The following is a 57671-nucleotide window of genomic DNA, read 5'->3' on the forward strand; positions in this document are numbered from 1 at the left end:
CGGCGGCATTGACGATCGTCTTTGCGCCGACATCGCCGGCACTGGTCGTGAGCACCCAGCGATCGCCATCCCGACGTGGCGCCAGTACGTCCGAGCGTTCGACGATCGTGGCGCCATGCCGGCGGGCGCCCCTGACGTAACCCTGAACGAGGTTCTCGACTTCGATGTCCCAGAAATGCGGATCGTAATAGGCCGCGGCAACGTAGTCCCGCCGGAGAATAGGCACCCGTGCGATAACTTCGTCGACGGTCAGCCTTTGGATCTCGGCATTGGCGCGACTTTCCTCGGCGAAGACCTCTTCGAAGCGATCAGCCTTCTCGGCGTTGGCGATTATGACGCCGCCGCGCTGCTTGAGCAGCGCCACTTCGGAAAACCCCTCAGGCGGTTTGTCGAAGAAGGACTTGGAGATGGCCGCGAGCGCACAGACTTCCGGCGTGTTGTAGCGCAGCACGAATTCTGCGGCCGAGCGGCCGGTGCTGTGATAGCCGAGCCCTTCCTCCCGCTCGATCACCACCACGGAGCGATGTGGTGCCAGGAAATAGGCGAGTGACAGGCCGGCGATCCCGCCGCCAATGATCGCCACATCGTAGTCCCGCATGTCCTGCCTCCATTGGTTGTTGGCGGGACCATAGGCAAGCTGCCATCCGCGTTCAAATTTATAACCGGAAAGGTGGCTATCAATTCTGATGATGGTCAGGCTATCTCGTCGAGACAGTGGTCGAGGGGCTCGGTATCGGCGACATGGGAAAGAAAAGCAGCTTCCGCCGGATTGAGGATCGCGTTCGGGTTGGAAATGCGAAAGACGTCGGTCGTCGGCAGGTCGGTGTAGGGCGGCAACTGCCAGAGTTCGCCCTCTGCAACGGCTGGCGCCGCCAGGTGGTCGGGCAGCATGCCGATGCCGACATTGGAGGCGATCAGCCGCATCACCTCTTCGACATTGCAGGAGACGGCGCGGACCTGCTGGCCGAAAGACCCGACGGCACGCACCGCGGTCACCGAGTTCATGTGCTGCCCGCCAAGCACGTCGGCGATGAAGGCGATATAGGGATTGCCCCTGAGATCGTTGAAGTCGACGCCTTGAACGCCGAACAGCGGATGATCGCGGCCGCAGTAGAGCGCGTAGCGTTCGCGTACATGGAAGCGTTTGTTGAGCCAGTCGGGTATGTTGCCGTCGCAAAGGCCGATGGTCGCGACGTTTCGCTCGACGGCGCTTAGAACGTCCACCGTCGTCGCGACGGTGACCGATAGCGTCACCTTTGGGTGCAGACGGAAGAAACTTTCGAGCTTGCGGTCCCAGGCAGGGTTGTGGGCGTGGCTGACGGAGTGGATGTTGAGGTGGCCGGTGATCTCTTCGCCGGCAATCTCCAGAACGTTCGGCAGCCGGATCACGGCGGCGAAGATATCGCGGCATTGGGCATGCAGGCGGGCGCCGGCATCCGTCAGGTTGAAGCGCCCGGGGCGGCGGTCGATGAGCTTCTGGCCAACGGTCTGCTCCAATCGCTTCAACGCCATGCTGACAGCCGGCTGCTGCAGGAGCAGACGGTTTGCGGCGGCCGTGATGCTGCCTTCCTCGACCAGCACGACGAAGGTGCGCAGCAGATTCCAGTCGAGATTGTGGGCGAAGCGTTCGAGGCGGTCATTGGCCATGGTCGTGGCTTGCTTTGATCTCTGGCGTTGCACTGGCCATTCGCTCCACGGTGGTGGCCCGAAGGACTTGAGTTCTTGTCGTCATATTTCAGCGATTTTGCAACACGGGGTGCTCCCGGTCGGACGCGGGGCCATTCCCTGAACGCATGAGGCGGTGCCTCAATTTCGTTTGAAACGGCATGCACCCCTTGCGATAACATGAGCCGAATAATCCGATGGGAGAGAAACATGGCCGGCAAGACGCAATTTCAATGGGATGATCCGTTCCTCCTCGAAGATCAGTTGACCGAGGACGAACGTATGATCCGCGACACCGCGCGGGCCTATGCGCAAGACCGGCTGCAGCCGCGCGTCATTGACGCCTATCGCGAAGAATCGACCGATCCGGAGATCTTCCGCGAGATGGGCGAGCTCGGCCTGCTCGGCGTGACGGTCTCCGATACCTATGGCGGCGTCGGCGCTTCTTACGTCGCCTACGGCCTTGTCGCCCGCGAAGTCGAGCGCGTCGACAGCGGCTACCGCTCGATGATGAGCGTGCAGTCTTCGCTGGTGATCTACCCGATCTATGCCTATGGCTCTGAAGAGCAGAAGCAGAAGTATCTCCCGAAGCTCATCAGCGGCGAGTGGATCGGCTGCTTCGGCCTGACCGAGCCGGATGCCGGCTCGGACCCGGCCGGCATGAAGACCCGCGCCATCAAGACCGAGAGCGGCTACCGCCTCGTCGGCTCGAAGATGTGGATCTCCAACGCGCCGCTCGCCGATGTTTTCGTCGTCTGGGCGAAGTCGGAAGCCCATGGCGGCGCTATCCGCGGCTTCGTGCTCGAAAAGGGCATGAAGGGTCTTTCGGCGCCGAAGATTGCCGGCAAGCTGTCGCTGCGGGCCTCGATCACCGGCGAAATCGTCATGGACAATGTCGAGGTCGGCGAAGACGCGCTTCTGCCAAACGTCGAGGGCCTGAAGGGTCCGTTCGGCTGCCTCAACCGCGCCCGCTACGGCATTTCCTGGGGTGCGCTCGGTGCCGCCGAGTTCTGCTGGCATGCCGCGCGCCAGTATGGCCTCGACCGCAAGCAGTTCAACCGTCCGCTGGCACAGACGCAGCTCTTCCAGAAGAAGCTTGCCGACATGCAGACGGAGATCACGCTCGGCCTGCAGGGCTCGCTGCGTGTCGGCCGCCTGATGGACGAGGGCCGCATGGCCCCGGAAATGATCTCCATCGTCAAGCGCAACAATTGCGGCAAGGCGCTCGATATCGCCCGAATGGCCCGCGACATGCATGGCGGCAACGGCATCTCCGAGGAATACCAGGTCATGCGCCACATGGTGAACCTCGAGACCGTCAACACCTACGAGGGTACGCATGACGTCCATGCGCTGATCCTCGGCCGCGCCCAGACCGGCCTCCAGGCCTTCTTCTGAGCGGCACGATCATGGAAGCGCCGCTGAAGGGCATTCGTGTCCTGGAACTGGCCCGCATTCTCGCGGGCCCCTGGATCGGCCAGACGCTGGCCGATCTCGGTGCCGACGTCATCAAGGTGGAAAGCCCGGCCGGCGACGACACCCGCACCTGGGGCCCGCCCTTCGTCGCGGGCGAAGATGGCGAGACGCTCGACGCCGCCTACTTCCACGCCTGCAACCGCGGCAAGCGCTCCGTGGTGCTGGATTTCACCACGGAGGAGGGGCAGGAGGCCGTGCGCCGCCTTGCCGCCCAGTCGGATGTCCTGCTCGAAAACTTCAAGGTCGGCGGGCTCACCAAGTATGGTCTCGACTACGAGAGCCTGAAGAAGATCAATCCGAAGCTGATCTATTGCTCGGTCACGGGCTTTGGCCAGGACGGTCCCTATGCCCACCGCGCCGGCTACGACTACATCGTACAGGGCATGAGCGGCATCATGGACCTGACCGGTGAGCCCGATCGCGAGCCGCAGAAGATCGGCGTTGCCTTCGCCGATATCTTCACCGGTCTCTATGGCGTCATCGCCGTCCAGGCGGCGCTTGCCCAGCGCGAGCGCACCGGCGAGGGGCAGCAGATCGACATGGCGCTGCTCGACTGCATGACCGGCGTTCTTGCCAACCAGGCGCTGAACTTCCTGGTCTCCGGCAAGGCGCCGCGCCGGCTCGGCAATGCGCATCCGAACATAGCGCCCTATCAGGTCTTCCCGACCTCCGACGGTCATCTGATCGTTGCGGTCGGCAATGATCGGCAGTTCGTGAAGTTCTGCGCGTTGCTCGACCGCGCCGATCTCGCGACCGACGAACGTTATCTGACCAACGCGCTGCGGGTGCAGAACCGCGACATGCTGACGTCTGAACTGGCAGCCGAAACCGCGAAAATCGAGCGCGACACGCTCTTGAAGTTGCTGGAAGATGCCGGCGTGCCCGGCGGGCCGATCAATACCGTTGCCGATGTTTTCGCCGATCCGCAGATCGAGCATCGGCAGATGCGGGTGGACACGCCGCATCCGGGCGCTGCCGCCGGCACCTCGCCGGGTGTCAGGACACCGATCCGCTTTTCGGCGGCCGAGCTTGCGCTGGACCGCGGCGTACCGCGGCTTGGAGAGCACACCGAGGAGGTGTTGGCAGAGATCGGGATGCAGGTCCCGAAGGCGGGCTAACGTAAGGTGACGCCCCGAAGGCGCTTGTTAAGACACCACCTGAGAAAATAGCAAAAAGCCCCGGAAATCCTGGAGATTTCCGGGGCTTTGCGTTTCAGGCCTTGAGTGCGCGGTTGAAGACGCGCGACAGCCGTTCGGCAAAAGCGCGCGGATCCTGCGGCTTGTCGCCATCGAGCACGCGCGCCTGGTCGAGCAGGAGTTGTACGGCGTCAGTCCGGAACGCGATATCGCCGGCGGGGCTGGCAGCCATCGCGGCGATCAGTGGGTGGTTCGGGTTGACTTCGAGGATCGGCTTGGCCGCATCGTCGAGACGGCCGGCGCCTTGCAGCATCTTTTCGAGCTGGCGATCGGGACCGTGCTCCGGCGCGACCAGGCAGACGGCGCTTTCCGTCAGCCGGTCGGACGTGCGAACATCGGAGACCGCCGCGCCGAGTGTTTCCTTGGCGAAGGCAACGAAATCGATGACCAGCTGGCTGGCCTTCGGCGCTTCTTCCTTGTCGCCTTCAGACTTGGCGATATTGCTGAGATCAGCCGCCCCTTGGGTGATCGACTTCAGCGGCTTGCCGTCGAAGTCCGGAGCCGAGGTCACCCAGAAGCTATCGACCGGATCGGTCAAGAGCAGCACTTCGATGCCGCGGGCGCGGAAACCTTCGAGCTGCGGCGAGGCCTTGAGCTGGCCGAGATTGTCGCCCGTCAGATAATAGATCGCCGACTGGCCTTCCTTCATGTCCTTGACGTAGTCGGCGAGGCTGCGCTGGCCCTCATCCGAGGTGGTGGTACGGAAGCGTGACAGAGCGATCAGTTGTTCGCGGCGCTCGTAGTCCTCGTAGATGCCTTCCTTCAGCACGCTGCCGAAGTTTTCCCAAACTTTGTCGAAGGTCTCCGGCTCGCTTTCCGCCAGCTTCTCGATTGCTGTCAGCACGCGGTTGGTGACACCCTTGCGGATACTCGCGAGCAGCGGGCTTTCCTGGATCATTTCGCGCGAGACGTTGAGCGGCAGGTCCGAGGTGTCGACGAGGCCGCGCACGAAGCGTAGGTAGCGCGGCAGCAATTCCGCCTCGTCGGTGATGAAGACGCGTTTGACGTAGAGCTTCATCCGGCCCTTGCGGTCCGGGTCGAAGAGGTCGAAGGGCTTCGAGCCGGGCACGAAGGCAAGTGCGGTATATTCGTGACGGCCTTCGGCGCGGAAATGCACCGTGAGGGCCGGATCGCCATACTGCCCGGCGACGCCACGATAGAAGTCGGTGTACTCTTCCTTGCTGATCTCGCTCTTCTGCTTGGTCCAGAGGGCGGTGCCGTCGCCGACGGAAACCGGCTCGGCCCCGGGCTTCTCGACGACCGAGATCGGCACCGGCACATGGCCGGACTGATCCTTGACGATGCGCTCGACCGTCCAGCGCGAGGTGTAGGTCTTAGCATCCTCCATCAGATGGAGCGTGATGCGCGTGCCGCGCGCGGGGGCATCGGCGAGTTCGGCGGCAGCAACGGTGTAGCTGCCCTTGCCGTCGGAAGACCACAGCCAGGCGTGTTCGGAACCGGCGCGGCGCGACACGACATCGACCTTGTCGGCGACCATGAAGGCGGAATAGAAGCCGACGCCGAACTGACCGATAAGCTGTGCGCCTTCCTTGCCCTGGGCGGCCTCGATGCGCTCCATGAAGGCCCGCGTGCCCGAGCGGGCGATCGTGCCGAGCGCTTCGACCAGTTCATCACGGCTCATGCCGATGCCGTTGTCGTCGACGACGAGACGGCTGTTTTCCTCATCGAGCGTCAGCGTGATGCGCGGGGTGGGGTCTCCGGTAAGAAGCTCAGGCGAGACGATCGCTTCGTAGCGCAGCTTCTCGCAGGCGTCCGCGGCGTTCGAAATCAGTTCGCGGAGGAAGACGTTCTTGTCGGAATAGACCGAATGCACCATCAAATGGAGCAATCGCGCCACATCGGCTTCGAAGACATGTTTCTCTACGGACATTTCGGTTTCGCTCATCGCCTTGGCAACTCCTTGTGCTTTGCGCCCCAATTGGCAAGCTGCGTCCAGAATTTCAAGGGTCGTCTTGCGTGGTACCCATTTCTGTATGATGCTGCACTGCGAACGAACGCTGAAAACTGGCCAACGTATGCTCCTTTCACGGGGTCCAAGGCGACGGTTCGCTATGCCGACAAATCGCCGTAACACTCCACTGTTATGCTCCTGCGACCTGAGCAGACGTTCTTGGGTCACCTATGTCGAGTTCATACCGCAGCTCTGCCACCCGTCTCTTTGACTAAAGTCAATGCGAGACGAATTGCATTGTTCTATTGGCTTCAAGCAGCGGGGCCGGCCTTCAATCGCACCGAGGAGTGGACATCATGCCCAAGCATTCCACCATCCCGACAATACCGACATTCGCCGATGCCTATTCCTATTCGGTCGATGGCTGGCAGCGCTCGGTCCTTTTTCTTGACGTGATGCGGCAGCGCGGTGCGCAATATGAGGAGCACCGGACGCAGACCGCTCCGAACGTGCTGGAGTTCGAGGCCCAGCTTGTCCGCGACGGACGCACGCTCGCGCGGCCGGTGAACTACGCGTTGGTGAGCATCGTTCCTCCCGACGGGGTCGCGATCGATCCGTCGAAGCGCCCCTTCGTCGTTGTCGATCCCCGTGCGGGTCACGGGCCTGGCATCGGTGGTTTCAAGGCAGACAGCGAGATCGGCGTGGCGATGAAGGCCGGCCATCCCTGCTATTTCATCGGCTTCCTTCCTGATCCGGTCCCCGGGCAGACGATCGAGGATATTGCTCTTGCCGAGGCCATATTCCTCGAAACCGTCATCGCTCGCCATCCGGATGCTGACGGCAAGCCCTGCGTGATCGGCAATTGCCAGGCGGGCTGGGCCGTGATGATCGTTGCTGCGCTCAGGCCGGAACTCTTTGGTCCGATTATCATTGCTGGAGCACCGCTTTCCTACTGGGCCGGCGTCAAAGGGCAAAACCCGATGCGCTATTCCGGCGGGCTCCTCGGCGGCAGCTGGCTGACGGCGCTGACCGGCGATCTAGGCGCCGGCGTCTTCGACGGCGCCTGGCTGGTTCAGAATTTCGAGAACCAGAACCCGGCCAACACGCTTTGGACCAAACAATACAATCTCTATTCGAAGATCGACACGGAGGCCGCCCGCTACCTCGGCTTCGAGCGCTGGTGGGGCGGGCACGTGACGCTGAATGCCGAGGAAATGCAGTTCATCGTCGATGAGCTGTTCGTCGGCAACAAGCTTGCGGCCGGCGAAATCCGAACGTCCGATGGCACGGCGATCGATCTGCGCAACATCCGTTCGCCAATCGTCGCATTCTGCTCGAAAGGGGATAACATCACCCCGCCGCAGCAGGCGCTCGACTGGATCCTCGATCTTTACGACAGCGTCGACGAGATCCGCGCCTACGGCCAAACGATCGTCTATACCATCCACGAGACCGTCGGACATCTCGGCATCTTCGTGTCCGCCGGGGTCGCGCGGAAGGAGCATGACGAATTCGCGTCCAACATCGACCTGATCGACGTGTTGCCGCCCGGCCTGTATGAGGCCGTGCTGACGCCGGCAGCCGGTGTGGACGAGGGACGCGAACTTCTCTCTGGTGAATGGCTGATGCGTTGTGAGGCGCGGACGTTGGAGGACATCCGTGCGCTTGGCGGCAACGATATCGAGGATGAGCGGCGTTTCGCTGCCGCGGCGAAACTGTCGGAAGTCAATCTGGCGCTCTACCGCACCTATCTGCAGCCGGCGGTGAAGGCGGCGGTGACTCCGCCTGTGGCCGAAGCCATGCGCAGCATGCATCCCCTGCGCCTGCAGTATGCACTGTTCGGCCCGGACAATCCCTTCATGGCCTGGACGGCGGCTCTTGCAGAACAAGTGCGACAAAACCGCGAACCTGCGGCTTTAAACAATCCGTTCATTGCGTGGCAGGAGGCGCTGTCGCAGCAGGTGGTGGACGGCCTGGATGCCTGGCGACGGATGACGGAGTACGTGTCCGAGCAAACCTTCCACACAGTTTACGGCGCCCCGGCTCTTCAGGCGGCACTCGGTGTGGATGCCGCCCATGCTCCGCGCAAGGCAGCAAAGAGCCTGCTGCATCAGGAACTTGTTGACGCGCGGATCGCAGACCTTAGGGCCAGGATGGCGGAGGGTGGCACTTGCGAAGGTCTCGCCCGAGCGCTGATCTTCGTCGGCATGGCGCGAGGCGGTGCCGACGAACGCGGCTTTGAGGCGGTTCGGCGACTTCGACGCGCTCACCCGGATGCCAAGCAACTGGATCTCGCCACGTTCAAAGCAGTGCTTCGGGAGCAGTATTTCATGCTGCTGATCGACGAGGATGCTGCCCTTGCGGCGCTTCCAAATCTGCTGCCCGAAGCGATCGAGGAGCGTCGCACCGCCTTCACTGCTCTTCGCGAGGTCCTCGATGCCTCCGGCGCGCTGACGGGTCTTGCGGCCGAGCGGCTGCAACGGGTGGCGGCGATGTTCCGGCTGGACAGCGAGCCTCCGGTGGCGATTAATGCTGGCAAGGCCGTCCGCAATCGTGCCGCATCCTGATCGAGAAGGAGCTTCGACATGTCCGAGGCAACCGCACTGCCGCTTGAGCAGTCCAAATACGATCTGCTGATTGCCACCGCGCGAGACGAAACGCCGGCGGTCACCATCGTCGCGCACCCTTGCGACGAAACCTCGCTGCGTGGCGCACTTGAGGCGGCCGAGACGGGACTGATCAAGCCCGTGCTCGTCGGCCCGGAAGCGAAGATCCGCAGCGTCGCTGCCGAACACCGGCTCGACCTCGGTAGCTACGAGATCGTCGACGTGCCGCACAGCCATGCGGCGGCGGCGAAAGCGGTGGCGATGATCCGCGAGGGCCTCGGCGAACTGCTGATGAAGGGCAGCCTGCATACGGACGAGCTGATGCGCGAGGTTGCTGCCTCCGCAACGGGACTCAGGACCGATCGGCGGATCAGCCATGTCTTCATCATGGATGTGCCGGGCCATGCCGAGACGCTGTTCATCACCGATGCTGCCATCAACATCTTCCCGGATCTCGAGGCCAAGCGCGACATCGTGCAGAACGCCATCGATCTTTGGGTCACGATCGGTCTTGGCGAGCCGCGCGTCGCCATTCTTTCGGCTGTCGAGACCGTGACGACGAAGATCCCATCGACGATCGAGGCGGCAGCACTTTGCAAGATGGCCGAGCGCGGCCAGATCACCGGCGGCCTGCTCGAAGGCCCGCTTGCCTTCGACAATGCGATCGACCCGGAGGCAGCACATATCAAGGGCATAAAGTCTCCCGTTGCCGGCCGGGCGCAGATCCTGGTGGTACCCGATCTTGAGGCCGGCAATATGCTGGCGAAGAATCTCACCTTCCTGTCCCATGCCGACGCCGCCGGCATCGTCCTTGGCGCCCGCGTGCCGATCGTGCTGACGTCGCGGGCGGACTCCGTGCGCACGCGTCTTGCCTCCTGTGCCGTGGCCTCGCTCTACGCGGCGCGGCGGCGGGCGACGCAAGTCGCGGCGGTGTAGCCATGGACGCGCTCCTCGTCGTCAACGCCGGATCGTCCAGCCTGAAGTTTCAGGTTTTCGGGATCACGGATGCCGGTCTAGAACGCCGGGTGAAGGGGCAGATCGGGGGCATCGGCACGCGTCCGCGCCTTCAGGCGAAGGCGGCCGACGGAACTGTGCTGATCGATCGAAACTACGAAGCCGACGTCGTCTCCGATTTGCCGGCGGCCCTCGCGGCGGCGCGGGACTGGCTGTTGACCCTCCAGGGCTTCACCCTGCGTGCGGTTGGCCACCGGGTGGTGCATGGCGGGCCCGACTATGCCGAGCCGGTGCTCATCGACGCGACAGTGCTGGATCGTCTGGCGAGTTACCAAGATCTCGCGCCGCTGCACCAGCCCAACAACCTCGCGCCGATCCGCCAGGCCATGGCGATCAATCCGGATGTGCCGCAGGTCGCCTGTTTCGATACCGCCTTCCATCACGGCCACCCGAAAGAGGTGAACTGCTACGCCATGCCGCGCAGCTTCTATGACGAAGGCGTTCGGCGCTATGGCTTTCACGGCCTCTCCTACGAATACATTTCGGAGCGCCTGCGCGACGTGGCGCCGGAGGTGGCGGGTGGCCGTGTCATCGTTGCGCATCTCGGCAGTGGCGCCTCGATGTGCGCCCTCAACAACGGCCACAGCATCGAGAGCACCATGGGCTTCACCGCGCTCGACGGCTTGCCGATGGGAACGCGGCCTGGCGAGCTCGATCCGGGCGTCGTGCTTTACCTGATCCTCCAGCGCGGCATGAGTGCCCAGGCCGTTTCGGATCTGCTCTATCATGAGGCAGGTCTGAAGGGGCTCTCCGGTGTGTCGAACGATATGCGCGATCTTCTCGCAAGCGAGGACCCGCATGCCAAACTCGCGATCGATCACTTCCTCTATCGCAGCGGGCTCAATGCCGGGATGCTTGCGGCCGCGCTCGGCGGCATCGACGCTTTCGTCTTCACGGCGGGCGTCGGCGAGAACTCCGCTCAGATCCGTGCCCGCATCGCGGACAACCTCACCTGGCTCGGCGCGGAACTCGATCCGGCCGCGAACGAGGCGGGTGCCACGCTGATCTCCACGCCTTCAAGCCGCGTCGCGCTCTACGTCATCCCAACCGACGAGGAACTGATGATCGCGCGCCACACGCTGGCGCTCCTTCGAACTCGTGCAGCCTGATCCATCGGAGACAATCCATGTCCATTCCTGTCGCCAAGGCCAAACTTCTGGATGGCCGCAAAGGTCTGATCGTTGGCATTGCCAACGATCGGTCGATCGCCTGGGGCTGCGCCCGCGCCTTTCGCGCCTTCGGGGCGGAAGTGGCCGTCACCTATCTGAACGACAAGGCAAAGCCCTATGTGGAACCGTTGGCGCGTGAAATCGAAGCGCCGCTGTTCCTGCCGCTCGACGTGGCCGTTCCGGGCCAGATGGAAGCCGTGTTCGAGGAGATCGAAAAGACCTGGGGGGAGCTCGATTTCCTCGTGCACTCGATCGCCTTTTCGCCGAAGGATACGCTCGGCGGCCGCGTGGTCGACGTGCCGCGCGAGGGGTTCCTCAAGACCATGGACATCTCCTGCTGGTCATTCATCCGCATGGCGCATCTGGCCGAGCCGCTGATGAAGAATGGCGGCACGCTTTTCACCATGACCTATCATGGCTCACAGGTGGTGGTAGAAAACTACAACATCATGGGTGTTGCCAAGGCGGCGCTTGAAAGTGCGGTCCGGTATCTGGCAGCCGAGCTCGGCCCCAAGGGCATCCGCGTCCACGCGATCTCGCCCGGGGCGCTTGCGACGCGCGCCGCTTCCGGTATCCCGGAATTCGACGCGCTGCTCGAAAAAACGAAGGTCAAGTCGCCGTCGCGCGAACTCGTCGATATCGACGATGTCGGCGTTGCGACGGCCTTTCTGGCGCATGACGCCGCCCGGCTGATAACGGGCCAAGTGCTCTATGTCGACGGTGGCTACCACATCATCGACTAGCTGCTGGCTGGCCGGCCGGTGCCTGCACGGGTCAGATGTTGCCCATGCAGAGATATTTCATCTCGAGATAGTCTTCGAGGCCGTGGCGGGAGCCTTCGCGGCCGATGCCCGATTGCTTGATACCGCCGAAGGGAGCGGCTTCCGAGGACATGCGGCCGGTGTTGATGCCGACCATGCCGTATTCCAGAGCCTCGGCCACATGCCAGACACGCTTCAGGTTCTCGGCGTAGAAATAGGCGGCAAGCCCATAGATCGTGTCGTTGGCTTCGGCGATCACCTGCTCGGCCGTCTCGAAGCGGATGATCGGAGCGATCGGGCCGAAGGTTTCTTCCTGCGCGACCCGCATGTCGGTCGAGATGCCGGTCAGGACGGTCGGCTCGAAGAAGGTGCCTGACGCGCCGATTCTGTGGCCGCCAGCGCGCACCTTGGCACCCTTGGAAACGGCGTCGGTGACATGGGCCTCGATCTTCTCGATCGCATGCTTGTCGATCATCGGGCCGATGGTGATGCCCGGGGTGAAGCCGTCGCCGACGGTGAGCTCGGCAACTCGGCTGACAAATTTCTCGGCAAAGGCGTCATGCACGCCGGACTGCACATAGATGCGGTTGGCCGAGACGCAGGTCTGGCCGGCATTGCGGAATTTCGCCTGGATGGCGCCGTCCACAGCCTCGTCGATGTCGGCGTCGTCGAAGACGATGAAAGGGGCGTTGCCGCCAAGCTCCAGGCTGACCTTCTTGATCTGGTCGGAGCATTGCCGCATCAAAAGCCGCCCGACCTCGGTCGAGCCTGTGAAGCTGATCTTGCGCACCTTCGGGTTGCTGCAGAGCTCGCGGCCGATCGCGGCACCTTCCGAGGCATAGAGCAGGTTGACGACGCCCGTAGGGAAACCGGCCTTTTCGGCGAGCACGAACATGGCGCCGGCAACGAGCGGGGTCTGCTCGGCGGGCTTCAAGACGATGGTGCAGCCGGCGGCAAGGGCCGGCGAGATCTTGCGGGCGACCATCGAAGCCGGGAAGTTCCACGGCGTGATGGTGCCGACGACGCCGACCGGTTGCTTGATGACAAGCATGCGGCGGTCGTTGGCCGGTGCCGGGAAGGTCTCGCCATAGATGCGCTTCGCCTCTTCCGCGTACCATTCGACATAGGCCGCGGCGTGCAGCACCTCGCCCTTCGATTCCGCAATCGGCTTGCCCATCTCGGCGGTCAGGATCGCGGCGAGATCGTCGGCATGTTCCACGATCAGGTCATGCCAGCGCCGGAGCACCGCGCTTCTGTCCTTGGCGGGTTTTGCCGCCCAGAGAACCTGGGCCTCTGCCGCGGCTTCGATCGCCCCATGCGCCTCTTCGATCCCCATGTCCGGAAGGGTCGCCAGCAGCTCACCGGTCGAGGGGTTGAAAACGTCGAAGGTTGCGCCGGTCCAGCCTGCGGCGGCATGTGCAATGGTGTGTAGCGGCGCGAACAGTTCGGCGGCGCGCAGGTGCTTGGTCAAGGCGGGGGTCAAGGTCATTGGCGGGCATCCTCCGGCGATGGTCCGCCGGGAGGCGGCAGACCCGCTTTTGCTTGTTATTGCGGGTGCCGATCGACGTCGGCACCCGAGCTTCACGCGTCTGAATAGACGCGCTAAGTCGCTGTAGCACTTTGAATTGCTGCATAATTTCGTCCTCAAGTCGATCCCGATTTGAGGAATTATGCACCGGGCAACCGCGTTAGCGGTCGCCTGGTCGGGCGTCAACCACGCGCCGCGAGGATCGACGCTTCGAGAATGTCGAGCGCTTCGGCGAAGACTTCGTCCTGGATGGTGATCGGCGCCAGGAAGCGAATGACGTTGCCATGTACGCCGCAGGTCAAGAGGATCAGTCCCTTTTCCAGCGCGATCAGGCGAACCTTGTTGGCGAAGTCGGCGCTCGGCAGGTTGGTCTTCACGTCGTTGAACTCGACGGCATTCATGAAGCCGGGGCCGCGGATGTCGACGATCTCGGGTGCCTGTTCGCGGATGGCGGCAAGGCGCTGCTTGAGCCGGCCGCCGAGCTGCTCGGCGCGTTCGCACAGCTTGTCTTCGGCGATGACATCGAGCACCGCATGGGCGGCGGCGATACCTAGCGGGTTGCCGCCATAGGTGCCGCCAAGGCCGCCGGGGGCCGGCGCATCCATGACTTCGGCGCGGCCGGTGACGGCGGCGAGCGGGAAGCCGCCGGCAAGGCTCTTGGCCATGGTGATGAGGTCAGGCGCAACGTCGTGATGGTCCATGGCGAACATCTTGCCGGTGCGGGCAAAGCCGGTCTGGACCTCGTCGGCGATCAGAAGGATGCCATGCTGGTCGCAGATTTCGCGCAGCGCCTTCATGAAAGCGGCGGGCGCGGGGTAGAAACCACCTTCGCCCTGCACCGGCTCCAGGATGATCGCGGCGACACGGCCCGGATCGACATCGGCGGCAAAGAGCTTCTTGAGTGCTGCGAGCGACTGTTCGGTAGTAATGCCGTGCAGTTCGATCGGGAAGGGGGCGTGGAAGACGTCGCCCGGCATCGCGCCGAAGCCGACCTTATAGGGAACGACCTTGCCGGTCAGTGCCATGCCCATGAAGGTGCGGCCGTGGAAGCCGCCGGAAAAGGCGATGACCGCCTGGCGACCGGTCGAGGCGCGCGCGATCTTGACGGCATTTTCGACAGCTTCGGCACCGGTGGTGACGAAGATCGTCTTCTTGGCGAAGTTACCGGGCGTCAGCGCGTTCAGGCGCTCGGCGAGGTGCACGTAGGATTCGTAAGGCACGACCTGATGGCAGGTATGGGTGAAGCGATCGATCTGCGCCTTGACCGCCTCAATGACCTTGGGGTGACGATGGCCCGTGTTGACGACCGCAATGCCGGAGGCGAAGTCGATGTAGCGATTGCCTTCCTTGTCCCAGATCTCCGAGTTTTCCGCGCGATCGGCGTAGATCTGGGTGGTCATGCCGACGCCGCGGGAGATGGCGGCGTTCTTGCGGTCGGTGAGGCTGGTCATGGCGCGTTCCTGTCACGTCTGGAGCTAATATATTGCATTTTTTCTGCAAGTTTATTCTGGAAGTGGTACACCTTTCACAGTCGATTGCAAATCAAATTTGGTGATCGAGACAACACGGGCGCTGATGCGGCGTCCTTGTCAGATCTCAATCGCGACGGGTAAGGTTGCGGACACGTCTGAACTGCACGGATTCGTGCAGCGCCGGCGGGCGGTAAAGGGAAGTTGGAATGGGCGCTGTGCGCTACAAGGTTGCCGAGGCGGCGCGTCTGGCGGGGGTCTCCGCTTCGACTCTGAGGTTATGGGAGACGCAAGGGTTGGTCGTGCCCGAGCGCTCGCCGACGGGACATCGGCAATATACGGAGGGCGATCTTGCCCGGCTGAAGCGCATCGCCTGGTTCCGCGTCGAACGTGGGCTGAACCCGGCCGCGATCCGCGAGGCGCTTGAGGCGGAAGGTGCCGGGGACGACGCTGTTTCGAGCGCGGGCGAGGGCGGCGACAATCAGGTCGGCCGCAAGCTCAGAAGCTTGCGGCACGCGGCAGGAAAGACGCTCGAGCAGGTTGCCGGCGACATCGGCATCGCCGCATCGGTGCTCTCGACGCTGGAACGCACCTCGCAGGGTGTCTCGGTGGCCGTCCTGCACAACATCGCGGAATACTTCGGAACCACCGTTTCCAGCCTCTCCGGCGAGGAGGAAGCGGATGCGCGGGCCGTGGTGCGAGCCGGCGAATGGCGGACCTGGCCGCGCACGACGCCCGGCGTCACCGTGCAACTGCTGGCCGACGGCCGCAACCAGATGGATTGCCACCGCTTCGTGCTGGAACCGGGGGCTTCCAGCGAGGGCGCCTACCGGCACGAGGGCGAGGAGTTCGTCTATGTTCTCTCGGGCCGGGTTGAGTTCATCCTCGACAGCGACCAGTTCTACGACCTCGGCGTCGGCGACTCGCTCTATTTCGAGAGCAAGAGGCGCCATGCCTGGACGAACCGGCACGACGGTGAAACCGTCCTTCTTTGGGTCAATACGCCACCGACATTCTAAGCCCCCGGCCGACTTGAGGCGCTTTCGTTTCTGAAACAATACAAGGGCTTGCGGCCTCGGCCCGGCGGCGGTGACCGGCGCCTCGGTCGTCACGGTCGACCGCCCGCAGGCGAGCTCGGCGCGCTGCCGCCATTCCAGCGGTCAAAGTTTGGCCCTATTCGACCCTAGAGTTTTAGGGGCCGCCTTCAATGCGTCGTGCGACCGATCAGACCTTTCACGCTTCTCTTGAAGCAAATGGCAACCTTGCGGCAAAAATCGTAGCTGACCAGAGAGTTGGCTCCACAAGGAACAGGGCCCGCAAGGGTCGGAACTCCGAGGGGATGTTCAATGTTGAATACGCGCGACCGTCAGTTGGACGGGTTGCGGGCCGCTGCCGTTTCCATGGTTCTGTACGCGCATTTTTTTGCCGCGGACGATTCCCATTGGGGACACATCGGTGTGCGGCTGTTCTTCATTCTCAGCGGCTTTCTGATCACGCGGCTATTGCTCGACGCCCGTTCCGCCGCTCAGTTCGAACCGGCGACGGCTCTCAGATCCTTCTACGCGCGTCGCGCCTTGCGCATCTTCCCACCCTATTTCGGCATGCTGGGCGTCCTGTGGCTGTTCAACCTGGAGGGCGCCAGGGAAGGCTGGGTCTGGCACGCGCTTTACCTCTCGAACTTCTGGTACGCGGTCAAGGACGCGTGGACACCGTGGGTGCTCTGCCACACCTGGAGTCTCAGCATAGAAGAGCAGTTCTATATCGTCTGGCCGCTTCTCGTTCTGCTGACGCCGCGCCGTCTGCTCGGGCGGCTTTGTGTCGGTGTGATTGCCTGTTCGCTGGCCTACCGCTTCTATTGGCCGCTGACAGGCGCCCCCTCGCTCGCGCGCGATCTGCTGCCGCCGGCCTCGATGGATGCGCTGGCGGCGGGTGCCCTCCTGGCCGTCCACCGATCGCATGTCACAGCCTGGCCGCGATGGATGGCGGCCAGCTGGCTGCCGCTTTCCATCCTGTCGCTCGTCCTCCTTTGGGCGCGCTCGACTGCAATGGGGCCGGTGCCCGATTGGCTGGTGTGGATCGGCCTTGAAGTTTCGCCCCTGGTTCCGCTTGCAATGTTGGTGGGCAGCGCCTCCGCCGGGTTCCGCAACGATTTCGGCAGGCTGCTCGAACTCCCGCCGCTGACGGCGCTCGGGCGCGTCAGTTATGGCGTCTACCTGTTTCATCCGGTCGTGTTGGCGCTGGTCGTCAAGGCGCAGGCGTGGATACCGGTCAATGTTTCCGAACAGGGCTTCGGGCGTTTGCTCGTTGCCGGTTCCGCCACTTTGGTCGTCGCGGCCGTCTCCTGGCTCGCCTTCGAGAAACCGCTCAACGCCCTGAAACGGTACTTCCCCTACCTTCGCGCGGGCGGCCGGCGGAGTAGATCGGCCCCAAATGCCGGAAGCTCTGTCAACTGGCTGCAGGGGAAAAAGGGTGAGCGGCCGCAGCCGACCTATCGCACGGACGCCGCTGGCAGGGAAAATGCGCTCCATGCTTCAGATCTGCAATAACGTTCGAGAATGCCCATGACCGTTCCGTTGGTTTCCGTCCTGCTGCCCGTCTACAACGCCGAGCCCTATCTGGCTGCGGCGCTTGAGAGCATTCTGAAGCAGGATTATCGACGGCTGGAGATCATCGCTATCGACGACGGTTCGCGCGATCGTTCGCTGGAAATCATGCGACGCTATCAGCAGGCGGACGACCGCATCACCATCGTCTCGCGCGAAAATCGCGGTCTGATCGCGACCTTGAACGAAGGCCTCACGCTGGCGAAGGGCGACCTCATTGCCAGAATGGACGCGGACGATATTTCCTATCCCTCGCGACTGTCACGCCAGGTGTCGCTGTTCCAGCGGCAGCCGGAGCTTGCGCTGTGCGGCTCGGGTATCGACACGCTGCTTGGCGACCGTATCATCCGCGGCACGCCCAACCCGATCTATCAGCCGGCGAGCCTGCGGGCGCTGTCGAAGTTCTTCACGATCTTCATCCACTCGACCGTCGTCTTCAACAGGCGCGTCATCCCGCAGGATATGCTGACCTATGATGCGCATTACGTGCATGCGGAGGATTTCGATCTCTTCCGAAGGGTTGCCGAGCGTTTTCCGGCTGTGATGATCGACGAGGCGCTGATCGCTTACCGCATTCACGGCAACAGCGTTACGAACACGCATAAGCGCCAGATGCGCCGCACGCATTTGCAGATCGTCGGCGAAAATCTCGAACGCGAAGAGCTTTGCGACGGTCCCTCTGCCTTGAATGATATCGGCCTCGCAGTGACGTCGGAAACGATAGGGCGTGCCGCTGCGTGTATTCTCTCGCTTGAGGCCAGGGTCTCGGCGCTTCCTGCGGAAACCCGCGCCGGATACGAGGCGGGCGCGCTGAATTTCTTCTATTTTCTCTATCAGTTCGTCAGCGACGAGCGGCGGCCGGAACTCACCCACGAGTTTTTGACGCAGACGAGAAAATGGGGGCTCATCCGTCGCCGGGAACGATATGGCCTAATCGCCGGCGCTCGAGTGCCATGGTGCAGCCGCATGACGTTGGCTGCTTCAAGCCGGCTGGATGCTGTGTCGCGGTATCTGCAATCCGTGCCTGCGACGAGCGTCCTTCCGCAGCAAGGGATGCGCTAGCATGACCGTCGAGGGCCTGAAGTGGACAGCGGCGGAACGCAGCGACATGGTGGAGACGCCACGGTCGCCGTCGCCCCCCGCACGCAACGCGCTTTTCGCAAGCTTTATCGTCTGCACGCGCAATCGTGCGGCGGCGCTCGAGACCTGCATTCGATCGATCGAGACAGTTTGTGGCACCCATGCTGCCGGCCGGTGCGAGTTGATCGTTGTTGACAACGGTTCGACCGATGACACGCCTGAACGCATTGCCCGGATGGTTTCCGCTTCCCCGCTGGCAATCACGCACCTCATCGATACCCGACCGGGCCTCGCTGCCGCGCGCAACACGGCCATGGCACGCGCGCGTGGCGGCATTCTGGTTTTCATCGACGACGATTGTCAAATCGACACGAACTATCTGGCTGACCTGGAGCGCCACTACGCAAGCGGCGAAAGCGGAATCATTCGCGGCGGCCGCGTGGAACTCGGAGATGCCAGAGACCTGCCCTTCACGATCAAACGATCGAACGCGCGTGAGCGGTTGACGTGTGACATTCATCCGGGTGGCTTCGTCTTGGGCTGCAACATGACGATGCATCGCGAGGTTGCGCTGCGTGTCGGGGCATTCGACGAACGCTTCGGCGCCGGCACCTCCCTGCAGTCGGCCGAAGACACCGACTATCTGCTGCGCGCCTACAGGCTCGGTATCCCGATCGAATATGTCCCCGACATGCTCGTCTTCCATCACCACGGCCGACGCACCCGCCTGGCAATCGAGAGGCTTCACCGCAACTACAGTTTCGGCAACGGCGCGCTTTGCATGAAGCATATCCGCACGACACCATGGTTGCTGCGGCATTTCTGTTGGACCGTCCGGTCGGCTATCAGGGAAGTCTTCGGCGGCCCCCGGTTCGACCCCGTCCTGCACCTGTCGCATTGGCCAATCGTTTTCATGAACCTGCTCGGCGCTCTCAAGTTCATGAGCCTGTCCGTCGCCGAGCGGACAACGGGCCCGGTCGAACAACGGGCCCGAGAGCAACTCCAGCGCTGAGGACGGCCGCGATGTTCAGAATTCTCTTGCCGAGCCTGCAGCTGTTGCGCAATGCACTGGATGGCCAGATGCGTCTGCTTCCGCTCGTGGTGGTCCTCGGCCTCTGCAGCGCGGCACTGGAGGGCGTCGGTATCGGCCTCATCATTCCCATGCTGGGCATTATTGCCGGCGACCAGGATCCGGCGGCACTGAGCGGCGTCTCCTCTCTTTTCCAGCAGGTCGGATCGGGACTGGACGATCGCGAAAGGCTGATCGTCATCGCCGCTGCTGCCTTTGGGCTGATCTGTCTCAAGAATGTCCTGGCTTTTGCCAACACGGTGCTTGCAACCTTCATCTACGGCAAGGCTGGCCACGCGATCCGAAGCGCACTGTCGGGTCAGTTGCTGCGCATCGGCTACCCGTTCTTCATGAAGGAGAATCCCGGGCGCTTGCTCAACATCATTTCGAACGAGTCCTGGCGAGCATCCGACGCGATACAAACCGTACTTGCTGCCCTTGTGAATGGCGCGGCCGCCGTCATCCTGCTCGCGTTCCTCCTGCTTTTGTCCTGGCAGATGACGTTATTCGTGGCGCTCGGCCTCGTTCTCGTGCAGCTCGTACACTACGTCCTGTCCGCAACCCTCACGGGGCCGAGCCGCGATGTCACCTCCTTCAACGGCGAGCTGGCGGCACGCATGCTCCACCTGGTCCACGCCGGCCGCCTGATCCGGATATTCGGGCAGGAGGCGCGGGAGAAGGCCGCGTTCGATGGGGCGTCGGATTCGGTCAGGCGCGCCGCCTTCGCACTACAGGCCCGCCAGGGCATGCTGCCACCGCTGACCGAGACGCTCCACTCCGCTCTCTTCCTTGGAGTGGTCGTCAGTGCCTGGTCTGCCGGCATCAGTTTTCCTGTGATCGTTGCCTTCGTGGTTCTGCTCTATCGTTTGCAGCCGCATATGCGTGCCTTGCAATTGTCCTGGAGCCAGATCCAGGGCTGGAGCGGATCGCTGGAGGAGGTGCATTGGTTGTTGGACTCGTCCGGCAAGCCGCGGCCGCCGGAGGGGAGGGAGCCTTTCAGCGGGCTGCGGCAGCGGCTGAGATTTGATGACGTCACTTTCCGCTATCCGAGCTCGGGTTCCCGAGACGTCGTGCTGCAGTCGGCGGCGTTCGAAATCCCAGGCGGCCGTTCGACGGCGCTTATTGGCCGGTCCGGTGCCGGCAAGACGACGATCGTCAATCTGCTATGCCGCTTCGTCGAGCCGGATGAGGGAAACATTCTCGTCGACGATGTCCCGCTGAACCGGATCGACCCGGTGCAATGGCGAAGCCGGATCGCGCTCGCGAGCCAGGACCTGGAACTGGTTGATGGAACGATCCTGGAGAACATCACCTATGGCCGGGAGGCGACCACCGCAGCCGAAGTGGAGCATGCGGCCAGGATGGCCGAAGCGCATGGCTTCATCGAAGGCTTGCCGCAGGGCTATCAAACCGTCGTCGGCTATCGAGGTGCCAGCCTTTCGGCCGGGCAGCGACAGCGGGTCGCGCTCGCCAGGGCCCTGGTGCGTGATCCGGATATCCTGATCCTGGACGAAGCCACCAACGCGGTCGACGGGCTATCGGAAGCGGCCATCGTCGAGACGCTGAAGTCGAGAGCGGGACGTCGCACGACGATCGTCATCAGCCATCACCGCAGCACGATCTCGTTCTGCGACGAGGTCGTCATTCTCGGCGGCGGCCAAGTGAAAGGTCAGACAGCTTTCGCCGACGTGGCCGCCTTGAGCATGGATCAGCTTTACGAGCACGAAACCGCGAAAAGGCGGCGGGCTTGAGGGGGGCCTTGTCCCCGTTGTCTCCAGTTCGCTTGGCCGATCCCAGCCTTCGATGATCGAAACGAAATCGGCGCGCGGCCGCATGATCACGGGCCGCGCCGGTTTGTTTCTCATGGGAATAGGCCGCCCGCTTCCCGTGGTCTCAATGATGTAAGCGGAAAGCGGGCGGGTTCTCGGAATCAGGCTGCCGCGTAGCGCTTTGCCATTTCCGGCAGGCGCAGCGTGCGGATCTTGGAGGCCTTGCCGGCGGTGCGGAAGGCTTCGAAGCGCTCCTTGCAGACCTCGGTCATCAGCGCGGTTGCCGGCTTCAGGTAGTTGCGCGGGTCGAAATTCTCCGGGTTTTCGGCGAAGTTCTTGCGGATCGTGCCGGTCATCGCGAGGCGCAGGTCGGTGTCGATGTTGACCTTGCGCACGCCAAGCGGGATCGCCTTCTGGATTTCAGAGACCGGAACGCCCCAGGTCGGCTTCATCTTGCCGCCATAGGTGTTGAAGAGATCCTGAAGATCCTTCGGCACCGACGACGAGCCATGCATGACCAGATGCGTGTTCGGCAGCTTCTTGTTGATCTTAGCGATCGTCTCGATCGACAGGATGTCGCCATCGGGCTCGCGGGTGAACTTGTAGGCGCCGTGGCTGGTGCCGATGGCGACGGCCAGTGCATCGACACCGGTCTTGGTGACGAAATCGAGCGCCTGGTCCGGATCGGTCAGTAGTTCCTCGCGCGACAGCTTGCCTTCGAAGCCGTGGCCGTCTTCCTTGTCTCCGGCGCCGGTCTCGAGGTTGCCGAGGCAGCCGAGTTCGCCTTCGACCGAAACGCCGGCCGCATGCGCGATCTTCACGACCTCTGCGGTGACGGCGACATTGTATTCATAGCTGGCGACGGTCTTGCCGTCCTTTTCGAGCGAGCCGTCCATCATGACGGAGGTGAAGCCGTTGGTGATGGCCGAGATGCAGGTCGACGGCTGGTCGCCGTGGTCGAGGTGCAGACAGACGGGGATATGCGGGTATTCCTCGGCAGCACCCAGGATCAGGTGGCGCAGGAACGCATCACCCGCATAGGAACGGGCGCCGCGGCTTGCCTGAAGGATCACCGGACTGTCGGTGGCATCGGCGGCGCGCATAACGGCCTGAATGTATTCGAGATTGTTCACATTGAACGCCGGCAGCGCGTAATCGTTCTCCGCCGCATGGTCGAGCAGTTGCCGCAATGTGATCAATGCCATTCGGTATTCTCCCTTGGTGCTCGGCGCAGCCTTCCCGGTGCGCCACAAAAACAATCCGGCTTGAAGCCCGCATGAACATCATCGCAGGCAAGCGATGGCCGGAATTTCCGTGCGGCGTGACAGCGCGCGCGAATTGGTCGCGCCCACCGAAGTCAGGCGCACAATAGTTCATCGAAGTGGTTTGACAACCGGGCAAAAGGCAGGTTGCCAGAGGTCGAAACGCGCTTCAATCGATTTTACTGTGGACTGGATGCAACACCTTTCCGGTGAACTGGTTTCACTTTCTGGTGGTGCCTTTGAGGGGAGGAAGGCAAGAGTCGCATTTGCGACCGGTGCGTGTATATTTCGTACTGCACACCATGCCGGTCGAGTGCGCGGTGGAAACAGTCTGTCTACATGAAGTGAGGTGTTCGCAAGAAGATTGCGGCGAACGGCGCCATTCTTTACGCACATTACGTAAACTGCCGGCAAAATTCACAAAGTTTGCACGGTCGATGATTCGACGGTGGCTGCGGCCGTGTTTTGTCGACAAAAATTGCCGACCTAAAACGTTGCAGGAGATTTCCCGAAATTGCCCTGCTTCCGTCACACGTCCGTCGCAAAGGCGACGAAAAGAATCGCAAACGAAATACAACCTATAGGATAGAAGGAATTCTGTCCTATAGATAAAGATGCAGACGGCCGCAGAATCCGCCTTGCGTTTGAGGACGATTTGCACTTCTCTCCTGCGATCACAAACCCAAAACAAGGGGAAGGAGAGAAACAAAATGGCATCACTGAAACTCAACCTTAGCGCTGCCGCGCTGATCGGTTCGCTGCTCATCGGAGCAAGCCCGGCGCTCGCCGAAGCTGTCCTGCATCGCGGCAATGCGGGTGAGCCGCAAACCCTGGATCAGGCCCATACCTCGATCAACATCGAAGCGTTCATCCTCAAGGACCTCTACGAGGGCCTGACGATCTATGACGCCGCTGCCAAGATCGTCCCAGGTGTCGCTGAAACGTGGGAGCTCTCGGACGACGGTACGGTCTACACCTTCAAGCTGCGCGCCGATGCAAAGTGGTCGGACGGTTCGCCGGTAACGGCAGAAGACTTTGTCTTTTCCATCCGCCGCGTCGAAGATCCGAAGACCGCGGCCGGCTATGCCAACATTCTCTTCCCGATCAAGAACGCCGAAAAGGTCAACAAGGGTGAACTGCCGACCGACCAGCTCGGCGTGAAGGCTGTCGACGAAAAGACGCTCGAAATCACGCTTGAGCGCCCGACCCCGTTCTTCCTGGAACTGCTGGCGCACCAGACCGCGCTTCCGGTCAGCAAGGCAAGCGTCGAAAAGAACGGCGCTGACTTCGTCAAGCCGGGTGTCATGGTTTCGAACGGCGCGTTCACGCTCGCCGCCCACGTTCCGAACGACAGCCTGACCGTCGTCAAGAACGCCAACTATTGGGATGCGGCCAACGTCAAGCTCGACAAGGTCATCTTCTACCCGATCGACGACCAGGCCGCTTCGGTTCGCCGTTTCGAAGCCAAGGAAATGGATCTCGTCTACAACTTCTCGGCTGATCAGATCGGGCGTCTGCGCACGTCCTACGGCGATCAGGTCCATGTTTCGCCGTCGCTCGCGACGTATTATTACGCCTTCGACACCCGTCAGGAGCCCTATAGCGACGTGCGCGTCCGCCAGGCTCTGTCCATGGCCGTCGACCGCGACTTCCTCGCCAAGGAAATCTATGCCGGTTCGCAGCTCCCCGCCTATTCGATGGTCCCCCCGGGCATCGAAAGCTACGGTGAGCCGTCCAAGGCCGAGTTCGGCACGCTGTCGCAGCTCGACCGTGAAGACAAGGCCGTCGCCCTGATGAAGGAAGCCGGCTACGGCGAAGGTGGCAAGCCGCTCGATATCGAGTTGCGCTATAACACCAACCCGAACCACGAGCGTGTTGCGACCGCTGTCGCCGACATGTGGAAGAACACCTTCGGCGCCAAGGTGTCGCTGGTGAACCTCGACGTGTCCTCGCACTACGCCTACCTGCAGGAAGGCGGCAAGTTCAACGTTGCCCGTGCCGGCTGGCAGGCGGACTACGCGGACGCAGAGAACTTCCTGGCACTCAGCGTCGGCTCCAACAAGACCTTCAACTACGGCCACTTCGAAAACGCTGAATTCGACGGCCTGATGAAGAAGTCCTACGACGAGCAGGATCCGGCAGCCCGCTCGAAGCTGATGCATGAAGCAGAAGCGCTGCTGATGAAGGAACAGCCGATCGCTCCGCTTCTGACCCAGGCCGACCTGTGGCTGGTTGCCAGCCGCGTCAAGGGCTGGGCGGACAATGCTCCGAACGAGCACCTCAGCAAGTTCCTGAGCATCGCCGAATAACGAACAGAGACGACGCGCGGTAACAGGCCGCGCGTCGCCTCCGGAGCACGTCCATGATTTCCTTCATCCTCCGCCGATTGGCGAGTGCGGTGCCGACCTTGTTTATCGTCGTCACCATATCCTTCTTCCTGATGCGGTTCGCCCCTGGTGGCCCCTTCAACCTCGAGCGTCCTCTTCCGCCACAAACGATGGCGAACCTGATGAAGACGTATCAGCTCGACCAGCCCCTTTGGCGCCAATACACGCACTATCTCAGCAATGCTGTGACCGGCGACTTCGGCCCGAGCTATGTCTATAAAGACAACAATGTCGCTGAATTGATCAGCAAGGGTCTGCCCTATTCGATGGAGCTCGGCTTCTACGCGCTGTTGCTTGCTCTCATCGGCGGCGTGACTGCCGGCACGATCGCCGCGCTCAGGCAGAACAGCATTCTCGATTTTGCGATCATGTCGGTCTCGACGATCGGCGTCACCGTGCCGAACTTCGTTGTCGGTCCGGTGCTCGTGTTGATATTCGCGGTCGGCCTTTCGTGGGTTCCCTCCGGCGGTTGGGGTGATGGATCGTTCCGCTCCCTGATCCTGCCGATGATTGCGCTGGCACTGCCGCAGGTTGCGGTTTTCGCGCGCCTGACACGCGGATCGATGATCGAGGCGCTTCACACCGACCACATCCGAACCGCCAGGGCCTATGGCCTACCTGCGCGAACGGTTGTGGTGACCCACGCGATGCGCGGCGCGATGCTGCCGGTCGTGTCCTATCTCGCACCCTGTGCCGCGGCGCTGCTGACCGGTTCGGCTGTCGTCGAGACGATCTTCACCATTCCGGGTGTCGGCCGTTACTTCGTCCTCGGCGCGATCAACCGCGACTATACGCTGGTGATGGGCACGGTCATTCTCGTTGCAATCTTCGTCATCGTTTTCAATCTCCTGGTCGACATTCTCTACGGCCTGCTCGATCCGAGGGTTCGCCATGACTGATATCGTCCAGACCCCGGTGGTGACACCGGAAACCAAGGGGCGCAGCCTCTTTCAGCTCGCCGCCATGCGCTTCAAGCGCAACCGTGCCGCCATGGCCGGTTGCGTGATGCTGGCACTGATCGCGCTGTTCTCGTTCTTAGGTCCGCTGTTTGTGCCGCATACCTATGACCAGGTGTTTCCGTCATACGTCACGAAAGCCCCCAGCCTCGAGCCGCGGCCCGACGTTTCGACGTTGCAGGGGGTGATGGAAGGCATCGCGACCCGCGCCCGCGTCACGCTCAAGGAGTTCAATCTCGAGGGTGAGACCTTCACCGCGACGATCACCTCGGAACAGCCGATCGATGCGCGCGCAACGCGCTATTTCGATCGCGCCAACGAGTTCCGCGACACCCAGGTGGTGGCAACGGAAGATGACGGCCGCACGCTGAAAGTGACCGGTCAGGTCGACCGGGAATACTTCCCCTTCGGCACCGATTCCAACGGTCGCGATCTTCTGGTCCGCGTCATGCTCGGTGGCCAGATCTCGATAGCCGTCGGCCTGCTGGCGAGCCTCGTTTCGCTCGGCATCGGCGTCGTCTACGGCGCGACATCGGGCTATATCGGCGGCCGCGTCGACAACGTCATGATGCGACTGGTGGAGATCATGTATTCTCTGCCCTTCGTCTTCCTCGTCGTCGTTCTCGTCGTGTTCTTCGGTCGCTCGTTCATCCTGATCTTCCTGGTGATCGGGGCGGTGGAATGGCTCGACATGGCCCGTATCGTGCGCGGCCAGACGCTTGCGCTCAAGCGGCGCGAGTTCGTCGGCGCCGCGCAGGCACTCGGCCTGACCGATTGGCAGATCATCCGCCGGCACATCATCCCCAATACGATCGGTCCGGTCATCGTTTTCGTGACCGTCGTCGTGCCCAAGGTGATCCTGCTCGAGAGCTTCCTCTCCTTCCTTGGCCTCGGCGTTCAGGCGCCGCTGACGAGCTGGGGAGCGCTGATCTCGGAAGGCGCAAACAACATCCAGTCGGCGCCGTGGCTGCTCATCTTCCCGGCCATCTTCTTTGTCCTGACGCTGTTCTCGCTGAATTTCGTTGGCGACGGCCTGCGCGACGCGCTCGACCCGAAGGATCGCTGACATGGCAGATACCAAGGAAACCATCCTGGCCGTTCGCGGCCTCAAGGTGAACTTCTCGACGCCTGATGGCACGGTGGAAGCGGTCAAGGGCATCGATCTCGACGTCCGTACCGGTGAAACGCTTGCGGTCGTCGGCGAGTCCGGCTCCGGCAAGAGCCAGACGATGATGGGCATCATGGGCCTGCTCGCCAAGAACGGTGAGGTCACCGGCTCCGCGCGTTACCGCGGCCAGGAGCTTGTGGGCCTGCCGCCCAAGGCGCTGAACGAGGTGCGCGGTGCGAAGGTCACCATGATCTTCCAGGAGCCGATGACCTCGCTCGATCCGCTCTATCCCGTCGGCCGCCAGATCGCCGAGCCGATCGTGCACCATCGGGGCGGCACGTTCAAACAGGCGCGGGCGCGCGTGCTTGAACTGCTCGAGCTCGTCGGCATCCCGGAACCTGGGCGCCGCATCGACAGCTATCCGCATGAACTTTCGGGTGGCCAGCGTCAGCGCGTGATGATCGCCATGGCGCTTGCCAACGACCCGGATCTCCTGATCGCGGACGAACCGACGACGGCGCTCGACGTGACGATCCAGGCGCAGATCCTTGATCTGCTCAAGTCGCTGCAGAAGCGCTTCGGCATGGCGATCGTGCTGATCACGCACGACCTCGGCATCGTCAAGCACTTCGCGGACCGCGTTGCGGTGATGCGTCGCGGCGAAGTGGTGGAGAGAGGCACGACGGCTGACATCTTCGAGCGGCCGCAGGCCGACTACACGAAGATGCTGCTCGCGGCCGAGCCGAGCGGCCGCAAGGCGTCGCCGGCCGACAGCGCGCCGATCATTCTCGAAGGCCGCGACGTCTGTGTCGACTATCAGATCGGCGGCGGGCTTTTCCGGGGTGGGAAGTCTGTCTTCCGTGCGGTGGACAACGTCAATCTGCGCCTGCAAGAGGGGCAGACGATCGGCGTCGTCGGCGAGTCCGGTTCCGGCAAGTCGACGCTCGGTCGTGCGCTTCTAAGGCTTCTGCCGAGCAGCGGCTACTATCGTTTCGGGACGACGGATATTTCCGGCTTCGACCGCGGGCAGATGCGGCCGCTGCGTCGCACGTTGCAACTCGTCTTCCAGGATCCGTACGGCTCGCTTTCACCCCGGCGCACCGTCGGTGAGATCATCACCGAAGGCCTGCAAGTGCACGAGCCCGAGCTCAGCCGTGCCGATCGCGACCGCCGGGCGTCAGAAGCGCTGAAGGAAGTGGGGCTCGACCCTGCGTCCCGCAACCGCTACCCGCACGAGTTCTCGGGCGGCCAGCGGCAGCGCATCGCGATCGCCCGCGCAATGATCCTGAAGCCCAAGGTCGTCATTCTCGACGAACCGACCTCGGCGCTCGACCGCTCGGTTCAGGGTCAGGTGATCGAACTCCTGCGCGACCTGCAGCGCTCGCATGGGCTCTCCTACATCTTCATCAGCCACGATCTTTCGGTGGTGAAGGCGATGTCGGACTATGTGATCGTCATGAAGAACGGCAAGATCGTCGAGGAAGGCGAAACGGACGCGATCTTCGAGGCGGCGAAGCAGCCCTATACCAAGACGCTGATCGGCGCAGCCTTCAACGTCTGAGCCGGCCGATACCGCAGTTGACAGGGACGCGAGCGATCGCGTCCCTGCTTTATTCCGGGCACTTGCGGTTTCGGCGCGGGCTCTGATCAGAGTTCGCCATCGGCCGGGAAATCTGCAGCGACAAGCTTCTTGTCGAGCCCGAACTTCTGCATTTTCTCGTAGAGCGTCTTGCGCGAAATGCCGAGAGACTCGTAGACCGGCTTCAGGGCGCCGCCATGCGCGGCAATGGCGCTGGCGATGAGACCCTTTTCATAGGCTGCCACCTTGTCGGCAAGCCGGCCGCTCTCTTCCTTCGCGGCATCGAGCGGTGCTGAATCAAGCCCGAGCACCAGCCGCTCGGCGGCGTTGCGCAGTTCGCGCACATTGCCCGGCCAGTCGCGCTCCGCCATTTCCGCCAGCATGGCTTGCGAGACCTCGACTTCATCGCGGCCATAGCGTGCCGCAGATTCCCTTACCAGTTGCAGGAAGAGCAGCGGGATATCGGCGCGGCGCTGGGCGAGCGAGGGAACCCGAAGCGTTGCGACGTTGAGGCGGTAGAGCAGATCGGCGCGGAAGCGCCCCGCGGCAACTTCCCTTTCGAGATCGACCTTGCTGGTGGCGATGAAGCGCACATCGAGCGGTACGACTTCGTTCGATCCGAGGCGGGTGATGACGCGTTCCTGGAGGACGCGCAGGAATTTTGCCTGAAGGTCGAACGGCATCGAGCCGATCTCGTCGAGCAGGATGGTGCCGCCGCGACCATGCTCGAATTTGCCGTAGCGCGGACGAATGGCGCCGGGAAAGGCGCCGGGCTCGTGGCCGAAGAGTTCGCTCTCGATCAGGTTCTCCGGCAGGGCCGCGCAGTTGATGGCGATGAACGGGCTGTTGGCGCGAGCGCTGAGATCATGCAGCGTGCGGGCCAGCACCTCCTTGCCGACGCCGGTATCGCCGATGATCAGCGTGTCCGCGTCGGCTGCGCCGATGGCGCGGATACGATAGCGCAGATCGACCATGACCTGGCTGCGGCCGGGGAGCCGCTGCTCGATGTCGTCGCGTTTGCCGGCGACGGCTTTCAGCCGGCGGTTTTCCAGAACGAGCGCGCGCCAGTCCAACGCCCGGCGAATGGTGCCAGCGAGCATCTGTGCCGCAAACGGCTTCTCGACGAAATCATAGGCGCCTTCGCGCATCGCGCGCACGGCAAGCTGAACGTCGCCATGGCCGGTGACGAGGATGACCGGCACCTCGGCATCGATCTCTCGGATGCGTTGTAGCAGCGTCATGCCGTCCATGCCGGGCATGCGGATGTCGCTGATGACGACACCGGCGAAGCTGTAGCTGATGAATTCCAGGGCACGTTCGGCTGCGGCGAAGACATCGACGCGGAAACCCGCCAGTTCCAGCGCCTGCGCGCTCGAATGGCGCACCTCCTCTTCGTCGTCGACGAGCAGGATCCGGCTTTCGATCATTCGGCAGCCTCCCGGGCATTGCTGTTTTCAGCGGCAAGTTCGATCCGGAACTCGGCGCCGCCTTCCGCAAGGTTGGTTGCGATAAGACTGCCACCGAAATCCTTGATAATGTTATAGGAAATCGAAAGGCCAAGGCCCAGCCCCTTGCCGACGCCCTTTGTGGAAAAGAACGGATCGAAGATACGCTCGGCAATCGCCGGCGCGATGCCAGGTCCCCGATCGCTGACCGTCAGCACCACCTTGTGGTCTTCCTGTCGGGCGCGAAGGCGAATGGTCCGGTCATCAAGCCCCTCGACCGCATCGGCCGCATTGGAGATGATGTTGACGAGCACCTGCTGCAGGCGGACTGAGCCGGCACGGACGACGAGCGGTTTATCGCCGAGATCGATGTCGATGGTTGCCGCTGCGGCCTTCAGCCGAACCGATACGATCTCCATCGTATCGCGCACCACCTCTTCGACCGGAACCGGCCCAAGCTTCTCATTCGGTTTGCGGGCGAAATTTCGCAGATGCTTGCTGATCGCCGCCATGCGGTCGACGAGCCCGGAGATCCGGCGGATATTGTCGGTCGCCTCGTCGGAGCGACCACGTTCGATCAGCAGGGCCGCGCTGTCGGCATAGGTCTTGGCGGCGGCAAGTGGCTGGTTGAATTCGTGCGAAAGCGCCGCGGACATTTGGCCGAGACCTGCCAGTTTGCCTGCCTGGATCAGGTCGGCCTGTGTGCGGCGCAACTGCTGTTCCGTCAGGCGACGTTCGGCGATCTCCTCCTCGATCTGGGTATTGACGCGCGCGAGGTCGGCGGTGCGTTCGTCGACACGGCGTTCGAGTTCGACCTGCGCTTCTGCCTGCATTGAAATGCGTTCGTTGAGCCGCGCACGCCGCTGCAGAACAATGGCCACGCCAAGGCCGGCAAGACAGATCAACAGCAGCGCGGCGGCGACGGTGGTCAGCGCTTGCGTATAGGCAGAGGCCGTATCCACCAGTACGTTCACGGTCCAGTCGGCATCCGGCATATATTGGGAGAGCACGAGGTATTCGCGGCTCGAACCGCCGGAGGAGACGGTCATGAAGCGGTGGTCGGACGCGTTGCTCTCTGCCATGGGCAGCGGACGCAGGGTGGCGTCGGCGTACCGCCTCGAGGCTTCGGTGCGCGCGCGGCGGTCTGAGGTCAGCGGCAGGATAGAGGAATAGAGCCAGTCCGGGTCCCCGGACATGAAGATGATGCCTTCGGGATCGGAAACGAAGATCCTGTATTCCCCACCCTGCCACGAGGCTTCGATGCTTTCGACATCGACCTTGAAGACGATAACGCCGCGGATTTCGTCGCCGATCTGGATTGGCGAGCCGAAATAGTAGCCGCGCTTCAGCGATGTGGTGCCAAGCGCATAGAACCGCGACTGCTGTCCGCGAAGCGCTTCCTGGAAATAGGGCCGGTAACTGAAGTTCTGGCCGACGAAGCTCGTTGGCCCGTCATAGTTGCTGGCAGCGATCGTATCGCCGTCCGGCGTGATGACATAGATATCGGAGGAGTGGAGCAGCGCGTTGATGTCTTTCAGATAGGTGTTCACCGCCTCCCTCAGTCGCCGATCACGCGGGCGGGTGACCAGTTCCTGAACGTCTTCGTGATCGGCGATCAATGCTGGCAGCGCCTGATAGCGGTTGAGGTGACCATCGAGCGCCGTGACGGCGAGCCGGAGAGCGGTGGTGGCTTGAGCGGTCGCCTCGCGCAGATAGCTGTCTGTCGTGACCGCATAGCCTTTCCAGGCCAGCATGGTCGCAAGCAGCGGCAACAGCAGGAATCCAAGAGCCAGGCGAAATTTCACAGGTGTCCGCGCGCCTCCTCGCGTGCTTACGGCAACATGCCGCGAGCCGATCTTATGCATCGGCGCAACCGGTCACAAGCGCAGCGCTGCCAGGCAAATGATTGTTGACGAGTCTCTGGTGTCGTCAATGAAATGTTGACAATGCGTTTGGCCGCCGCCGTCTTTCGCCGACGGCCGGATGAGCGCATCTATGACCCAACGGAGCGCCCGGTGGCGCCGGAGAGAAAGGATCACGGCAATGCTCAATCAGATCAAGGGTCTGCATCACGTCACTTCGATGGCCGACGATGCGCGCGAAAACAACCTGTTCTTCACCAAGTCGCTCGGCCTGCGCCGCGTCAAGAAGACGGTCAACTTCGACTCGCCGGATGTCTACCACCTCTATTACGGCGACGAAGCCGGCACACCCGGCACGGTCATGACCTATTTCCCGTTCCCGAACATGCCGCGCGGCCGTGCCGGTACCGGTGAAGTCGGGACCACCGTCTTCTCCGTGCCCGAAGGCTCGCTCGGCTTCTGGCGGGATCGCCTGACGGCATCGGGTATCTCCGGTCTCAAGGACGAAGAAACCTTCGGCGAGAAGCGCCTGAACTTTGCCGGCCCTGATGGCGACGGCTTTGCGCTCGTAGAGGTCAAGGGCGATCAGCGCACGCCCTGGACGGAAGGCGGCATCTCGGCGGATCACGCGATCCGGGGCTTCCACTCCGCCGCCCTCCGTCTTCGTGATGAAGGCGCGACGGCCGAACTGCTGAAGTTCATGGGCTATGAGGAGCTTGACCGCAAGGACGGCGTCACGCGTTTGATCGTGCCTGGCGGCAACGATGCGCGCGTCATCGACCTCGAGACGATGCCGAATATCGGCCGCGCTTCTCAGGGCGCCGGTTCGGTGCACCATATCGCCTTTGCCGTCGAAAACCGCGAAAAGCAGCTGGAAGTGCGCAAGGCGCTGATGGATACCGGCTACCAGGTCACCCCGGTCATCGACCGCGATTACTTCTGGGCGATCTACTTCCGCACGCCGGGCGGCGTGCTGTTCGAGATCGCCACCAACGAGCCAGGCTTCGACCGGGACGAGGATCTCGCTCACCTCGGCGAGGCGCTGAAGCTGCCGCAGCAGCACAAGCACCTGCGTCCGTTTCTGGAAAGCCACCTGCAGAAGATCGACGACTAACACGTCGATGCAGAGAAGGCTCGCCGTTATGGCGAGCCTTCGGCACCGGATTGTACGGAAGAACGGTTCACAGTTTCGTCGAAACCGTGAATCTAACGCTTTGAAAACAGGCAATCTCGGACGGGGTGTTTACCCGTTTCCGGAAATTGCTCCAGGAGACAAAAATGGTCGATCATGGCTACGTTCACAAACTGAAGGCCGGCAAGCCCGGCCAGCCGATCTTCTTCGTCTTTCACGGGACGGGCGGAGATGAAAACCAGTTCTTCACCTTCGCGTCCGAGCTGCTGCCCGATGCGACGATCGTCTCGCCGCGTGGCGACGTGGCGGAATATGGGGCTGCGCGCTTCTTCAAGCGCACGGGCGAGGGCGTCTACGACATGGCGGATCTTGCACGCGCCACCGAGAAGATGGCCGGTTTCGTCAAGGCATTGGCCGCCGAGCATCAGGCTTCGGAGGTGATCGGCCTTGGCTATTCCAACGGCGCGAACATTCTTGCCAATGTGCTCATCGAAGACGGTGTCTTCGACAAGTCGGTGCTCATGCATCCACTGATCCCGTTCCGACCGAAGGACAACGCGGGCCTCAAAGGGCGCCGGGTGTTGATCACGGGCGGCGAACGCGATCCCATCTGCCCGGCGCCGCTGACGCAGGCCCTGGCAGACTATTTCCAGGGGCAGGGCGCCGTAACGGAAACCGAATGGCACCCGGGTGGCCACGATATCCGCCAGAACGAGGTCGCCGCGATCGGGCGTTTCCTGAAAGGTTGACGCTATTCCAGCCGGCGGCGGAACAGCCATGAGGCGGCCGAGAGGGTGACGATGGCGATCAGCAAGAGCGGGATCGTCTGGCGCGCCACCTCGACCGCCGGAATGTCCTTTAGGAATACGCCCTTCACAATGACGAGGAAATAGCGCAACGGGTTGACGTAGGTGATCGGTTGCAGCCACGAGGGCATGTTCTCGATCGGCGTCGCGAAACCGGAGAGCAGCATTGCCGGCACCATGAAGAGAAATGCGCCGAGGATCGCCTGCTGCTGTGTCATCGACAGCGCCGAGATGAACAGGCCGAGACCGACGACGGCGGCCAGGTAGAAGACGGCGCTGCCGTAGAGCAGGAACAGCGATCCGCGCAGCGGCACCCCGAAGATGAAGACGGCGGCCAGTATGTAGATGGTGATATGGAACAGGCCGATCATCATTGGCGGGATCAGCTTGCCGATCAGGATTTCGTGGGTTCGAAGCGGTGAGACCATGAGCTGATCGAAAGTGCCGAGCTCGCGTTCGCGCGCGATCGATAGCGCGGTCACGATCAGGCCGATCAAAAGAGCGATGCTCGCCACCAGGTTCGGCACCATGAACCATTGATAGGTGAGGTTCGGATTGAACCAGTTGCGCGCAACGACCGTGACGGCGCTCGACGCCATGCGTTGGCCGGCCGGAGTCTCGGCGGCAAGCGTTCCGACGATGCGACTGAGATAGCCGGAGACGATCTGCGACGCGTTTGAGCGGCGCCCGTCGAGGATGAGCTGCACCTTTGCCGGCCGGCTCCCCTCAATATCGCGCGAGAACGTCGGGCCGATTTCGATCGCGGCAATGACCTTTTGGGTGTCGATCGCCACGCGCACCTCATCGGGGCTGTTGGTGAAGCGGATGCTGCGGAAGGTCGGCGACCCCTGGATCTCCTGAACGAGATCCTGGCTCCAATGGCCGTTGTCTCGGTTCAGCACCAGGACGTCGACGTTCGTTACCTCCAGCGTCGCGGCATAGGAAAACACCAGCAGTTGCATGATCGGCGGCACGATCAGCACGGTGCGTCCCTTGGGATCACGCAGCACCGCCAGCAATTCCTTGACGATCAGTGCCTTGAGCCTTGTCCACCACATCTCAGCCAATCCTCTTGCGGGTGCTGCGGGCGGCGAGCGCAAAGAAGACGCAGCCGATCAGGAGCATGACGGCGATGGAGCGCGTGAACATCGGCCAGATGTCGCCGGCAAGGAACACGGTCTGTAGGCTTGGGATCAGATAACGCGCCGGCACGATGAGAGTGATCCATTGAATAACCGTCGGCATCGAGTTGATTTCGAAGAGAAAGCCGGAGAGCAGGAACGCCGGCAGAAAGGCTGAGATCAGCGCGAGCTGCGAGGCGAGAAACTGGTTCTTCGTGGCCGCCGAAATCAGCAGGCCCTGGCCGAGCGCCGGCATCAGGAAGGTTGCCGAGAGCGCATAGAGTGCTGCGACCGAGCCGCGGAAGGGGACGCCGAAGAGGAAGACGGCAAGCAGAACGCAGAGCGTCATCGACGTGAGGCCGAGGATAAAATAGGGCAGCAGCTTTCCGGCCAGAAGTTCGGCGGCCGAGACGGGTGTCGCCATCATCGCCTCCATCGTGCCCCGTTCCCATTCACGGGCAACGACGAGCGAGGTGAGCAGGGTCCCGACCAGCGTCATGACGATGGCGATTGACCCGGGCACAAGGAAGTTCCGGCTGGTCAGCTCCGGATTGAACCAGAATCGTTGCTCTGACGAAATTGCCGGCGGCCGGCCGGCGCCGTCGCTCAAGCGTTGGCGCTCCCAGTTGGCAAGGGTCGCCTGGGCGTAGTTCTGCACGAAGTTGGCGGTGTTGGGGTCCGAGCCATCGACGAGCACCTGCACCGTCGGGTGGCGCCCGGCGGCATAGTCCGCCGAGAAGCCGGCTGGAATCACGACGATGCCGCGCACGCGACCGAGCACCAGATCCTCTTCGAATTCGCGCCGGTCGCGACCGACCGTCACCTTGAAATAGCGTGAGGCCTGGAAGCCGGCGGCGAGGTCGCGGGTCAGCGGCGCCTCCTCCTCGATAACCAGGCCGATCCGGGTCTGCGTGGTATCGAGCGAAACGCCGTAGCCGAACAGAAACAGGAGGATCAGCGGCAACACGAAGGCGATCAGGATGCTGCTCGGGTCGCGAACGATTTGGTAGCTTTCCTTGCGCACGAGCGCGGCAAAGCGCCGGATGCGGGCGGACCGGCCTTCGGTCGTGGAGAGCTGTGTGGTCATGCGGCCTCCTTCTCCTCCGACCCCTGGACCAGGGCAATGAAAGCATCCTCCATCGTCGGGTCCGGAAGCTTGTCGCTGGCGACCTGTGCCTTCAGTTCATCCGGCGAGCCGAGCGCGATCGACCGGCCGCGATAGATGAGCGAGATGCGGTCGCAATACTCAGCCTCGTCCATGAAGTGGGTGGTGACGAGCACGGTCACGCCCTTTTCGACCAGCCCGTTGATATGGGTCCAGAACTCGCGTCGGGTGATGGGGTCGACGCCGGAGGTCGGTTCATCGAGAAACAGTGCTTCCGGCTCATGCAGGACGGCGCAGGCAAGGGCCAGCCGCTGCTTGAGCCCAAGCGGCAGATCCTTGGCCGACATGTCGAGCAGCCGGCCGAAGGCGAAGATATCGGTCATCAGCTGGATGCGTTCGCGCTTGCCCGTGCCGGAAAGGCCGTAGACGCCGGCAAAGAAACTGAGGTTCTGCGCGACGCTTAGGTCTCCATAGAGCGAGAACTTCTGCGCCATGTAGCCAAGCCGGTTGCGCGCCTCCGCCGCGTCGCGACGCAAGTCGAAACCGGCGACGCGGCCTTCGCCGGCCGTAGGCTTCAACAGCCCACACAGCATCTTGAACGTGGTCGACTTGCCGGCGCCGTTCGGGCCGAGCAATCCGAAGATCTGGCCGCGCGGGATATCGAAGGTGATGTCGTCGGCGGCGGTGAAATCGCCGAAGCGTTTCGTCAGGCCGTGGGCCTCGATGACGGGCTTGCTGTCCTCCATCGTGAAAGGTGTCTGTGTTTCCGCCAGTTTCGAGCGGCCGCCGGGGCCGCCGCCGAGCATGTCGATGAAAGCATCCTCGAAGCGGGGCGGGGTGGTCGTCACGTCAGGCGCAGACGAGCCGTCGTCCGGTGTCGGCGGTTTTGTGTCCGGCTTCATCACCAGTCGGATCGCTTCACCCTGGATGACACCGTCGACGACATCGTCGTCATCGAGCAAGCGAGCGAGCTTCTGGCGGCGTCCATGCGCGATACCGGAAACCTTGAAGACGCGGTCGGCGACCCGAGCGGTCAGATCGGCGGGGCTGCCGGCAAAAAGCAACTTGCCCTCGTTCAGCAGGAGAACGCTGTCGCAGGCCTCGGCTTCGTCGAGATAGGCCGTCGACCAGACGACGCCAATGCCCTCGGCCGTCAGGTTCTCGACCATCTTCCAAAGGTCGCGGCGCGAGATCGGATCGACGCCGACGCCCGGTTCGTCCAAGAGGAGCAAGCGGGGCTTGCGCAGGAGCGCACAGGCGAGACCGAGCTTCTGCTTCATGCCGCCGGAGAGTTTGCCGGCAAGCCGTTCGGTAAAGCGCTTGAGATCGGTGAATTCCAGCAGTTCATCGAAGGTCGCGGCTCGCTCGGCAAGCGGCAGGCCGCGCAAGTCGGCATAGAGGTCGAGGTTCTCCTGTACGGAAAGATCTTCATAAAGGCCGAAGCGCTGCGGCATGTAGCCGATCGCCGCCTGGATGGCGGCGGCGTTGGTCACCGTGTCGAAACCGAGAACCTCGACCTTTCCCTCGTCCGGCACCATCAGCCCGGTCATCAGCCGGATCAGCGTGGTTTTTCCCGCGCCATCAGGGCCGACAAGCCCGGTGATCCGTCCGCGGAGGATTTCGCCATCGATGTGGTCGAGCGCCGGCGGGGCATCGCCGAAGCGCTTGACCACATCCAGGATCCGGACGAACGGTGCGTCGTCGTTCATCGTGTTGCCTCTGCGGATGCGGGCAAGTGCACTGTCACCGGCATGCCCTGCCTGAGATCGGGACCCGGCTTGTCGACCACGATGCGCAGGCGATAGACGAGATCGGTCCTGAGCTCTGGCGTTTCCACCGACTTCGGTGTGAACTCGGCGACGGGCGAGATGAAACCTACCGTCGCGTTGTAGGGGCGATCCGGCGCACTGTCCGACGTGATCTCGACGTTCATGCCCGGATGCACCCGGCCAAGATCCGGTTCTGCGACATAGGCCCGGACCCAGACGGGTTCGTTGAGCGAGACGACATAGACCATGTCGGACGGCGCGACGATGGCGCCGACTTCGCGCACCCGGGACAGCACCGTGCCCGCGCTTGGCGCGAGCAGGCGGGTATCGGCAAGCGACGTGCGGGCACTTTCGAGCTTGGCTTCGGCTGCGAGCACCTGTGCCTGACCCGCCTCGATGTCCTCAATCCGGCTTCCCTCCACGATGAGCGCCAGCGCCTCGCGGGCGGAGGTGGCGCGTGCAGCGGCGGCAGCCCTGTTGGCGCTTGCCTCATCCAGATTGGCTTGCGAGATGGTGCCGTTCGGACGCAATTGCCGCGCGCGTTCATAGGCAAGGTTGGCATTTTCCAGATCGGCGAGGCGTTCTTCATGGGTGGCCCGCGCCTGGGCGATTTCGGTCGGGCGGGCGCCCGCTTTCAGTTTTGCAAGATTGGCCCTGAGCGCGCCGAGTTCGGCTTCGGCCGCGGCCACCGCCTGTTCGAACGGAACGGCGTCAAGGGTCGCAAGGACATCGCCGGGCTTCACCGCGTCGCCTTCGTCGACGCCGAGGCTCGCAATACGGCCATTGACACGGAAGCCGAGAGAGACTTGGCGGATGTCGACATTGCCGTAAAGCACCGAGGTTCGCTCCGTGCCGGTCCAGCCGAGCCGCTGGGGGACGTCGAACCACCAGGCACCGGCAGCAGTGCCAGCGAGCAACAGAAGGGCGATTGCCGGCTTGTTCATGGCTGACCCTCCTTCTCGCCGCCAAGCGCCGCGACAAGCTCGGCGACGTGCCGACGCAGAATGTCGAGTTCGTCGGGGCCAACGGCCTGCCAGTTCATCTGCCGGAGCATGGCCGCATGGGCCATGCGGAAGACGAGGATGCTGCCGACGAAGGAGAGGGTCTTCAGCCGGACATGTTCGGACTGCGGCGGTTCACCGAGAATTGTCGCAACCAGCCTGCCAGCCATGCCGATCATCGGGCCCATGACATTGGCGTAGACCCGTTCGAAGGCTTCGGTTGGCTCCATCTGTTCGCGGATGATGAAGCGCGCCCAGCTCTCGGATTGCCGGCTGACGAAGATCGCGACCATGTGTTGCGCCACTTGGGTCAGGAGTTCCCGGGCTTCCTCAGCCGACATCGTCTTGCCTTCGCCGTCGAGGCGGGCAAGACGCTCGAGGATCGCGTTTCTGAGATCGCCGACATGTCCAACGATAATTGAGGCGAGATGCTCGGCGGCGGCGATGTAGAGGCCTTCCTTGCCACCGAAATAGTAGGGGATCGCCTGCAGGTTCACGCCGGCAGTCTCCGCGAGCATCCGCGTGCTGGCGCCATCGAAGCCGTAGCGGCCGAAGACATCGATGGAACTCGTCAAAAGCTTCTCGCGCGTGACGTCGCCGCGTTCCTGCCTGGATGTTTGGGTCGAGGTTTTGTTTTTCATCATGTGCTGAAATTACATCATTCTATTGATTAAGTCAATCGAATGAATTTTTGATGCGGGATTGCGCGTCTCCTGGTCCGCGGATCAGCGAAACGGTCGTGGTTCACGGCAGAGCGACGCAAAGGTTGGCTGTGATTTGGCCATATAGCGTAGATGGTTGCGCATGGCGCCTAAGGACGGCGCGCGACCAAAAGGGGATGGGGAGTATTTTCTGCCGGATCGGCCAATTGGCGGAGCCTAGACCGCGGCAGAGAAATCTATCGAGATCTTGGTGCCGCGCTCCGGGGCCGTATCGACCGCGATGGTCGCCTGGTGCAGCTCGCTGATGCGCCGAACAATCTTCAGGCCGAGCCCGAGCTGGCCGGAACTCTTCAGGTAGCCGAGGTCTTCATGGTGTTCAGGCAGGTCGACGAGCCCCTTGCCATCATCCTCGACGGAGACCACCGGGCCGGGACCGCAGGCGAGAATGATGCGCGTGCCCGATGGATTGTGCTTGACCGCGTTCTCGATCAGGTTTCGCAGCATATTCTCGACGAGCGCCGGGATCGCGGTGACCGGCGGCGTGCCTTCGTCGACGAATTCGAGCGACTTGTCGTGGTCGAAGACGAACGGCGCGATCGCTTCCGCAACAGCGGCCCCGATTTGCGACAGGCTGGTGCGCTGGTAGGCGGAGGGATCGACTGCATCGGCCCGCGCCAGAGAGGTGAGCTGCTCCAGGATATGGGTCAGAGCGTCGAGGTCCCTTTCGGCATTGCGGGCCCTTGGGTCGTCGATGCGGCTCAGTTCCATCTTGGCGATCGAGACCGGCGTCCGGATCTCATGGGCGATCGAGGAGGAGAACAGCTTCTGCGACTGAATGAGATCGGCAACGCGTGTGAGCATGCGGTTGACCGCAGAGACCAGGCGAGCGATCTCCTGCGGCATCCGCGTCAGTGGCAGGCGTGCATTGCTGTCGCGCGGGTCGAGTGCATCGGCAGCCTGGGCCGCCATGGCGACGGGTTTCAGCGCGCTGCGAATGGACCAGATCGTCGCACCGATGACGAGGCAGAACATCAACGTCATCGGTACGATCATCGAATCGAACATCTCATGCAGCAGGGCGCCGTACATGAAGCCGTTCGGATCGTTGAGGATCGCAAGTTCGATGAGCACGGAGGTTCCGCTTCGTTCGAAAGACTGGCCGCCGGCGACGCTGAAGGGTTTGCCGGGGGCGATCAGCCGCTTCCAGAACTGCGGTGCATCCATGCTGACGGGCAGGAAATGCTGGGCGCATTCGCTCGTGCAGTTCGAATAGACGATCACGCCAGAGGCTGTGCGGATGCGCAGGAAGATCGAGCCATCGTCGTCATGGCGGTCCTGATAGCGCTCGCGCATCTCGTGACTGGGCTCGTAGGTCACGACGCCATCGCGGACCTGGACATAGCCGGCCAGGTTTTCGGTTTCCTGCTGGAGCATGAGCACGCTCAGCTTGTCGTCGTCGAACCAGTAGTCGGCAAAGACGACGCCGATCTGGATTGCCATGGCAATCAGCGAAAAGGCGATGATGCGGCGGGCGACGATGCCGATCAGCGACGGGTTGCGGGGTTTCATGAGGCGCGCCTGAGCAGATAACCGATACCACGCACGGTCTCGATCTGTACGCCGGTGTCAAGCGGCTGCAGGCGCTTGCGCACGCGTGATACCGCGAGCTCGAGCGCATTGGGCGTCATTTCCTGGCCATATTCGGAAAGCGCCGTTTCGAGTTTGCGCTTCGGCACGACGCGGCCGACTTCCCGCATCAGGATTTCCATCAGCGAACGCTCGCGCGGCGGCAACGGCACCACGATGCCGTCACAGGTAAGGTCCGCGGTCGCCGGGTCGTAGCGCAAGGCTCCAGCCTCCAGCACCGGCTGGACCGCTTGCGGGTTGCGTCTCAGCATCGCACGGCAACGGGAGAGAAGCTCCCGATGATGGAATGGCTTTACGAGATAGTCGTCGGCACCGGCATCGAGCCCGGCAATACGCTCGTCGACGGATCCCTTGGCGGTGATGATCAGCACAGGCAGCCCCGGATAGTCGTGGCGGAGGCGGCGAAGCAGGGACAAGCCGTCGCCGTCGGGCAAGCCGAGATCGAGCAATACCAGATCGTGCTCCTGCCCGGCGATTGCCGTTTCGGCGTCCGCAACGGTTGAAACGGAATCGAGGCGCCAGCCAGCGTCCCGCATGGTTTCTCCGACCAGTTCTACCAGTCGCGGGCTGTCTTCAACCAGGAGCAGGCGCATTGAATCGTCTCGATATTACATTGGCCGCTGCCGACCATATGGGCTTTCGCTTGGGCTGCCAACTCCCGGTCGCAATACCCACCACCGCGTGCATGAAGCGGTCAATGAGCAATCTTGACGGGGTTTCGACAGCTTGCACGTCGTATCTCGACCGGTGAGGGGGAGGCTGCAACTGAACAGGTGGCCGTATTGCGGTCTCCACTTCGACTGAATGCCCGCGCCTGTATTGACCATCTCAGATGATCGTGCAGTCGCCGCTGGAGACGACCGCATTGATTTTTTCGAGAATTCGCCGGCCAGAGATCGGTAGTATCGCTCTGAGCGCGCTCGTCAGCGCCTATCTGCTTGTCGTCACCAACAATTCCTTCTGGACGCATACATTCGCCTATTTCAACGATTCCGTTGTGGCGCTTGTGTCCTTCAGCGCGGCACTCTGCCTCCTGACCTTTGCGGGGCTTACGACCGCCTCAGTCAAATATGTGATGAAGCCGGTGTCGATCTTCCTCATCATGGTGTCGGCGTCGGCCTCCTATTTCATCGACACCTTTGGCGTCATCATCGACAAGGACATGATCGGCAATGCGGCCGTAACCACGCAGGCGGAAGCCGGTCATCTGCTGACCGCCAGTCTGGCGATGCACCTGCTGCTCTATGGCTTGCTTCCCTCGCTTGTCGTCATCTGGATCAATGTTCGCCGTCGCCCCTTCCTCGCCAATGCCGCAGTCAATCTTGCGGTAATCATCCCCTGCCTCATCGTCAGCAGCGGGCTGGTCTATGCCAATTTCGCGAACGTCGCCTACGTGATCCGCGAGCACAAGGACCTGATGAAGCGGTTCAATCCGACGGGGCCGGTCTCGGCCGCCGTGCGGTATGCCGCTTCGACTTTCAAAGAGCGCAACATCGTCGTGCAGCCGCTCGGCACCGACGCCCGCCAGGGTCCGCGAATTGCGGCGGCCGGCAAGCCGGTGGTCGTTGTCGTCGTTGCCGGCGAGACCGCGCGCGCAATGAACTTCTCTTTGAACGGCTACGCACGCGAGACCAATCCGGAACTGAAGGCGCTCGGCGTCGTGAACTATACGGACACCACGAGCTGCGGCACGGCGACGGCGATTTCGCTTCCCTGCATGTTCTCTGTCTATCCGCGCAATGAATACAGTGACTGGAAGGCGCGTTCGACGGAAAATCTGATGAACGTGCTGACGCGTGCCGGTGTCTCGACCACCTGGTGGGACAACAACACAGGCAGCAAGGGCATTGCCGATCTCATCAGCTTCGCCAGCATGACCAACCAGAAGAACAGCCCCCTGTGCAAGAACGGGGAATGCCTGGATGAAATCTTCCTCGGCGAACTCGACAAGAAGCTCCAGGCGACCACATCGAACAGCGTGATCGTCCTGCACCAGCTCGGCAGCCACGGTCCGTCCTACTATCTGCGCTATCCCGAAAAATTCCGCCGGTTCACGCCGGATTGCCGGACGCCGGAACTGATGAAGTGCTCGGTCGCCGAGATCACCAACGCCTACGACAATTCGATCCTTTACACCGACTACGTGCTGGCAAGTGTTGCCCGTCTCCTGGAAAAGCACCAGGACCGTGTGGCGGGCGCGATGATCTACATGTCCGACCATGGCGAGTCGCTCGGCGAAGACGGTATCTATCTGCACGGTGCGCCCTACGCGATTGCCCCGCGGGAGCAGACTCAGGTGCCGTTCGTCGCCTGGTTTTCGAAGCCCTATCAGGCGGCTATGGGGGTCGACACCGTCTGTCTCGCCAAGGACACGGCACAGCCGAAGTCGCACGACAATCTCTTCCATACCGTTCTCGGCATGATGAACGTCGAGACGAAGGTCTACAAACGTGACCTCGACGCTTTCGCAAATTGCACGCGGAAGCCGGCCGGTGGCCCGATATTCCAGTCGGCAGATACCGCCAACGATCTGCCGGCCAATACAACGCGCGCCGTCGCATTGCCGGGCGCACTCTGAGCGCAACCGCGACCGGTTGCCGCGATTTTTCCAGGGTCTCGGAACAAAAGCGCGTTTCGACACTTCCTTGCTTACATGTCCTCGACTCCGCGCGGACGATCGGCGACCCCTTTTGCCATATCAGTCCGGTGGACAGAGGCGCCAATCCGTACGCAGGAGGGTTAGATGCGCGTCGTCGGTATACAGGTTTCCCCAGAAAGAGGCGGTCGAGCCGGATTTAGCGTCGAGTTCGTCGGCGATGGCGGGGAAGTGGTGACCGTGATGTGCCCGCAGGATGATGCCGGCTCCTTGAACCGGCTCAACGCCATCGCAAAAGCAAAGGATATGCTCAGAACGGCGCTCGCCGCAGACGAAGCGCTTCCGGCTGCGGGCGGTGCGAAGGGGGCCTTTCGCGAACCGCTGCCGAATGCACGTCGGGCGCATGATCGGGACGCGATGGAAGAGCAGCTCGAAGAGGGGCTTGAAGATACATTTCCGGCGAGCGACCCGGTATCTATCGCCACTTCGACGATTGCAAAGGGCCATTCCCGTCGCTGAGGGCTCAGCGACGATGCCGCCTGTCCGAGTGACGGAATACGGCTTTCGCGATTTCGCTCGAAGGCGTACCTCCGCCCAGTTTCGGCCATCTCGGCGGACTACCGGAAAAATTGTCGGGCACTTTGACGTGAGTCGGTTGTTTCAATCGATATCGCGCGCATACGTTTCGACGAAAGACTTGTTATAGTGTTTTGATTTATCGATATTTTCTCTCGGATCAGCCCGGTTCGAGGGTTTGGAGTATGTGTGGAGAGTAGACGCATGGCCGGCCGGCAACTCACCTTCGCTATCGGCGACATTCATGGTTGCCTCGACCAGTTGCGTGTGCTTTTGCGCGAGATTGAAACCTATGCACCGGCGGGCAGGGTCATTTTTCTCGGCGACTTGATCGACCGGGGGCCGGACAGTCGCGGCGTCGTCGAGTTGGTCATGGCCGGCCCGTCAAAACCCGGTTGGACCTGGCTGACACTCAAGGGCAACCATGAAGAGATGTTATGGGGCGCCAGCAGCGGCGAGAGCGACGTTGATTGGTGGCTCATGAACGGTGGCCAGGAGACGCTGGTCTCCTACAATGGCGTCGTTCCCGGTCGGCATCTGAAGTGGATCAAGGAGCTTCCCACGATCCTTGTCGAGCGGCATCGCATTTTCGTGCATGCGGGTATCGATGAGACCTTGCCGCTCGAACAGCAAGGCGACGAGATCTTCCTCTGGATCCGGCGACCAGAGGACTATTCGGGCGAGTACTTTGGAAAACATCTCTGCCATGGGCATACACCCAGCATGGCCAATCCGCGCACGATCGGAAACCGGACCAATGTCGATTCCGGCGCCGTCTTCAGTGGCGTGCTGTCCTGTGCCGTCTTCGACGACGATCAGCCCGGTGGCCCGATCGATTTCCTCATGACGACGCAAATCCAGGCCGCAAGCTGAGCGACATCGCTGGCGGTTGCGGCGCAAATGTCATTGTGCGTCCGGCCGTCCGGTAGTAGGTGTGCCTTCTCCATAGGGCGATGTTGCTGCCGCCCGTTTCACCACCTCAGGGGATTGCCTTGGACGCCGCGCCTTCATCCGTGTTCACGAAGAATTTTGCTGCCCTGCTGTTCGATATGGATGGCACTCTGCTGAACTCCATGGCCGTCGTCGAGCGCGTCTGGGGCGCCTGGGCGGTGCGCAACGGGATCGATCCGATCGAGTTCATAAAGACCGTTCACGGCGTCCGTGCCGTCGATACGATCCGCAACCTCGAACTGCCCGATGTCGATCCGGAAAAGGAAGCCTTTGATCTGGCGCTCGCAGAGATCGCCGACGTCGAGGGCATCGTCGAAATTCCCGGTGCCGTCGCCTTCCTGAATTCACTACCGCCGGAAAAATGGGCGATCGTCACGTCCGCGCCGCTGGACTTGGCAGTGCGCCGCCTTGCTGCCGCCGGCATCCCGACGCCGCAGTTGATGATTACGGGCGAAGATGTTTCCGTCGGCAAACCCGATCCGCAGGGCTACCGGATGGCTGCCGAGCGCCTGGGTGTGCGTCCGGAGGATTGCCTGGTCTTCGAAGACGCACCTGCGGGAATTCTTGCCGGTCTCGCGGCCGGTGCCGACGTCGTCGTCGTTACCGGCGCACACGCGGCCGTGGAAGGTACTCCGCACCTGACGCTTGATCGCTACCACGAGATCGAGGTGGAACTCGCAAGCGACGGCACGCTGTCGCTGCGTCAAACTCTCTAAATGCGTCAAGGAAGCCGAAGGTCGGCGACGGCCTTCGGCTTCCCATTTAATTCAGGCGTTGAGCCAGCATTTCGTCAGCGCGTGGCCGCCCATCAGTTCGCCGTTCGGATCGTCGACCCAGCCGCCGACCTTGTCGCTCGTTGCGTCGATGTAGTTGTTGAACATCGGCACGATGACCCCGCCCTCGTCACGCAAAATCATCGCCGACTGGCGATAGAGCGCCTTGCGCTTGGCTGTGTCGAGTTCGCCGCGCGCAGTGAAGATCAGCTTGTCGAAATCCTCGCGGAAGAAGCGCGTGTCGTTCCACTCCGCCTTCGATAGGTAGGCGATGGAATAGACCTGGTCCTGCGTCGGCCGCCCGGTCCAGTAGGACATGCTGAAGGGCTGCTTGTTCCAGACATCCGACCAGTAGCCGTCGCCCGGTTCGCGCTTCAGGTCGATGGTGATCCCGCATTTGGCGGCACTCATCTGGAAAAGCTGCGCCGCGTCGACGGCGCCTGGGAAGGCGACGTCCGAAGTTCTCAGCAGAACCGAGCCGCTGTGGCCGGACTTCTTGTAGTGGAACTTCGCCTTGTCCGGATCGAATGCCCGCTGTTCGATGTCGTTGTCGAAGAGCGGGTAGCCCTTGATCATCGGCGTGTCGTTACCGACGGTGCCGTAGCCGGCGAGCACCTTGGCGACCATCTCTTCGCGGTCGACGGCGTATTTCAGCGCCAGGCGCAGGTCGTTGTTGTCGAAGGGCGTCGTGTTGCAGTGGGCGATGAAGACATAGTGACCCTTGCCCGGCACGTTGCGGATGACGACCCCGGGCAAGCGCTGGATCAGGGCCACGACCTTGGGCTCGATACGGTTGATCATGTGGATCTGGCCGCTCTGTAGCGCGGCGGTGCGTGCCGTCGAATCGTTGATGACGGCGATTTCGATCTGCTCGGCATGGCCGCGTTCGGCGGAGCCCCAATAGCCTTCGTGGCGTTCGGCGATGTGTTTGACGCCCGGCTCATTGGAGACCACCTTGTAAGGCCCGGTGCCGATGCCCGCCGTCGGATCATCCTTGCCACCGTTCGGCTGGATCATCAGGTGGTAATCGCTGACAACATAGGGCAGGTCGGCGTTCGGTTGGCGAAGCGTGATGACGACGCTGTCGCCATCTGCCTTGATTGTCTCGAATTCCTGGACGAAGGGCAGGGCCGCCGATTTGGAATCGGCATCGCCGTGACGCTCGAGTGTCGCCACCACGTCCGCCGGGGTCAGTTCCTTGCCGTTGTGAAAGGTGACGTCCTTGCGGATCTTGAAGCGCCAGGTCTTGGCGTCGGGTGTTGCCTCATAGGATTCGGCGAGCCGATATTCGATCTCGCCGGCCGGAGATACCTCGAGCAACTGTTCTCCCCAGCAGCGCCCAAGTGTGTAGGGGACCTGGCTTGCCCATGTCGCGGGGTCGAGGCTGTTCGTCGACTCCCCGCCGACGAGGCCGGCCTTCAGTGTTCCCCCTTTGACAGGCCCGGCCGCTCGAGCTGCCTGGCCGAGCAGCAGGTTCGCCGACGCGACCGTAACGCCGAGCGCTGCGGCGCGCCCGAGAAACTCCCGTCGCGACAGCCGCCCTGCGGCCACCTGTTGGCTCATGAATTCCAGTTCTCTTGGCATGGCTCACTCCCTCCCTTGTAAGACCCGCCCGGCGCACCGGTATCGTTGCAGGATATTGGAGGCAGATATCGCGTCTGGATTCTTGCCGCGCGACAGTTGGTGCCGCAGATCGACTGGAGAACGTCGTATCCTCGACCGCCGGCACGACCCGACGGCGACAGGCAGCGTCAGCCCTTGCGGGCGTAACGTTGCAGAACGGCGGAGATATCCGGCTCGGTCTTGTCGATATCGAGTTCGGCGCGCAGCTCGACGGCGTGGAGATGCTCTAGCATGATCCGCTCTGCCGTGGCGGTGTCGCGCGACTGCAGCGCGCGGATGATCTGCACATGTTCGTCGACTGCGCATTCCGGAGAATGCAGCCGGGCGAAACGCGCTAGGATCAGCGAGCAGCGCGAGACGATCTCGCGGACAAAGCGCGCCAGGGCCTGCGAGCCCGTGAGTTCGGCGAGCAGGATGTGGAATTCGCCTGCGAGGCGGATCGAAAGCGGGCCGTGATCGGAAAGGGCTGCTTCTTCCTGCTTCACGTGCTGCTCCAGCCGCTTGACGTCGGCGCTGTCGAGATCGGCCACCAGCCGGCGGATCACTTCGGCTTCCAGCATGCGCCTTAGCGCGAAGATATCGCGGGCTTCTTCCAGCGTCGGCTCCGCCACGCAGGCGCCCTTGTTGGCTCTGAGATCGACGATGCCCTCGGCGTTCAGCCGGACCAGGGCCGCGCGAACGCTGGTACGGCTGACCTTGAAATGATCGGCGATCGTGTCTTCGGCAAGCTTCGTTCCCGGCCTTAATGCCTGCTCCAGGATGGCCTGGCGCAGGAGCCTGTAGACGACGTCGCTGCGGCTCGATTTCTCAGACAAGGTTGCCTCCCCCGACGGGCCGATCGAGGATCGGCCAAACATGTCCTGCATTTCGATAACGCCCGAATATTTCGTCGTCAATATTGTATACAATCATGTTGATGTTTGTATCCGTCTATCGTATGCAATTGATGGCGCTGACAATTACGGGTTGGTGTCGATCGGTTCGGGAGGAGGCGTGCGATGAGGACCGCACGACCAGGACCGGTCAGGACAAGGAAACCAAAGGGAGGGAATTCATGAAAAACAGAATCCTACAGCTTTGCGCGACCGTTGCGGGCATCGCCGTCGGGCTTGTGGCCGCGACGTCTGCGAACGCGGCGACGACGCTTGAAACGGTCAAGGCGCGCGGCAAGCTGATCTGTGGCGTCTCGATGAGCACGCCGGGCTTTGCCACCGCGGATGCCAAGGGTCACATGGGGGGCTTCGACGTCGACGTCTGCCGTGCCGTGGCCGCCGCCGTTTTCGGCGATCCGGAAAAGGTCGATTTCGTCCTGACGAACATCAATACGCGCTTCCAGGCGCTCCAGTCCGGCGAGATCGACATGCTGTCGCGCCAGACGACCCTTACCTTCTCGCGCGAAGTCTCGCTTGGCCTCGATTTCGGGCCGACAGTCTTCTACGACGGCCAGGGGCTGATGGTGCCGAAATCGCTCGGCGTCAACAGCGCCAAGGAACTGACGGATGCCGCGATCTGCACGCTGCCGGGCACCACGACCGCGCAGAACCTCAGCGACTTCTTCCGCTCGATCGGCGGCAAGTTCGAACTGGTCGTCTTCGAAAACCCGGACGAAAACCGCAACGCCTTCTTCTCAGGCCGTTGCGAAGCGATCTCGTCCGACCGTTCGGACCTCGCTTCGATCCGCGCCGTTGCCAACAACCCGGATGATTACGTCGTTCTGCCGGAAACCATCTCCAAGGAGCCGCTGGCGCCTGCTGTTCGCCAGAACGACTCCAACTGGCGTGACATTGTATCCTGGTCCGCCTGGATGCTGATGGCGGCCGAGGAGCGCGGCATCACGCAGGCCAATGTCGACGAGATGGCCAAGAGCGAGGATCCGGAGATCCAGCGCATGCTCGGCGTCAATGAAGAACTCGGCAAGATGCTGAACCTCGACAACAAGTGGGGCTACAACATCATCAAGGGTGTGGGAAACTATGGTGAAGTGTTCGAGCGCAACCTCGGCACCAAGACCGCTCTCGGCCTGACCCGAGGTCCGAATACGCGCTGGAGCGAAGGTGGCCTGCTCTACGCACCGCCGTTCCGTTGAGGATTGATAGGCCCACGCTCAAGCGCGGGCCTAGCTTTCTGCTGCAGAAATTCAAAGTGCCAAAGCGACCTCTGCGCCCCGGTAAGACCGGCGGCGCTGTAGGTCCTGCCTAAGGGACGGGTGCCGATGCCCCTGTTTTATGATGCGCGCATTCGCGCCTATCTCTATCAAGTGATCGCCGTCGGTGTCGTGCTGCTCATCGCCTGGGTGATGTTCAGCACCGCAAGCGCCAATCTTGCCAAGCAGGATATCGCGACCGGTTTCGGCTTCCTGGCGCGCCAGGCCGGTTTCGTCATCACGGAAACCGCGATCACCTACGAGCCGACCGATACAATCGGCCGTGCGATCCTCGTCGGCATTGCCAATACGGTGAAAGTCTCGCTGCTCGCCGCACTGCTGGGCACCATTCTCGGTCTGCTGGTCGGCATCGGGCGGCTGTCGCACAATCCCGTGCTGTCGCGACTGATGCTTGCCTATGTGGAGGCCCTCCGCAACGTGCCGCTGCTGCTCTACCTGCTGCTCTGGTACTCGCTGATCATCTCCACCTTTCCGCCGGTCAAGCAGGCGATCCAGATGCTTCCGGGTGTGTTCCTGTCGAACAGCGGCCTGGTCATGCCCGCCCTGCACTGGGAGAGCGGATTTTCGGCAATGGTCACGGCTCTCGTTGTCGGCATCGCTGCGGCCGCTTCCGTTGCACGGATTCTCGGCCGCAGGCGCGTCGTCACCGGCAAGGACAGACCGATTGCCTTGATCGCGACGATTGCGCTTCTTCTGCCGCTCGTGGCAGCATTGCTGCTCGCCAACATTTCCGTCACTTGGGACGTACCAGAACTCGGCCGGTTCCGCTTGAGCGGCGGCTATCACCTGCGCCCGGAATTCGTGGCGCTTCTCCTCGGGCTGACGCTTAGCGTGTCGGCCAACGTTGCGGAGATCGTCCGGGCCGGCATCCAGGCGGTCAGCAAAGGACAGTGGGAGGCCGCGACGGCCCTCGGCCTATCACGCGCGCGCACCTTGAAGCTGGTGATCCTGCCGCAGGCGCTGAGGATCATCATCCCGCCTCTAACCAACACCTATCTGACCGTCTTCAAGAACAGCTCGCTCGCGATCGCCATCGGCTATCCGGATCTGGTGATGGTTTCGAACACGATCATGAACCAGACCGGGCAGGCGATTGAATCCATTGCCATTTTCATGGGCGTCTATCTCGGGCTGTCGATCCTCATCTCGCTGGTGATGAACTGGTACAATGCCAAGGTCGCGCTGAGGGAGCGCTGAGCAATGACACAGATCGATACCCTCATCGGCGACGCATCGCTTACGTCCCACCGCGAAGCGCCACCGGCACCGAAAGGGCGCTGGCTCAGCGCCTATTTCGGAACGCCGGGCAACGCACTGATCACCATCCTTTGCCTCGGAACGATCTTCGCGGTTGCGAAACTGGTGATCGGCTGGCTGTTCGTCGACGCCACCTTTGTCGGCACGCCGGCGGAATGCAAGGTGACGAATGGCGCCTGTTGGCCGTTCCTGTCGACGAAGATGCGCTACATCTTCTTCGGCTTCTATCCGTTCGAGGAGCAATGGCGGCCGCTGACGGCGATGCTCTTGTTTCTCGGCGCCTGTGTCGTCTCGATGGTCCCGAAGGTCTGGGGACGGGCGCTGTTGATCGCCTGGATCGCAGTCATCCTGCCGGTGCTCTATGTGCTGATGGCGGGCGGGTTCTTTGGCCTGACGGTCGTGCCGACGACGCAATGGGGCGGGCTGCCGCTCTCCTTCATGCTTTCCTTCATCGGGCTTGCCTGCGCGTTGCCGCTTGGGATCGCGCTTGCACTCGCCCGCGCCTCCAGCCTTCCAGCCATCCGCATCCTGGGAGTGAGCTTCATCGAGATCGTGCGCGGCGTGCCGCTGATCAGCATCCTGTTCATGGCAACGGTCATGCTGCCGCTGTTCATGCCCGACGGCATCACCATCGATAAGCTCATCCGCGCACAGGTGGCGATCATCCTCTTTGCCGCCGCCTATATCGCCGAGATCGTCCGTGGCGGCTTGCAGGCGGTGCCCAACGGGCAGGTGGAGGCCGGACACTCGCTCGGTCTGCACTACTGGCAGATCATGCGCAAGATCGTGCTGCCGCAGGCGTTGAAGAAGGTCATCCCGCCGCTCGTCAGCCTCTTCATCGGGTTCTTCCAGGATACGACACTGGTGACCATCGTCGGCTTGCTCGACTTCCTCGACACCGTGCGTACCGCCATGCGCGATCCGGAATGGCAGGGCATCGCGGTGCTAGAAGGCTACGTCTTCGCGGCCGTCGTCTATTTCATTTTCAGTGCTCTCATGGGAGCTTACAGCCGTTTCCTCGAACAATATTTCAGGACATCGCATGACTAAAGAGATCCACGTCATCCGCAATGTGCATACGCTCGTCGCCTTCGACAGCGAGCGCAATGGCCATGTCTATCTGCACAACGCCGACATCGCCTATGACGACAAGGGCTTCGTCCATGTCGGCGGTCACTACGAAGGTCCGTTCGACAGTGAGAGTTCCGGCCGCGACCGGATGATCATGCCGGGCTTCGTCAATGTCCATTGCCACTCCGGCGAAGAGCCGATCTCCAAGGGCATCTTCGAGGACACGGGCACGGCAGCCCTTTGGGGCAATGCGCTCTACGAATACTCCAACCTTCTGGAGATCGACGAAGACGCGATCGAGGCGTCGCTGACCGTCATGGTCGGTGACCTGATGCGCAGCGGCGTCACCACGCTGCTCGATATCGCCGGCCCGCATGAAAGCTGGCTGCCGACGCTCGCGCGAAGCGGTGCACGCGCTTTCGTCGCGCCGGGCTTCCGCGAGGCGCAGTGGCATGTCGAAGGCAGCCACCGTCTCGATTTCCGCTGGGACAAGGCGCGTGGGCGCGACGCTTTCGCTCGGGCTCTGGAGGTCGTCGATGCCGCGACAGCGCACCCCTCCGGTCGGCTTGGCGGCGTCGTCGCACCATCGCAGATCGAGACCTGCTCGCCGGAACTGCTGCAGGATGCGGTGGCGGCAGCGCGCAAGCGCGGCGTTCCGGTCACCATCCACGCCGCCCAGACCATGGCCGAGCACGAGGAACTCCTGCGCCGACACGGACTGACGGCCGTGCAATATCTCGAAAGCCTGGGCTTGCTCGGAAAGGATCTGATCCTCGGCCATTGCATCTTTGTCGACAGCCATTCGTGGACGCGCCAGCGCACGGAGGTCGATTTGCGTCTTCTTGCCGATCGCCAGACGACCGTCGCCCATTGCCCGGTCACCTTCTCGCGCAGCGGCATGGCGCTGGAATCGGTCGGCCGCTACCGTCGGGCAGGCGTTAACGTTGCGCTCGGAACGGACAGCTATCCCTTCAATATGCTGGAAGAAATGCGCCAGGCGATGATCTGTGCACGACTGTCCGGCAAGTCCGTCTTCGATGTCGCGACCGGTGATATCCTGGAGGCTGCGACCATCGCCGGCGCCAGGGCGCTCGGCCGTGATGACATCGGCCGCATCGCCGTCGGTTCCAAAGCGGATTTCCTCGTGGTCGATCTTCGCCACCACGCGATGCAGCCAGTCTACGATCCGCTGCGCAATCTCCTTCATTGTGCAGCCGAGCGGGCGATAGAGCGGGTCTATGTTGACGGAACCTGCGTCGTCAGCGGCGGACGGCCAACCCTGATCGACTACGATGGAGCGCTTGCGAAGCTGCAGGAGGCGCAGGACTACGCTTGCCGGAAGGCACCTGAAAACGACCCGAAGGGCCGCGGGATGCGGACGCTAGCGCCGCTATCCTTGCCCATGGCCCGTCCGGGAAGGGCGTAGCCGCCAAAAGAGACGGTTCAGACTAAGATCAGTAGAAAAGGCGGTGGGCGGCGAAGAGGCAAATCAGGATCGCCGCCGCCCCACCGGCCAACGCGCTCAGCCGCCGCTCGAGAAAATCACGGATCTCCTCGCCGAAGCGGCGCAGCAGCCAGGCGAGCACAAAGAAGCGCGCGCCACGTGCAACGATCGCCGACATGATGAAAAAGTCGAGGTTGATGTTGGCCGCGCCCGAAAGGATGGTCACGACCTTGATCGGCGGCAGATGGGCCAGGCCTGAGGTCACGAGCAGCAACGCCAGCATTTCAGAGTCGACCGACGCCTTCAGATGCTCGAACGTGTCGAGCTTGCCGTAGAACTCCAGCAGCGGCCTTGCCAGCGTATCGAAGGCATAATGGCCGAGATACCAGCCGGCGACACCCCCGAGCACCGACGCGATGGTGGCCACAAGCGCGTAGCGCCACGCCCGCTCCGGGCGCGCCAGCGCCATCGGGATAAGGAGCAGATCCGCGGGGACCGGAAAGATCGAGCTTTCGACAAAGGCGATGATGCCAAGCCAGACAATGGCGGTTTCTCGTGTCGCGAGCGACATCGTCCAGTCATATAGGCGTCGGAGCATGAATTACGGTTCGCTGTTGGTGGTAGGCCCTCTATAGGCGACCGAGCGGGGTGTAAATGTGGCCGCCTTGGCATTTGAGCGATTTCTTACGAAGGGCGAGGCATGGCCGCCGCTAAGCAACAGCCATGCGTGCATAACGGCTTGGCGGCTGTCCAACATGGCGGCTGAAGGCTGTGCTGAAGGTACTGGCTGAACTGTAGCCTACACGTTCGGCGACGGAGGCGAGATCGACGTCGCGTTGCCGCAGCAGATCCTTGGCGAGCGCCATGCGCCAGACGAGCAGATATTCCATCGGCGGCACGCCAACAGCGCGGGTGAAGCGCTCGAAGAACACGGAGCGGGAGAGTGCCGCCTCGCTCGCGAGTTCCGCCACCGTCCAGGCATGGGCCGGATCGGCGTGGATCTGCCGAATGGCCGCCGCCAGCCGCGGGTCACCCAGGCCGCGCAACAGGCCGGGCGTTGCGCTTTCGCCTTGAATAGACCGAAGGGCCTCGATCAGCATGACTTCCACAAGCCGTGCCAGCACCAGGTCCCGGCCTGGCCTTTCGTCACGCGCCTCTTCGCCCACCAGACACACGAGTGTCGAAAGTCGGTCGATCCCGCGCAGATGCATCAATGTCGGCAGCAGCGAAACAAGCAGTCCGGCATCGGGCGAATCGAGGACGAAATAGCCGCCGAGCAGGCGCACGTCCGGTTCGCCGTGTTGCCTGCCGTGGCGAACCTCGCCGGTCGGCGCCGGCATCCCCTTGGGGTCGATGAAGGTCGGCTGAACCGGATCGAACCCCGAAAGGGTGAAACCCGGTGTTGCCGGCAGCAGCACGAAATCTCCGGCCTCCAATGTGACCGGTACCTCGCCATCGACAGCCAGCCGGCAAGCCCCCTCGATGACGGTGCAGAAGCTCGGCTGCCCGAAATCGGCATAGCGCACGGCCCAGCGGCCGGCGCCGCTGATACCCTTGGTGAAGACCGTGCGCGGACGAAGAAGCTGAATGAGTTGCGAGAGTGGATCGACCATGTCAGGACGATAGCAAATGAAATCAGGACTTCAAGCCGTAGAGCGTCCAGAGCGGAGGCGATATCTCTTTTCCATCGAAACAACTGACAGGAAATCGCGATGAATACCGTACTGATTACCGGCTGCTCTTCCGGTTACGGGCTGGAGACGGCGCGGCGCTTTCATGCCGAGGGCTGGAACGTGATCGCCACGATGCGCCGACCGCAGCGAGACATTCTGCCGAACTCCGAGCGGCTGCGTGTCTTGGCTCTTGATGTCACCGATCGCGACAGCATCGCGGCTGCGATTGAGGAAGCCGGCCCGATCGATGTGCTTGTTAACAACGCCGGTATCGGCGTGGTTGGCGCCTTCGAGGCGACTCCGATGTCCCATATCCGCAAGGTTTTCGACACCAATACCTTCGGTGTGATGGCCATGACCCAGGCGGTGATACCGCAGTTCCGTGCCCGCCGGTCGGGCGTCGTGGTCAACGTTACGTCCACTGTGACGCTTGCTTCCATGCCGCTCGCCGCAGCCTATACCGCCAGCAAGTCGGCGATCCAGGGCTTCACCGGCTCGCTCGCTCACGAACTGGAAGCTTTCAACGTCAGGGTTAAGCTGGTCGAGCCCGGCTACGCGCCGACCACCCGCTTCGCCCGCAACACCACTATGCGCGTCGAGGACCTGATCCCGGCGGCCTATGCGGATTTTGCCGCACCCATCTTCGCGCAGTTTGCCGCCCCACCCTTGGTCACGACCGAGACCGATGTGGCGGAGGCCGTTTGGCAGGCGGCGAACGATCTGTCCGGCCAGCTCCATTTCCCGGCTGGCGCCGACGCCGTGGCGCTTGCCAAGGCGAGCTGATCTCGCCTTCCGATACGGGACCGCGACAGCGCGCGGGCCTGTACAGGTGTCAAGCGATCAGTCGGAGGCGCGCGTCTGTCTCCGTCCGGTTGTGCGCGCCGGATGCCGTACGGAAGCGCTCGACGAGATCGAAGAGGCCGGATGCCTGGCTTGAGAGCCGAAGAGTCATGGCGGTGCTGTCTTCAACCATCGCATTGTTCTGCTGCGTCACGGCGTCCAGCGACAGCATGGTCTGGTTGATGTGCTGCAGGTCGTTCGCCTGGTCGCGCGCGTCGCCGGCAATCTGCTGTGTCTGCTCGTTGATGGCATGGATCTGGCCGGAGATCTCGTCGAGCGCATCGCCTGCCGCCCGAACCAGCGAAACGCCCTTCGTCACTTCCTCTGCCGAGGTGGTGATGATCGCCTTGATTTCCCGGGCGGCGAGGGCGGATTTCTGTGCCAGCTCCCGCACTTCATGCGCGACGACCGCAAAGCCCTTGCCCGCTTCGCCGGCACGGGCCGCTTCGACCCCCGCATTCAGGGCCAGCAGGTTGGTCTGGAACGCGATGTCGTTGATGGTTCCGATGATCTGGGAAATGGCGACCGATCCCTTTTCGATCTGAGCCATGGCGCCGACAGCGTTCATGACCACCTGGCCCGAGCGGTCGGAGCTCGCCTTGGCGGCAGCCGCGATCGTCGTCGCCGATGTAGCGTGTTCGGCAGTGCGCCCGATGGTGGCGGTAATTGCGCTCAAGGCCGCGGTTGCTTCTTCCAATGTCGCCGCCTGATGTTCGGTGCGCTTGGCGAGCTGGCCGATGGCGTCGCGCATCTCGCCGGTCTCGCCGTCGATCTCAGCGCTTCTCGCCTTCACGTCGCCAAGCGTGACGGCAAGGCTCTCCAGCGACAGGTTGAAGTCCGAGCGCAGACGGTCGAAACCGGCGCCGAAGGGCCGGTCGATGCGTGCAGTCAGGTCGCCATGCGACAACCGTTCGAGCCCCGACGCCAGCATCTCTACGGCCTCGTTGATCTGGCGCGCCACCTCGGACTGGGTCATCTCTCGGACTTGTCGTTCCTCTTCGATCATGGTCCGCGTTTCCGCCGCCTCGGTTTCAAGGCGGGCGCGATCGAGAAGCGCGTCGCGGAAGACTAGGACGGAACGGGCCATGTCACCGATCTCGTCCTTGCGGTTCCGGCCGACGCCGCCGATCGTCGTGTCGCCGTCGGCGAGTTGGCTCATGTCCTGAACGAGGCCGGTGATCGGGCGCGTCAGCCGGCGTGAATACCAGATGGAAATTGCCAGCGCTGCCGCGAGGACGGCCAGAGCCGTCGCGAGCGTCCAGTTGCGCAAGGCGGTGACGGCGGCAAAGGCTTCCCGTGACGTCATGACCGCGGCCATGGTCCAGCGAGTGCCGAAAGCATCGAGGCTTGTGGCAGCCATCTGCGCTTCCTCGCCGCGGAAATCGGCGAGCCTACTGCTGACGATGACATCTTCCGCCGGCTGGTCCGGCGAGACCCGGGCCTTGAGGATATCGTTGTCGGGTGTGGTGGCGCTGTCAGTGAGGAAAAATCCGTTGCCGTCGAGAAGGATCGTTTCGCCAGTCTCGCCAAGGCCCGTGCGGTTG

General features: G+C 62.5%; 46 protein-coding genes (2 of these 46 only partly in view). 26 read left to right on the forward strand and 20 right to left on the reverse strand.

Annotated features, from left to right (window positions below):
* Together AC070A_RS22075 and AC070A_RS22080 are read right to left on the reverse strand one after the other, a co-directional pair.
* Positions 1-598, reverse strand: the 5' portion of a protein-coding gene (locus AC070A_RS22075; RefSeq protein WP_492383926.1) for an NAD(P)/FAD-dependent oxidoreductase. The gene continues 530 nt to the left of window position 1, outside the view; only the first 598 of its 1128 coding nucleotides appear in the window; it begins with the start codon at positions 596-598; its stop codon lies off the left edge, out of view.
* A gap of 95 nt (positions 599-693) precedes the next feature.
* On the reverse strand, positions 694-1647 hold the full coding sequence (locus AC070A_RS22080) for a LysR family transcriptional regulator (RefSeq protein ID WP_057249140.1): 954 nt from the start codon (positions 1645-1647) through the stop codon (positions 694-696).
* A gap of 228 nt (positions 1648-1875) precedes the next feature.
* On the opposite strand from AC070A_RS22080, the gene AC070A_RS22085 reads away from it, so the two are divergent.
* Both AC070A_RS22085 and AC070A_RS22090 read left to right on the forward strand, forming a co-directional pair.
* Positions 1876-3063, forward strand: a complete 1188-nt coding sequence (locus AC070A_RS22085; RefSeq protein WP_057249139.1) for an acyl-CoA dehydrogenase — start codon at positions 1876-1878, stop codon at positions 3061-3063.
* Between the two features lie 11 nt (positions 3064-3074).
* Entirely contained in the window at positions 3075-4259 is a 1185-nt protein-coding gene (locus tag AC070A_RS22090) for a CaiB/BaiF CoA transferase family protein (protein ID WP_492383928.1), read from the forward strand.
* 94 nt (positions 4260-4353) lie between these two features.
* Here the strand turns inward: AC070A_RS22090 and htpG are convergent, their stop codons facing one another.
* Positions 4354-6243 (reverse strand): molecular chaperone HtpG, encoded by a 1890-nt coding sequence (gene htpG, locus AC070A_RS22095; protein ID WP_492383929.1) that lies wholly within the window; start codon positions 6241-6243, stop codon positions 4354-4356.
* A 362-nt stretch (positions 6244-6605) separates the two neighbouring features.
* Here htpG and AC070A_RS22100 point away from each other — a divergent pair, with 362 nt between their 5' ends.
* From AC070A_RS22100 to fabI, 4 genes are read left to right on the forward strand one after another with little or no spacing between them, the layout of a single operon-like run.
* Positions 6606-8816, forward strand: coding sequence for a DUF3141 domain-containing protein (locus AC070A_RS22100; RefSeq protein WP_492383930.1), 2211 nt, complete (start codon positions 6606-6608; stop codon positions 8814-8816).
* A gap of 18 nt (positions 8817-8834) precedes the next feature.
* Positions 8835-9791 carry a phosphate acetyltransferase gene (locus AC070A_RS22105; RefSeq protein WP_112996981.1) on the forward strand — a complete coding sequence of 319 codons (957 nt, stop codon included), beginning with the start codon at positions 8835-8837 and terminating at the stop codon, positions 9789-9791.
* 2 nt (positions 9792-9793) lie between these two features.
* Positions 9794-10978: an acetate/propionate family kinase gene (locus tag AC070A_RS22110; protein ID WP_492383931.1), complete on the forward strand. Its 1185-nt coding sequence runs from the start codon at positions 9794-9796 to the stop codon at positions 10976-10978.
* 17 nt (positions 10979-10995) lie between these two features.
* On the forward strand, positions 10996-11781 hold the full coding sequence (gene fabI / locus AC070A_RS22115) for an enoyl-ACP reductase FabI (RefSeq protein ID WP_065374782.1): 786 nt from the start codon (positions 10996-10998) through the stop codon (positions 11779-11781).
* Between the two features lie 31 nt (positions 11782-11812).
* Here the strand turns inward: fabI and AC070A_RS22120 are convergent, their stop codons facing one another.
* Both AC070A_RS22120 and AC070A_RS22125 read right to left on the reverse strand, forming a co-directional pair.
* Positions 11813-13288 (reverse strand): NAD-dependent succinate-semialdehyde dehydrogenase, encoded by a 1476-nt coding sequence (locus AC070A_RS22120; protein WP_112996983.1) that lies wholly within the window; start codon positions 13286-13288, stop codon positions 11813-11815.
* Between the two features lie 221 nt (positions 13289-13509).
* The gene (locus AC070A_RS22125; protein WP_492383932.1) at positions 13510-14778 is read right to left on the reverse strand and encodes a 4-aminobutyrate--2-oxoglutarate transaminase; all 1269 of its coding nucleotides are present in this window, start codon (positions 14776-14778) and stop codon (positions 13510-13512) included.
* 227 nt (positions 14779-15005) lie between these two features.
* Here AC070A_RS22125 and AC070A_RS22130 point away from each other — a divergent pair, with 227 nt between their 5' ends.
* From AC070A_RS22130 to AC070A_RS22150, 5 genes are all read left to right on the forward strand, one after another.
* Positions 15006-15815, forward strand: a complete 810-nt coding sequence (locus AC070A_RS22130; protein ID WP_057248536.1) for a MerR family transcriptional regulator — start codon at positions 15006-15008, stop codon at positions 15813-15815.
* A 327-nt stretch (positions 15816-16142) separates the two neighbouring features.
* Entirely contained in the window at positions 16143-17342 is a 1200-nt protein-coding gene (locus AC070A_RS22135; RefSeq protein ID WP_057248535.1) for an acyltransferase family protein, read from the forward strand.
* A 15-nt stretch (positions 17343-17357) separates the two neighbouring features.
* Positions 17358-18461: a glycosyltransferase family 2 protein gene (locus AC070A_RS22140; RefSeq protein WP_492383934.1), complete on the forward strand. Its 1104-nt coding sequence runs from the start codon at positions 17358-17360 to the stop codon at positions 18459-18461.
* 46 nt (positions 18462-18507) lie between these two features.
* The gene (locus AC070A_RS22145) at positions 18508-19491 is read left to right on the forward strand and encodes a glycosyltransferase family A protein (protein ID WP_113737413.1); all 984 of its coding nucleotides are present in this window, start codon (positions 18508-18510) and stop codon (positions 19489-19491) included.
* 11 nt (positions 19492-19502) lie between these two features.
* Positions 19503-21299, forward strand: coding sequence for an ABC transporter ATP-binding protein (locus tag AC070A_RS22150; protein WP_492383935.1), 1797 nt, complete (start codon positions 19503-19505; stop codon positions 21297-21299).
* A 179-nt stretch (positions 21300-21478) separates the two neighbouring features.
* On the opposite strand, the gene fba is transcribed toward AC070A_RS22150, so the two are convergent.
* Positions 21479-22522 carry a class II fructose-bisphosphate aldolase gene (fba, locus tag AC070A_RS22155; RefSeq protein WP_057248781.1) on the reverse strand — a complete coding sequence of 348 codons (1044 nt, stop codon included), beginning with the start codon at positions 22520-22522 and terminating at the stop codon, positions 21479-21481.
* A 767-nt stretch (positions 22523-23289) separates the two neighbouring features.
* Here fba and AC070A_RS22160 point away from each other — a divergent pair.
* From AC070A_RS22160 to AC070A_RS22175, 4 genes are read left to right on the forward strand one after another with little or no spacing between them, the layout of a single operon-like run.
* Entirely contained in the window at positions 23290-24888 is a 1599-nt protein-coding gene (locus tag AC070A_RS22160) for a peptide ABC transporter substrate-binding protein (RefSeq protein WP_057248532.1), read from the forward strand.
* Between the two features lie 53 nt (positions 24889-24941).
* On the forward strand, positions 24942-25865 hold the full coding sequence (gene oppB / locus AC070A_RS22165; protein WP_057248531.1) for an oligopeptide ABC transporter permease OppB: 924 nt from the start codon (positions 24942-24944) through the stop codon (positions 25863-25865).
* Positions 25858-26988, forward strand: a complete 1131-nt coding sequence (locus AC070A_RS22170; protein WP_057248530.1) for an ABC transporter permease — start codon at positions 25858-25860, stop codon at positions 26986-26988. Before oppB ends, AC070A_RS22170 begins: the two co-directional genes overlap by 8 nt.
* 1 nt (position 26989) lies before the next feature.
* The gene (locus AC070A_RS22175; protein WP_057248529.1) at positions 26990-28591 is read left to right on the forward strand and encodes an ABC transporter ATP-binding protein; all 1602 of its coding nucleotides are present in this window, start codon (positions 26990-26992) and stop codon (positions 28589-28591) included.
* Positions 28592-28677: 86 nt separating this feature from the next.
* Here the strand turns inward: AC070A_RS22175 and AC070A_RS22180 are convergent, their stop codons facing one another.
* Together AC070A_RS22180 and AC070A_RS22185 are read right to left on the reverse strand one after the other, a co-directional pair.
* Complete coding sequence (locus AC070A_RS22180; RefSeq protein WP_112996986.1) at positions 28678-30036, reverse strand: sigma-54-dependent transcriptional regulator; 1359 nt, start codon at positions 30034-30036, stop codon at positions 28678-28680.
* Positions 30033-31859 (reverse strand): sensor histidine kinase, encoded by a 1827-nt coding sequence (locus tag AC070A_RS22185; protein WP_057248527.1) that lies wholly within the window; start codon positions 31857-31859, stop codon positions 30033-30035. Before AC070A_RS22185 ends, AC070A_RS22180 begins: the two co-directional genes overlap by 4 nt.
* A 238-nt stretch (positions 31860-32097) precedes the next feature.
* Between AC070A_RS22185 and AC070A_RS22190 the strand changes: the two genes are divergently transcribed.
* Both AC070A_RS22190 and AC070A_RS22195 read left to right on the forward strand, forming a co-directional pair.
* Positions 32098-33030 carry a VOC family protein gene (locus AC070A_RS22190; RefSeq protein ID WP_492383936.1) on the forward strand — a complete coding sequence of 311 codons (933 nt, stop codon included), beginning with the start codon at positions 32098-32100 and terminating at the stop codon, positions 33028-33030.
* Between the two features lie 164 nt (positions 33031-33194).
* Positions 33195-33797 (forward strand): alpha/beta hydrolase, encoded by a 603-nt coding sequence (locus AC070A_RS22195; RefSeq protein ID WP_057248525.1) that lies wholly within the window; start codon positions 33195-33197, stop codon positions 33795-33797.
* A 2-nt stretch (positions 33798-33799) separates the two neighbouring features.
* On the opposite strand, the gene AC070A_RS22200 is transcribed toward AC070A_RS22195, so the two are convergent.
* The 7 genes from AC070A_RS22200 to AC070A_RS22230 all read right to left on the reverse strand — a co-directional run bounded on the left by AC070A_RS22200 (position 33800) and on the right by AC070A_RS22230 (position 41752).
* The gene (locus tag AC070A_RS22200) at positions 33800-34912 is read right to left on the reverse strand and encodes an ABC transporter permease (protein ID WP_057248524.1); all 1113 of its coding nucleotides are present in this window, start codon (positions 34910-34912) and stop codon (positions 33800-33802) included.
* 1 nt (position 34913) lies between these two features.
* Positions 34914-36062 (reverse strand): ABC transporter permease, encoded by a 1149-nt coding sequence (locus tag AC070A_RS22205; protein ID WP_492383937.1) that lies wholly within the window; start codon positions 36060-36062, stop codon positions 34914-34916.
* Entirely contained in the window at positions 36059-37789 is a 1731-nt protein-coding gene (locus tag AC070A_RS22210) for an ATP-binding cassette domain-containing protein (protein ID WP_218373239.1), read from the reverse strand. The genes AC070A_RS22205 and AC070A_RS22210 overlap by 4 nt, the downstream gene beginning before the upstream one ends.
* Entirely contained in the window at positions 37786-38793 is a 1008-nt protein-coding gene (gene hlyD / locus AC070A_RS22215; protein ID WP_113132640.1) for a secretion protein HlyD, read from the reverse strand. The genes AC070A_RS22210 and hlyD overlap by 4 nt, the downstream gene beginning before the upstream one ends.
* Complete coding sequence (locus AC070A_RS22220; protein WP_113132639.1) at positions 38790-39494, reverse strand: CerR family C-terminal domain-containing protein; 705 nt, start codon at positions 39492-39494, stop codon at positions 38790-38792. The genes hlyD and AC070A_RS22220 overlap by 4 nt, the downstream gene beginning before the upstream one ends.
* Positions 39495-39728: 234 nt before the next feature.
* A complete protein-coding gene (locus AC070A_RS22225; protein WP_113132638.1) occupies positions 39729-41081 on the reverse strand; it encodes a sensor histidine kinase in 1353 nt (450 codons plus the stop codon).
* Positions 41078-41752, reverse strand: a complete 675-nt coding sequence (locus tag AC070A_RS22230) for a response regulator transcription factor (protein WP_057248518.1) — start codon at positions 41750-41752, stop codon at positions 41078-41080. Before AC070A_RS22230 ends, AC070A_RS22225 begins: the two co-directional genes overlap by 4 nt.
* A gap of 272 nt (positions 41753-42024) precedes the next feature.
* Between AC070A_RS22230 and AC070A_RS22235 the strand changes: the two genes are divergently transcribed.
* The 4 genes from AC070A_RS22235 (at position 42025) to AC070A_RS22250 (ending at position 45998) form a co-directional block, all read left to right on the forward strand.
* Positions 42025-43737, forward strand: a complete 1713-nt coding sequence (locus AC070A_RS22235) for a phosphoethanolamine transferase (RefSeq protein WP_162733617.1) — start codon at positions 42025-42027, stop codon at positions 43735-43737.
* A 165-nt stretch (positions 43738-43902) separates the two neighbouring features.
* Complete coding sequence (locus AC070A_RS22240) at positions 43903-44274, forward strand: hypothetical protein (protein ID WP_492383938.1); 372 nt, start codon at positions 43903-43905, stop codon at positions 44272-44274.
* A gap of 261 nt (positions 44275-44535) precedes the next feature.
* On the forward strand, positions 44536-45204 hold the full coding sequence (locus AC070A_RS22245) for a metallophosphoesterase family protein (protein ID WP_057248515.1): 669 nt from the start codon (positions 44536-44538) through the stop codon (positions 45202-45204).
* A gap of 80 nt (positions 45205-45284) precedes the next feature.
* On the forward strand, positions 45285-45998 hold the full coding sequence (locus tag AC070A_RS22250) for an HAD family hydrolase (protein ID WP_375293063.1): 714 nt from the start codon (positions 45285-45287) through the stop codon (positions 45996-45998).
* A 51-nt stretch (positions 45999-46049) separates the two neighbouring features.
* On the opposite strand, the gene AC070A_RS22255 is transcribed toward AC070A_RS22250, so the two are convergent.
* Together AC070A_RS22255 and AC070A_RS22260 are read right to left on the reverse strand one after the other, a co-directional pair.
* Complete coding sequence (locus AC070A_RS22255) at positions 46050-47639, reverse strand: ABC transporter substrate-binding protein (protein WP_057248513.1); 1590 nt, start codon at positions 47637-47639, stop codon at positions 46050-46052.
* Between the two features lie 167 nt (positions 47640-47806).
* The gene (locus tag AC070A_RS22260) at positions 47807-48493 is read right to left on the reverse strand and encodes a GntR family transcriptional regulator (RefSeq protein ID WP_255571196.1); all 687 of its coding nucleotides are present in this window, start codon (positions 48491-48493) and stop codon (positions 47807-47809) included.
* Positions 48494-48732: 239 nt separating this feature from the next.
* Between AC070A_RS22260 and AC070A_RS22265 the strand changes: the two genes are divergently transcribed.
* From AC070A_RS22265 to AC070A_RS22280, 4 genes are all read left to right on the forward strand, one after another.
* Entirely contained in the window at positions 48733-49764 is a 1032-nt protein-coding gene (locus AC070A_RS22265) for an amino acid ABC transporter substrate-binding protein (RefSeq protein WP_057248512.1), read from the forward strand.
* A 126-nt stretch (positions 49765-49890) separates the two neighbouring features.
* Positions 49891-51039 (forward strand): amino acid ABC transporter permease, encoded by a 1149-nt coding sequence (locus tag AC070A_RS22270; RefSeq protein WP_057248511.1) that lies wholly within the window; start codon positions 49891-49893, stop codon positions 51037-51039.
* A 3-nt stretch (positions 51040-51042) separates the two neighbouring features.
* A complete protein-coding gene (locus tag AC070A_RS22275; RefSeq protein ID WP_057248510.1) occupies positions 51043-52149 on the forward strand; it encodes an amino acid ABC transporter permease in 1107 nt (368 codons plus the stop codon).
* Entirely contained in the window at positions 52142-53596 is a 1455-nt protein-coding gene (locus AC070A_RS22280; protein WP_492383939.1) for an amidohydrolase family protein, read from the forward strand. Before AC070A_RS22275 ends, AC070A_RS22280 begins: the two co-directional genes overlap by 8 nt.
* Positions 53597-53624: 28 nt before the next feature.
* Here the strand turns inward: AC070A_RS22280 and AC070A_RS22285 are convergent, their stop codons facing one another.
* Both AC070A_RS22285 and AC070A_RS22290 read right to left on the reverse strand, forming a co-directional pair.
* Complete coding sequence (locus tag AC070A_RS22285; RefSeq protein ID WP_492383940.1) at positions 53625-54212, reverse strand: YqaA family protein; 588 nt, start codon at positions 54210-54212, stop codon at positions 53625-53627.
* A gap of 112 nt (positions 54213-54324) precedes the next feature.
* Positions 54325-55227 (reverse strand): AraC family transcriptional regulator, encoded by a 903-nt coding sequence (locus AC070A_RS22290; protein ID WP_057248507.1) that lies wholly within the window; start codon positions 55225-55227, stop codon positions 54325-54327.
* Positions 55228-55326: 99 nt separating this feature from the next.
* Here AC070A_RS22290 and AC070A_RS22295 point away from each other — a divergent pair, with 99 nt between their 5' ends.
* On the forward strand, positions 55327-56070 hold the full coding sequence (locus AC070A_RS22295; protein WP_113132632.1) for an SDR family oxidoreductase: 744 nt from the start codon (positions 55327-55329) through the stop codon (positions 56068-56070).
* 49 nt (positions 56071-56119) lie between these two features.
* On the opposite strand, the gene AC070A_RS22300 is transcribed toward AC070A_RS22295, so the two are convergent.
* A protein-coding gene (locus AC070A_RS22300; protein WP_057248505.1) for a methyl-accepting chemotaxis protein crosses the window boundary here: on the reverse strand, positions 56120-57671 show its 3' portion. 719 nt of this gene lie beyond the right edge of the window; the window shows 1552 of its 2271 coding nt (coding positions 720-2271); the start codon falls outside the window, past its right edge — the gene reads right to left on this strand; its stop codon occupies positions 56120-56122.

Source organism: Ensifer sp. GW101-20A05 (genome assembly GCF_059424735.1).

Excerpts from the sequence above, each read along its gene's own strand:
- AC070A_RS22080 (WP_057249140.1), bottom strand. The coding sequence starts at position 1,647 with ATGGCCAATGACCGCCTCGAACGCTTCGCCCACAATCTCGACTGGAAT.
- AC070A_RS22085 (WP_057249139.1), top strand. The coding sequence starts at position 1,876 with ATGGCCGGCAAGACGCAATTTCAATGGGATGATCCGTTCCTCCTCGAA.
- AC070A_RS22090 (WP_492383928.1), top strand. The coding sequence starts at position 3,075 with ATGGAAGCGCCGCTGAAGGGCATTCGTGTCCTGGAACTGGCCCGCATT.
- htpG (WP_492383929.1), bottom strand. The coding sequence starts at position 6,243 with ATGAGCGAAACCGAAATGTCCGTAGAGAAACATGTCTTCGAAGCCGAT.
- AC070A_RS22100 (WP_492383930.1), top strand. The coding sequence starts at position 6,606 with ATGCCCAAGCATTCCACCATCCCGACAATACCGACATTCGCCGATGCC.
- AC070A_RS22105 (WP_112996981.1), top strand. The coding sequence starts at position 8,835 with ATGTCCGAGGCAACCGCACTGCCGCTTGAGCAGTCCAAATACGATCTG.
- AC070A_RS22110 (WP_492383931.1), top strand. The coding sequence starts at position 9,794 with ATGGACGCGCTCCTCGTCGTCAACGCCGGATCGTCCAGCCTGAAGTTT.
- fabI (WP_065374782.1), top strand. The coding sequence starts at position 10,996 with ATGTCCATTCCTGTCGCCAAGGCCAAACTTCTGGATGGCCGCAAAGGT.
- AC070A_RS22120 (WP_112996983.1), bottom strand. The coding sequence starts at position 13,288 with ATGACCTTGACCCCCGCCTTGACCAAGCACCTGCGCGCCGCCGAACTG.
- AC070A_RS22125 (WP_492383932.1), bottom strand. The coding sequence starts at position 14,778 with ATGACCAGCCTCACCGACCGCAAGAACGCCGCCATCTCCCGCGGCGTC.
- AC070A_RS22130 (WP_057248536.1), top strand. The coding sequence starts at position 15,006 with ATGGGCGCTGTGCGCTACAAGGTTGCCGAGGCGGCGCGTCTGGCGGGG.
- AC070A_RS22135 (WP_057248535.1), top strand. The coding sequence starts at position 16,143 with ATGTTGAATACGCGCGACCGTCAGTTGGACGGGTTGCGGGCCGCTGCC.
- AC070A_RS22140 (WP_492383934.1), top strand. The coding sequence starts at position 17,358 with ATGACCGTTCCGTTGGTTTCCGTCCTGCTGCCCGTCTACAACGCCGAG.
- AC070A_RS22145 (WP_113737413.1), top strand. The coding sequence starts at position 18,508 with ATGGTGGAGACGCCACGGTCGCCGTCGCCCCCCGCACGCAACGCGCTT.
- AC070A_RS22150 (WP_492383935.1), top strand. The coding sequence starts at position 19,503 with ATGTTCAGAATTCTCTTGCCGAGCCTGCAGCTGTTGCGCAATGCACTG.
- fba (WP_057248781.1), bottom strand. The coding sequence starts at position 22,522 with ATGGCATTGATCACATTGCGGCAACTGCTCGACCATGCGGCGGAGAAC.
- AC070A_RS22160 (WP_057248532.1), top strand. The coding sequence starts at position 23,290 with ATGGCATCACTGAAACTCAACCTTAGCGCTGCCGCGCTGATCGGTTCG.
- oppB (WP_057248531.1), top strand. The coding sequence starts at position 24,942 with ATGATTTCCTTCATCCTCCGCCGATTGGCGAGTGCGGTGCCGACCTTG.
- AC070A_RS22170 (WP_057248530.1), top strand. The coding sequence starts at position 25,858 with ATGACTGATATCGTCCAGACCCCGGTGGTGACACCGGAAACCAAGGGG.
- AC070A_RS22175 (WP_057248529.1), top strand. The coding sequence starts at position 26,990 with ATGGCAGATACCAAGGAAACCATCCTGGCCGTTCGCGGCCTCAAGGTG.
- AC070A_RS22180 (WP_112996986.1), bottom strand. The coding sequence starts at position 30,036 with ATGATCGAAAGCCGGATCCTGCTCGTCGACGACGAAGAGGAGGTGCGC.
- AC070A_RS22190 (WP_492383936.1), top strand. The coding sequence starts at position 32,098 with ATGCTCAATCAGATCAAGGGTCTGCATCACGTCACTTCGATGGCCGAC.
- AC070A_RS22195 (WP_057248525.1), top strand. The coding sequence starts at position 33,195 with ATGGTCGATCATGGCTACGTTCACAAACTGAAGGCCGGCAAGCCCGGC.
- AC070A_RS22200 (WP_057248524.1), bottom strand. The coding sequence starts at position 34,912 with ATGTGGTGGACAAGGCTCAAGGCACTGATCGTCAAGGAATTGCTGGCG.
- AC070A_RS22205 (WP_492383937.1), bottom strand. The coding sequence starts at position 36,062 with ATGACCACACAGCTCTCCACGACCGAAGGCCGGTCCGCCCGCATCCGG.
- AC070A_RS22210 (WP_218373239.1), bottom strand. The coding sequence starts at position 37,789 with ATGAACGACGACGCACCGTTCGTCCGGATCCTGGATGTGGTCAAGCGC.
- hlyD (WP_113132640.1), bottom strand. The coding sequence starts at position 38,793 with ATGAACAAGCCGGCAATCGCCCTTCTGTTGCTCGCTGGCACTGCTGCC.
- AC070A_RS22220 (WP_113132639.1), bottom strand. The coding sequence starts at position 39,494 with ATGATGAAAAACAAAACCTCGACCCAAACATCCAGGCAGGAACGCGGC.
- AC070A_RS22225 (WP_113132638.1), bottom strand. The coding sequence starts at position 41,081 with ATGAAACCCCGCAACCCGTCGCTGATCGGCATCGTCGCCCGCCGCATC.
- AC070A_RS22230 (WP_057248518.1), bottom strand. The coding sequence starts at position 41,752 with ATGCGCCTGCTCCTGGTTGAAGACAGCCCGCGACTGGTAGAACTGGTC.
- AC070A_RS22240 (WP_492383938.1), top strand. The coding sequence starts at position 43,903 with ATGCGCGTCGTCGGTATACAGGTTTCCCCAGAAAGAGGCGGTCGAGCC.
- AC070A_RS22245 (WP_057248515.1), top strand. The coding sequence starts at position 44,536 with ATGGCCGGCCGGCAACTCACCTTCGCTATCGGCGACATTCATGGTTGC.
- AC070A_RS22250 (WP_375293063.1), top strand. The coding sequence starts at position 45,285 with ATGTTGCTGCCGCCCGTTTCACCACCTCAGGGGATTGCCTTGGACGCC.
- AC070A_RS22255 (WP_057248513.1), bottom strand. The coding sequence starts at position 47,639 with ATGCCAAGAGAACTGGAATTCATGAGCCAACAGGTGGCCGCAGGGCGG.
- AC070A_RS22265 (WP_057248512.1), top strand. The coding sequence starts at position 48,733 with ATGAAAAACAGAATCCTACAGCTTTGCGCGACCGTTGCGGGCATCGCC.
- AC070A_RS22270 (WP_057248511.1), top strand. The coding sequence starts at position 49,891 with ATGCCCCTGTTTTATGATGCGCGCATTCGCGCCTATCTCTATCAAGTG.
- AC070A_RS22275 (WP_057248510.1), top strand. The coding sequence starts at position 51,043 with ATGACACAGATCGATACCCTCATCGGCGACGCATCGCTTACGTCCCAC.
- AC070A_RS22280 (WP_492383939.1), top strand. The coding sequence starts at position 52,142 with ATGACTAAAGAGATCCACGTCATCCGCAATGTGCATACGCTCGTCGCC.
- AC070A_RS22285 (WP_492383940.1), bottom strand. The coding sequence starts at position 54,212 with ATGCTCCGACGCCTATATGACTGGACGATGTCGCTCGCGACACGAGAA.
- AC070A_RS22290 (WP_057248507.1), bottom strand. The coding sequence starts at position 55,227 with ATGGTCGATCCACTCTCGCAACTCATTCAGCTTCTTCGTCCGCGCACG.
- AC070A_RS22295 (WP_113132632.1), top strand. The coding sequence starts at position 55,327 with ATGAATACCGTACTGATTACCGGCTGCTCTTCCGGTTACGGGCTGGAG.